Genomic DNA, 56,711 nt, shown 5'->3' on the forward strand with positions numbered 1-56,711 from the left:
TTTATCGAGGAAACCAACGTCGGCCTGATCGGCGTGGAACCGGCCGGGCACGGTATCGAAAGCGGGGAACATGGCGCGCCGCTGAAGCATGGCCGCGTGGGGATCTACTTCGGCATGAAGTCGCCGATGATGCAGACCGCCGACGGCCAGATCGAGGAATCTTACTCCATTTCCGCCGGGCTGGACTTCCCGTCCGTTGGGCCGCAGCACGCGTTTCTGAACAGCACCGGTCGCGCCGACTATGTGTCGATCACCGACGACGAAGCGCTGGACGCGTTTAAAGCGCTCTCGCGCCACGAAGGGATCATCCCGGCGCTGGAGTCCTCTCACGCTCTGGCCCACGCGCTGAAGATGATGCGCGAGAACCCCGAAAAAGAACAGCTGCTGGTGGTTAACCTCTCCGGCCGCGGCGACAAAGACATTTTCACCGTACATGACATCCTGAAAGCGCGAGGGGAAATCTGATGGAACGCTATGAAACGCTGTTTGCCCAACTGAAAAATCGCCAGGAAGGCGCCTTCGTTCCCTTTGTCACCCTTGGCGATCCGGGACCGGAGCAGTCGCTGAAAATTATCGATGCGCTGATCGAAGGCGGCGCCGATGCCCTTGAGCTGGGGATCCCTTTCTCCGACCCGCTGGCGGACGGCCCGACCATCCAGGGCGCGGCCCTGCGCGCCTTCGCCGCGGGGGTAACCCCGGCGCAGTGCTTTGAGATGCTGGCGGCGATCCGCCAGAAGCATCCAACCATCCCAATCGGCCTGCTGATGTACGCCAATCTTGTCTTCAGCCCGGGCATCGATGCGTTCTATGCCCAGTGCGAACGCGTCGGCGTCGACTCGGTGCTGGTGGCCGACGTGCCGGTGGAAGAGTCCGCCCCGTTCCGCCAGGCGGCGATGCGTCATAATATCGCGCCGATTTTCATCTGCCCGCCCAATGCGGATGACGATTTACTGCGCCAGATTGCCTCTTATGGCCGCGGCTACACCTATCTGCTGTCGCGTGCCGGGGTGACGGGTGCGGAAAATCGCGCCGCGCTACCGCTGCACCACCTGGTGGAGAAGCTGGCGGAATATCACGCCGCACCGCCGCTGCAGGGCTTTGGTATCTCCGCGCCGGAGCAGGTGAGCGCCGCCATTGACGCCGGGGCCGCCGGGGCTATCTCCGGTTCCGCCATCGTCAAAATCATCGAACGCCACCTCGATGAGCCGCAGATCATGCTCGACGAACTGAAAGCCTTCGTCCAGAGTCTGAAGGCGGCGACCAAAACCGCCTGACCATCAGCCGCCTGGCATCGCGCCAGGCGGCGATTTCCTCGCGTTACCTCCCCCCATGTCATCTTGCACGCCAGCACATCAGACGGACCGATGCTCGGCACCTCGACGCCAGGCGATGCGCTTTAGCGTGGAAAGGGATGGCGGGCGGATACCGAAGATTTGAACAATATTGGAAGGGAAAATATCGCTCTCCCTGGCACAGGAGAGCGATACGGTCAGGCAATCAATATTGCCCGAATATCATTGACGTTGGTTAACGTCGGGCCGGTGATCAGCAAATCATTAAGCGCATGAAAATAGCAGTAACTATCATGGCCATCCAGATATTGCACTGCGTTAAGACCGCTCAGCTTGCCGCGCGCAAGGGTGTCCGGGAAGACTATCGCGCCTGCGGCATCTTCTGTGCCATCAATACCATCGCTGTCTCCCGCCATGGCCCAGATACCGTGTTCCCCCTGTAGCGCACAGGCCAGACTGAGTAAAAACTCGGTATTGCGCCCCCCTTTTCCAGGCTGAGTGTGGTTTACTGTCACCGTGGTTTCGCCACCTGACAACAGTACAGCAGGCCCAGAAACCGGGTGACCATACTGCTTCGCCGATTTCGCCATACCGGCCATGACCACCGCCACTTCCCTGCTTTCACCTTCTATCGCATCCCCCAAAATAAGAGGGGTGAGTCCATGTTGTCGTGCGGCCAGAGCCGCCGCCGCTAACGCCATCGCTGGCGTGGCGATAAGCCTGACCTCGCCTGTCGCGGCGTTTTCCACCGGGCCGGCCGGCTGGTTTAGCCGTTCGCTAACGGACTTCGGGATCGCAATGCCATACCGCTGCAGTACCCGGAGCGCATCACGTGGTGCGCTGTTATCGGCAACGGTAGGGCCAGACGCTACGTCCGTCGGATCATCGCCAGGCACATCGCTGATAATCAGTGATACGATGCGCGCCGGTTGCGCCATGGTCGCCAGCTTTCCGCCTTTCACCGCTGAGAGATGACGACGTACCAGATTCATCTCTTTGATGCTGGCCCCGCTATGGAGCAGGGCCCGGGTGATGGTCTGCTTATCTGCCAGCGTTAACCCCGGGGCGGGCAGCGCCATCAGCGCCGATCCTCCTCCTGAAATCAAGGCCAGCACCAGATCATCAGCAGTTAAACCGCGCAGCGTCTCCACAATCAGCATTGCGGCAACCTCGCTCATGGCATCTGATACGGGATGTGCCGCCTCAATAATGCGGATGCGGCCCGCAGGAACCGCGTAACCGTAACGCGTCACCACCACGCCCGACACCGCCACATCCGGCCAGGCCGCATCCACGGCAGCCGCCATTGCCGCGGACGCTTTACCCGCACCGATCACCACACAACGGCCGCGAGGTTTTTCCGGCAGATTAGCCAGGGTCACCGGCCCGGCGCGGGCGCTGTTGACCGCATGTTGAAAAATATCCTGCAGGATCTCTGCAGCCTGTTCGTTATTCATGGTTATGCAGTCTCGGCAATGTTAGCTTTGGCATCAATGTAGTGCACCACGGCGCGTGTCACCTCCGCGGTATTGGCTGAGCCACCGACATCTGGCGTCAGAATGCCTTTTTCACATACATGCTCAATGCTCTCCATAATCAGCGCAGCGGCATGGCGTTCGCCCAAATGTTCAAGCATCTGTACTGCGGTCCAGAACGTAGCGATGGGGTTCGCAATCCCTTTGCCGGTGATATCGAATGCGGAACCATGGATCGGTTCGAACATGGAAGGGAAGCGGCGTTCAGGATCAATATTCGCCGTCGGCGCTACGCCCAGGCTACCCGCCAGCGCGCCGGCCAGGTCGGAAAGGATATCGGCGTGCAGATTGGTGGCAACGATGGTATCCAGGGTCTGGGGGTGCAACGTCATACGGTGTGTCATGGCATCGACTAACATTTTGTCCCACTGCACATCCGGGAATTCCTGCGCCACTTCGGCGGCAATCTCATCCCACATCACCATACCATGGCGCTGGGCGTTGGATTTGGTCACCACGGTCAGCAGTTTACGTGGACGAGACTGCGCCAGTCTGAAGGCATAGCGCATAATGCGCGTCACCCCAACACGGGTGAAGATTGCCACTTCGGTACCGACTTCTTCAGGTAAACCGCGGTGCGCACGGCCGCCGTTACCAGAATATTCACCTTCGGAGTTTTCACGCACGATGACCCAGTCAAGATCGCCCGACCCGCGGTTGCGCAGCGGTGAAGTGACGCCCGGCAGAATTTTGGTGGGTCGCACATTGGCGTACTGGTCAAAGCCCTGGCAAATCGGCAGGCGCAGGCCCCAGAGGGTGATGTGATCAGGGACATCCGGCGCGCCCACCGCGCCGAAGTAAATGGCATCGAATGCTTTCAGCGTGTTCAGCCCTTCTTCCGGCATCATCACGCCATGTTTTTTGTAATAGTCTGACCCCCAGTCAAAGGTTTCTACATCAAATTTCAGTTGCGGATCGTGGCGCGTCAGCGCGTGCAAGACTTCAATACCTGCCGAAATGACTTCCGGTCCGATACCGTCCGCAGGGATAGCAGCAATTTTGTAGTGACGCATCGTTATTTCTCCAGTTAATGAGTATGAGGATGTGGAAGCTCTGCTGTCGGCGATTTGTTCGCTCTGGCAGAGAGAATCACGACCACGAGGGCCGAGAGCGCCAGCAATCCGGCGACAAAGTACAGGCCCCAGCTGTAGCTACCGGTTTGCTCGCGGATCACGCCAATCATCATCGGCCCGACGAAACCACCGAGATTGCCGATGGAGTTGATAGCGGCAATGCCAGCGGCCGCAGCCGGGCCGCTGAGGAACAGGGTTGGCATGCTCCACAGCGGGGGTTTTGATGCGCTAATCCCCACGGTGACCAGCGTTAAGGCAACCATTACGGTAAACAATGTGTTGACGTTACCGGCGTATATCAGCCCGGCTGCCGCCAGCAGGCAGGCGCCAATGACATGCCAGCTGCGCTCTTTGGTTCGATCGGAATGACGCGCCCAGAGGATCATGGCGATGACGCCGATCACCGCCGGAAAGGCGTTCAGGAAACCAATCTCCAGCGAAGAAGCACCGAAACTGCGAATGATTTGCGGGGACCAGATGCCAAGCGTATACAGCCCGGCTGAGGTTCCGAAATAGACCAGCGCCAGCGCCAGGACGCGTATATCCGCTAGCCCTCGCCATGCACTGGAATGGCTCTGTTTTGCCGCCCGTGCCCGCTCCTCGTCTTGCATGGCGTTTTCCAGCCAGGCACGCTCTTGATCAGTTAGCCATTTGGCTTTGGCCGGACGATCCGTCAGGAAGAACAGAACCACAACACCGAGCACCAGCGCCGGGAACGCTTCCAGTACAAACATCCACTGCCAGCCGGCGTAGCCGAGGAAGCCATGCATCTCGAGCAGTGCGGCCGAAATGGGCGATCCCAGTGCTGTCGACAGGGGGGCTGCGGCCATAAAGATGGCAGTGACCTGCGCACGCCTGGCGGCAGGAAACCAGTAGCTGAGATAGAGAATGATCCCCGGGAAGAAACCGGCTTCCGCCACACCGAGCAGAAAACGCAGAATGTAGAAGCTCGTCGTGCCCTGCACAAAAGCCATGCAGCCCGAGACGAATCCCCAGGTGATCATGACGCGGGCGATCCAGATGCGGGCGCCCACTTTATGGAGAATTAAGTTTGACGGTACCTCAAACAGAAAGTAACCCAAGAAGAAAATGCCGGCGCCCAGCCCAAAAACAGTGGGTGAAAATCCCAGATCCTGATTCATGGTCAGGGCGGCAAAGCCAATATTGACGCGGTCAAGGAAGGCAATGAAGTACAGCAGCATGATGAAAGGAATAATGCGCAGGGTAACCTTACGCATCACCTTCTTTTCGAGGTCGTTTTTCATGACGGGATGCTCCATAGTGATGTAGGGTTGTTATCGTTTTGTAATAAACCCAGTATGAAGTTTTGAACCGCTTTATCATCGGCACGGCTTTATATAAATAATTTGCATAATCAGCTTTTGGTGAAAAAATGGATATAAATCAGCTACGTTGCTTTGTGGTATTAGGTGATGAGCTTCACTTTGGCCGGGCTGCCCGTAAACTCGAAATGATGCCTGCGTCACTGAGTCGCTTTATCAAACTACTGGAGGATGATTTGGGGATCAGGCTACTGAATCGATCGACACGCAACGTGTCGCTAACGCCTGAAGGCGCCGCCTTTTTAAATGAGGCCAAAACGGTCATTGCTGATTTCGATGCGCTACGGCAGCGATTCCGGAAAAATAGCCTGTTGCAGAAAAGAACGTTGCGGATCGGGGCTATCGACAGCGCAGCCAAAGGATTACTTCCTGAATTGCTTAATCTTTTCGTCAGGCGTTTTCCTGAAGCAGATATTCATCTTACGGAAGATAAATCTCACAAACTTATCCCCCGACTCATTTCAGGATGGCTGGATGTGGTTTTTGTGCGCCCGCCGGAACACATTGATGCCACGCTGACAACGCGTTTTATCGCCAATGAAACCTGCGTGCTCGCCGTGCCCGCTAACCACCGGCTGGTCAGTTATGATGAAGTCAGTATCGATGACTTTCGGCACGAGCCGGTTATCTTGCCGGAAAGACGCACCCGGCGTCACAGCCATGACCTGACAATGAATATTTTCAAGGAAGGTGGCAGCATGCCTGTTATCGCGCAGTATGCTGAAGAGAAGCAGACTATCCTGAGTTTTGTTGCCGCTGGACTCGGTATTGCTCTGGTGCCTGCGTCCTATAAAGACATGAATGCGGACGGCGTGAAATACCTTGCGCTCACGCCCAAAAAACATATCGAAGGCCTTCCCCTCAGCGCGATGTGGCATCAGGGAAATAACAATATCTATGTGCGATCCCTGCTGGAGATACTTTCCGACAACATCGACGAGCTGACCCGTGATTTGTGACGAACAAGATGATTGTTGCGCCAGGGCGGCAGCACGCGAGAATTTAGCTCGGTTGCTGCAGACTGTCGGCGTATTTGCGCGTTAAGCGAAACAGCGCTTGCACCTCCTCTTCCGGCCACTGCGCCAGCACCTGATTCATTAACCGCCGCCGCGCTAGCGCAATACTGTCGATCATCCGTTGTCCCTTGGCGCTAAGCGTCACTTCACTGATCCGTCGGTCATGACGGTTAGGTTGCTTACAGGCGAGTCCCTGGGCTTCCAGTTTTTTCACCTGGCGGCTGACGGTGGTGTAATCGCGCCCTAAATGATCCGCCAGCTCAACCACCCCTACCGGGCCATGGCGCCCTACCGCCACCAGCAGCGGAAACAGCATCTGTTCCAGCTGGACGCCGGCCGCCTGGAGGATCTGCTCGTCGCGCAGCGGCTGGTTCATCACGCTGATGATATCCAGCAGCGCGCCGTGAAAATCGGTAATGTCGTAGTCATTATGTGCATCTTGCATGTATTAATTTTCCGCGTATAGTGCTGCAAAACAATATGTGTATTTTACACATAATCCCCGACAGGAGATAATTTATGAAAGCAGCCGTGGTTTTTGACCTTGCAGAAGGCCCGGTTTGGGCCGATTTTATCGAGCCGCAGCCTGCGCCGGGCCAGACGCTCATTGACATCCGCGCCGCCGCGATGAGCCATGTGGTCAAGGCCCGGGCGTCTGGAAGCCATTACAGCTTCGATGGCAATCTGCCCTTTGTGCCCGGTATCGATGGCGTCGGCACATTACCCAATGGCCAGCGCGTCTACTTCGCCTTCCCCACCGCCCCCTTCGGCAGTATGGCGCAGCGGGCGCCGGTTGCCCTGCAGAATTGCCTGCCGGTGCCGGATGCGCTCGATGATGTTAGCGCGGCGGCGATGGCCAATCCCGGCATGTCCGCATGGGCATCGCTGGTGACACGCGCCCAGCTCCAGGCCGGTGAAACGGTGCTGATTAACGGCGCCACCGGCAGCGCCGGTCAACTGGCGGTGCAGATTGCCCGCTATCTGGGGACAAAAAAAATCATTGCGACCGGGCGTAATGCGCAGGCGCTGGCGGCGCTGGACGCCGATGTGTGCATTCAGTTAAACGCTGATGATAAAACAGTGACTGAACAGTTTTCAGTGGCCAGCGCCGCACAGATTGATGTGGTTATCGATTATCTGTGGGGGCGCAGCGCGGAATTGTTATTGCCGGCGCTGGCGAAATATACCCCTGCCGGCAGTCCGGTGCGCTATGTGCAGGTGGGATCCCTGGCTGGCGCCGATATCGCGTTAAATGGCGCAGTGCTGCGTTCCGCCCCACTCCTGCTGATGGGCAGCGGTATCGGTAGCCTGACGATGCCGCAACTGCTGGCGGCGACGGGTGAAATGCTGCAGGCGGCGGTGCCGGGTAAATTGACCATCGCCACTACCCCGCGGCCGCTGCAGGAGATCGCGGCGGCCTGGCCGCAGGACGACAGCCAGAAGCGCACGGTCTTTACCCTCGGATAAAAAAATCGCTTCCGCACAAAAGATGGGGTTGATATCTTAAATGAGAAATATTATCTTTCTCATTACTGAATAGTTGAGTAAATAACTCAGGTATTCAGTACGACATTGCTCACATTGCTTCCAGTATTTTTGCCCGCACGTGTGCGGGCTTTTTTTTACTCGCAACACACCTCACGCACCAGCTGCCGCCGCCAGCGGTGGCCCGGCGCCTGCTCCAGACGACATACGGCGCGGCATCGTTCTCCGTCACGCAGCGAGAGAACGCTCGCTGGTCATCACCCCGACCACGCGGTCGCGGTACAGAGCCTGCAGAGGGATCGGTGGTCCCCTATTTTTCATTACACCAATTTCCAGAACGGCGTCCTCCTCGCGCAGAAGGAGGGCATCTTTTATGCCAAAAGCCACGAAGCGCTGGGTTAACCCTCGCGCCTGTCACTTCGCAGCGCGGCCTGTCTCCGGCCTCTTTCAGCCGCCCTTTCGCTCCAATACCACCCTTTTCGTTCAAAATTTGTGAATTATGTAAATTGCGATGAAGAAATAAGTTTAAACGTCAACTTTTCTATGTAAATATTAAGAAGAATGATAACTATTCTTTTTATCATTTATGAAGTCACACCGGGTCAGCGCAAGCCAGACGACGAATAACGTCGCTTTTGCGCGGTGTGAGATGTGCTAATAACTAAAAATAAGCCTGCATTTATCATGGAAAAAAACGCTTCTCTGCCTTTCGGCAGTTTCAACTCATTGGCATTGTTTACGGGTCTGTGTCTGGGTGCCTCACCGGCAACGGGCATCGCAGCGGAAAAATCGGTCAAAAATAGTGAAGAGACGCTGGTGGTGGAAGCCAGCCCACCTTCACTTTATTCTCCCGGCGCCTCTGCCGATCCGAAATTCAATAAACCGCTGGTCGATACCACCCGCACCATCACCGTGATCCCGGAACAGGTGATTAAAGATCAGGGCGTCACCAACCTGACTGACGCCCTCAAAAACGTCCCCGGCGTCGGGGCGTTTTATGCCGGGGAGAATGGCAGCTCAACCACCGGAGATGCCATCTACATGCGCGGCGTGGATACCTCTAACAGCATCTATGTGGACGGCATTCGCGACATCGGCAGCGTGACGCGCGATACCTTCAATACCCAGCAGGTGGAAGTCATCAAAGGGCCCGCCGGCACGGACTATGGCCGCAGCGCGCCCTCCGGCTCGATCAATATGATCAGCAAGCAGCCGCGCCTTGACTCCGGGATCGACGGTTCAGCCAGCATCGGCAGCGCCTGGTCGCGCCGGGGCACTCTCGACCTTAACCAGGCGTTTAGCGATAACGCTGCGTTCCGTCTGAACCTGATGGGGGAAAAAACCCATGACGCCGGTCGGGACCGCATTGAAAACGAACGCTATGGCATCGCACCGTCGCTGGCCTTCGGACTCGATACCCCAACTCGTCTGTATCTGAACTATCTGCACGTCCGGCAGAACAACACCCCGGATGGCGGGATCCCCACCGTCGGCCTGCCGGGCTATTCGGCGCCTTCGCCGAAATATGCCGCGCTCAACTCCGCCGGCAAGGTCGATACCAACAATTTCTATGGCACCGACTCCGATTATGATAAATCCACCACCGACAGCGGCACCCTGCGCTTCGAACATGATCTGACGGACAATACCACCGTGCGCAATACCACCCGTTGGTCGCGGGTGAAACAGGAGTATCTTCTGACCGCGGTGATGGGCGGCGCGAGCAATATCACCGCTCCTGATATCAATGACGTCAACACCTGGAGCTGGTCGCGTCTGGTTAATACCAAAGATGTCAGCAACCGCATTCTGACCAACCAGACCAATATCACCTCGACGTTCAATACCGGCTCGATAGGCCATGACATCAGCGCTGGCGTGGAGTTCACCCGGGAAAACCAGACCAACTATGGCGTTAACGCCCTGACCGCGCCGGCGGTGAATCTCTACCATCCGGTGAGTCACCTGTCGATTGGCGGGCTGGACAGAAACGGGGCGAACGCCAACGGCCAGACCGATACCTTCGGGATTTATGCCTTCGATACGCTGGCGCTGACCGAGCGGATTGAGGTCAACGGCGGACTGCGTCTCGACAATTACCATACCAAATATGACAGCGCCACCGCCTGCGGCGGTAGCGGACGCGGGGCTATCGCCTGCCCGCCTGGCCAGTCGACCGGCAGCCCGGTCACCACCGTCGACACCGCCAAATCCGGCAATCTGGTTAACTGGAAAGCCGGGGCGCTGTACCACTTAACCGAGCAGGGCAATGTCTACGTCAACTACGCTATCTCACAGCAGCCGCCGGGGGGCAGCAGCTTCGCCCTGGCCGCCAGCGGCAGCGGCAACAGCGCTAACCGCACCGACTTTAAGCCGCAGAAGGCAAAATCCAGCGAGCTGGGCACCAAGTGGCAAATCTTCGACAAACGTCTGCTGCTCAGCGCGGCGTTATTCCGTACGGATATTGAAAACGAAGTGGCCGCCAACGATGACGGGACCTGGTCGCAGTATGGCAAAAAGCGCGTGGAGGGGTATGAGCTCTCCGCGACCGGAAACCTGACCGCGGACTGGACGATCATCGCGGGCTACACTCAGCAGCATGCGACAGTGACAGAGGGGCAGAATGTGGCGCAGGATGGATCTTCCGCCCTGGCCTACACCCCGAAACATGCCTTTACGCTATGGACGCAGTATCAAGCCACCAGCGATCTGTCCGTCGGCGGCGGTGTGCGCTATGTCGGGAGCCTGCGCCGGGGCAGCGATGGCGCGGTCGGTACCCCGGATCACACCGAGGGCTACTGGGTCGCCGATGCCAAACTGGGCTATCGGGTCAACAGCAACCTCGATCTGCAGCTCAATATGTACAACCTGTTTGATACCGATTACGTGGCCTCCATCAACAAGAGCGGCTATCGCTATCATCCGGGCGAGCCCCGTACCTTTATGCTGACGGCGAACGTCCATTTCTGAGTTTGTGCGTGGGGCCGTTGCGCCCCACCTTTTAGAGAGAACACCGCAATGATGTATCACATTCCTGACGTGCTATCGACAGACCAGGTGGCGGAATTTACCCGACAGCTGGCGCAGGCCGAGTGGGTCGACGGGCGGGTTACGGTCGGCAGCCAGGGGGCGGCCGTCAAACAGAACCAGCAGATCGATACCCGAACGCCGCTGTATGCCCAGCTGCAGACCGCTGTGCTCGACGCGCTGCGCGGCCATCCGCAGTTTTTTTCCGCCGCGCTGCCGCGGACGATTTCCGCACCGTTGTTTAATCGCTATGGGCCAGGTGAGACCTATGGTTTTCATGTCGATGGCGCCGTTCGCCAGATCGGCGAGGCGGGCTGGATGCGCACTGACCTGTCGGCAACGCTATTTCTTTGCGATCCGGAGAGCTATGAGGGCGGTGAACTGGTGATGGAAGACACCTATGGCCAGCACCGGGTGAAACTCCCGGCCGGGCATCTGGTGCTCTATCCCGCCAGCAGCCTGCACTGCGTCACCCCGGTCACCCGCGGCGTACGTCAGGCCTCTTTTCTGTGGATCCAGTCGATGGTCCGCGACGATAAACAGCGCGCGATGCTCTACGACCTGGACCGTACCATCCAGTCTCTGAAGGCCCGCTTTGGCGACGGAGAAGAGGTCCTCTCCCTGCTCAATATGTATCACAACCTGCTGCGCCAGTGGACGGAAGTATGATCCGCTGATCGCAAGCAGGGAGGACGAGGCAATAGACTGGCCGTCCGCTGGCCAGTTTTCAACAGAGATTAAAACCGATAGCCTGCGGAGAACATAAACACCCACGGATCCAGGCGGGTGCTGACTTTCTGGTCCACGCCGCCGGCTTTGAATTTCACATCGGTATCGATATCCATGTACCACACCGACATATTCAGCAGCCAGTCGCGGTTAATCAGATAATCGAGGCCAACCTGCCCCGCCGCGCCCCAGGAGTCTTTGAGGCTCAGATCGGAAAGCCCGGCCGCCTTACCGGTGTCGTTAAAGTCTTCATTAAAGAAGGTGGTGTAGTTGATACCGGCCCCCACGTACGGGCGCACCTTGCTTTGCGCATCGCCAAAGTACCACTGCGCCATCAGGGTGGGTGGCAGCTGATGAACGGTGGCGATGGTCCCGGTTGGCCCGGTGCCGACCTTATGACGGAACGGCGTTGCCGCCAGTAATTCCACGCCAATGTTATCGGTCGCCATATAGGTAAAGGTTAAACCCAGCTGGGTGTTGTTACTGACGTTGAAACTGCCAAGGCTACCCAGCACATTGTCAGAGCCCTCCGTCGGACGGACGGTAGCGGTCCCGGCACGAATGAAAAATTCACCCGCCTCATGCGCCCAGACGCTGCCGGTAGAAAGCGTGCCAAGAATCAATGCCGCCGCTGCTAACTTCTTCATATCCACTTCCTCATTATGGTTTTTCAGCGCGGCCAAATATACCTATAACGAGTTACGTTTGATCTGTTTTAGATCACACTAAATCCTTAGATTTAACATTTATTGATCCAGATTAATTTTTGCAACCGATCGCAATGTGCTGATTCCTTTTCACATCAATTTTCACTATTCGAACAAAAAATTATTTCTGCCCCTCTTGCCGCCGCTGAGGCGGCTGGATAAGTTAACTGCCGACAATCTGTGTTGATGCGTTTTTTTCAGGTGTAATTATGAGTGAAATCAACCCGTGCATGACGTGCGGTGCCTGTTGTGCGTATTTTCGAGTCTCTTTCTACTGGGCGGAAGCCGACGACGCGGGTGGCCTGGTCCCCTCTGCGCTGACCGAGCCGCTGACCCCCTTCCTGCGCTGCATGAGCGGCACTAACCAACGCCAGAGCCGCTGCGCAGCGTTGTCTGGCAACATTGGTGAGGCCGTCCACTGCACTATCTATGAAAACCGGCCCTCACCGTGCCGCGAATTCGCCATGTCCGGGGAAAATGGCGAGGAAAACGATGCCTGCAACCGGGCACGGGCGCGCTACGGCCTGCCACCATTGCGGCCTCTTTACAAAGATATACCTGCCCTGACCGGCGCAGAGAGTGCTACGACGCAACGATTTGCGGTACAATCGCCGGCTAGTTAACACCTGCGACACTCAAGGAGAATGCATGTCTATCACGGCGAAGTCCGTCTACCGTGACACCGGGAATTTTTTTCGTAATCAGTTCATTACCATTTTGCTGATTGCGCTGTTGTGCGCGTTCATCACGGTAGTACTTGGCCATGCCTTTTCACCCAGCGACGAGCAGCTGTCGATCCTCAGCGAAGGGGATAACCTCGCCGGTAGCGCCGGCCTGTTCGAGCTGGTGCAGAACATGACGCCGGAGCAGCAGCAGGTTCTGCTGCGCGCCTCGGCGGCATCGACCTTTTCAGGTCTGGTGGGTAATGCGATCCTTGTCGGCGGCATCCTGCTGCTGATCCAGCTGGTCTCTGCCGGTCATCGTGTCAGCGCCCTGCGTGCCATCGGCGCCTCGGCGCCGGTGCTGCCGAAGCTGCTGCTGCTGATCCTGTTCACCACCTTCCTGGTGCAAATGGGGATGATGTTAGTGCTGGTGCCCGGCGTGCTGCTGGCCATCGTGCTGGCCTTTGCGCCGATCATGCTGGTACAGGACAAAATGGGCATCCTCAGCGCCATGCGCAGCAGCATGCGCCTGGCGTGGGCCAACCTGCGGCTGGTGGCGCCAGCCATTATTGGCTGGCTGGCGGCAAAAACCCTGCTGTTACTGCTCGCTTCCAGTTTTGCCGTCCTGACGCCGAATGTAGGGGCAGTGGTCATCAACACCATCAGCAACCTGATTTCCGCCCTGTTGCTGATCTATTTATTCCGCGTATATATGCTTATCCGCAGCTAATTTTAACCAGGATCGGGGGCATCCCCGGTCCGTCCTGAAAGACGGGATCGATGTATGAAGCAGTTTCTGGATTTTTTACCGCTGGTGGTCTTCTTTGCCTTCTATAAGCTTTACGATATCTATGCCGCCACCACGGCGCTGATTGTGGCGACCGCCATCGTGCTGATCTACAGCTGGGTGCGCTATCGTAAAGTCGAAAAAATGGCGCTGGTCACCTTTGTGCTGGTGGCCGTCTTTGGCGGGTTAACCATCTTCTTCCACAATGATGAGTTTATTAAATGGAAGGTGACGGTGATTTATGCCCTGTTCGCCGGCGCGCTGCTGTTCAGCCAGTGGGTGATGAAAAAGCCGCTGATCCAGCGCATGCTGGGCAAAGAGCTGACCCTGCCGCAGCAGGTCTGGTCGCGGCTTAACCTGGCCTGGGCAGTATTCTTTATCCTCTGTGGGCTGGCCAATATCTATATCGCGTTCTGGCTGCCGCAAAATATCTGGGTCAACTTCAAGGTCTTTGGCTTAACCGCCCTCACGCTGGTCTTTACGCTGCTGAGCGGGATCTACATCTACCGTCATATGCCCCAGGACGACCACCACTAATTGCTCCGCCGGCGCGCCAACGCGCGCCGCGCTCACCCCGGACGATCTCACTGCGCTGGCAACCGTTCCCTGCAATCACAACTTCCGCACATAACCTGACAGCGTTTCCGCCACAATACGCAAGTTCCCTACATGATTTCTCTCAACAGCATAAAAAATTGCGGTAATTGTGAGGATTTTATGGAGATTCATTTCCTTACATTGTAATGATAATGGTTATCATTAATATTCTCGATCTCATTTTATTGGCTTTGAAAAGGATATTTATATGAGATCGCTGCAATATTATGCTCCAACGACCCTGGCGCTGGTCATATCCAGTCTGCTCGTCCCGAACGCCTTTGCTGAAGAGTCAGAACAAGATACCGAAACGATGATTGTGCGCAGTACGGCGGAAGAGGCGCTTAAGCAACAGCCCGGGGTGTCGATTATCACGGCAGAGGATATTGCTAAGCAGCCGCCGGTCAACGATCTCTCAGACATCATCCGTAAAATGCCCGGGGTGAATTTGACCGGCAACAGCGCCAGCGGCAGTCGGGGCAACAACCGCCAGATTGATATTCGCGGCATGGGGCCGGAGAACACCCTGATCCTGATAGATGGGGTACCGGTCACGTCACGTAACGCGGTTCGCTATAGCTGGCGCGGCGAACGCGATACCCGGGGCGACAGCAACTGGGTACCTGCCGAAATGGTCGAGCGAATTGAAGTTCTCCGCGGTCCGGCTGCCGCACGCTATGGTTCCGGCGCGGCGGGGGGAGTGGTCAACATCATTACCAAACGCCCGACCAACAACTGGCACGGTTCGCTCTCTTTCTTCACCAATCAGCCGGAAAACAACAAGGAAGGCACGACTAATCGCGCTAATTTCAATCTCAGCGGCCCACTGGCCGGCGAGGCGCTGACCATGCGCCTGTATGGCAATATCAATAAAACGGAACCCGACGCCTGGGACATTAACCATGCGCAAAACGGCTCTTACGCTGCGGGACGTGAAGGGGTCCGCAATAAAGACATTAACGCCCTACTGTCATGGAAAATGACCCCGCAACAAATTCTCGATTTCAGCTACGCCTACAGCCGTCAGGGGAATATCTATGCCGGTGATACTCAATACAGCAACGGCAATCTTAGCCCGAACGGGCTGGTAGACTCCCTGTACGGCCACGAAACTAATCGCCTCTATCGCCAGTCCTGGGGACTGACCTACAACGGTCTATGGGATTGGGGTCAGTCCAAAGCCGGTGTTTACTACGAGAAAACCAACAATACCCGACTGCAGGAAGGCTCTACCGGCCGCGTCGAAGGTATGATCAACAGTGAAGATTATGCCACCAGCCGTCTGGAATCCTGGCGTACTACCTCGGAATTCAATGTGCCTTTTTACTGGCTGGCAGACCAGACGCTGACGCTGGGAATGGAATGGAATCATGATAAGCTCGACGACCCGGCATCGATGCAGGCCACTAACAGCAACGGCGAGACTATCCCCGGAACGTCGGGCGATCCTGCGCAACGGAGTACCAAAAACAGCGCCACTCTCACCGGGATCTATCTGGAGGATAATATCGAAGCCGTACCCGGCACCAACCTGATCCCCGGCATTCGCTTTGATTATCATAATCAGTTTGGTAGCAACTGGAGTCCAAGCCTCAACGTGTCTCAAGCGCTGGGCGATATGTTCACGCTGAAGGCCGGTATCGCGCGCGTGTTTAAAGCGCCTAACCTCTATCAATCTAGTGAGGGCTATTTGCTCTCCACCCGCGGCAACGGTTGTCCGAACACGATCGCCGAAGGCAGCTGCTATCTGCTGGGCAACCCTGACCTCGATCCGGAAATCAGTATTAACAAAGAGATCGGTATCGAATTTAACCTTAATGGTTACGCAGCCGGAGTCACCTGGTTTCGCAACGATTACAAAAACAAAATCGTCTCCGGAACCGAGGTGCTGGGCTATACCTCCAGCGGCAATAATATTCTGCAGTGGCAGAACGGCGGCAAAGCCGTGGTCGAGGGGCTGGAAGGAAATCTGCTGATCCCGGTGCTGGCTGATATCCTCAGCTGGCGGACCAATGCCACCTGGATGCTCAAATCTGAAAGTAAAGAGACAGGCAACCCGCTGTCGGTCATCCCGAAATATACCGTTAACACGATGCTCGACTGGCAGGTAAACGACGCCCTGTCTGCGAATGTTAACTGGACGCTTTATGGCCGTCAGAAGCCGCGTCAGTATGCGGAGATCCGCAACGAAACCGGAACCCTTGCCACCACCGAGGTTGGCGCCTATTCCATCGTGGGTATTGGTACTCAGTATCAGCTAAACCGGGATATTCGCCTGAACGCCGGAATAAGTAATCTATTTGATAAGCAACTGTATCGCGAAAATGCCGGCGCCTCGACCTACAATGAGCCTGGCCGCGCGTATTACGCCGGAGTGACCCTCTCCTTCTGAACCACCGCGCCCGCGCCAGCGGGCGTATTCCCCTATTCTCACTGAGCTATTTTCATAGTAGCATCCCGCTGATCGTCTTTGACCACAACAGAGTAGAGCATGACAACAACAGATCTCGCCCCAAAGGGCGAAATGGTTTTACGTACTCTTGCCATGCCGGCGGATACGAATGCCAATGGGGATATTTTTGGCGGCTGGCTGATGTCGCAGATGGATATTGGCGGCGCCATTATGGCCAAAGAGATCGCCCAAGGTCGCGTGGTGACCGTACGGGTGGATGGGATGACCTTTTTACGCCCGGTCGCCGTTGGCGACGTGGTGTGCTGCTACGCCCGCTGTGTGAAGCGCGGAAACACCTCGGTAACTATTAACATCGAAGTGTGGGTGAAAAAAGTCTCTTCAGAACCGATTGGCCAACGCTACAAGGCGACGGAAGCGCTGTTTATCTACGTTGCCGTTGATAATCAGGGAAAACCACGTCCTCTGCCAGCGGAATAAGAAGGTGCCCGGCTTGCCGGGCACCTGACTTACAGAAAGCCCAGCAGCGAAAAAAAGAAGTAACCGATGACAATCACGATCACCGGCAGCACGTACAGTGGGAAATACTGCACCAGGATAGTATGGCGCGGAACCACAATGCGTTCGGCGAGCTGCTCGCGGGTTAACCCATCTACGCCTTTGGCCTGCTCAAGGATCAGCTGGTCCTCAATCCCCTCGCGGAGAAATTTCGCCTGCCGCGCCATCCGCGCGCCGGAAGCCTGCAGGGCCATGCCGACGAACACCAGAATGAAGATGATCCAGAAGCCGATGTTCAGGCTATGGTGAAAATCCGGCAGCGGTGAGTTGTACCAGAAAAAGTTCAGGAACGGCGTGTTAAAGCGCATCATCTCAATCATCACGTGCGCAAAATCCATCATTACCGCATCAATGCCGGGTTTCTTTTCACTGTGCTCATACATAAATTTGAGCACAGAAATCAGCGTCGACAGCACGGCGGGAATAAAGATAACCCATCCTAAAATGCGTTTAATAACCGCTATGCGTCCAGCTTGTTGGTACGTCATGAGTTCCCCTTGTTAAAGACGCGTTGGTGGTTCGCCTGCTGCCAGTTGCGTGGCGCTGGCTTCCCTCGCTCCCCCGAGTATGTCGAGTATAAGTCTATCTGCCACGGCGAATTTCGCCCAATAATGCGCGGTATGATATACCATGATTGCCGATTCGTTTATCTGATTACGCAACAGGAGAAGGACATATGTCAGCGAAGCGCCGCATTGAGGCCGCGATATTTGATATGGACGGGTTGCTGATTGACTCGGAGCCGCTCTGGGATCAGGCGGAAGTCGAGGTCATGGAAAGTCTGGGGGTGGATACCCGTCGCCGCGATGAATTGCCCGACCTGCTCGGTCTGCGAATCGACCTGGTGGTGGATCTGTGGTACACGCAGCAGCCGTGGCACGGCGTAGATCGGGCGGAAGCTACCGCGCGCATTATCCGTCGCGCCATCGAGCTGGTGGAAGCTTCCCGTCCGCTGCTGCCGGGCGTGCGCGAAGCGGTGGCCCTGTGTAAAGCTCAGGGTTTGAAGGTGGGCCTGGCCTCGGCCTCGCCGCTGATGATGCTGGAAAAAGTGCTCGCTATGTTTGAACTGCGCGACCAGTTTGATGCGCTCGCCTCTGCGGAGCATTTACCCTGGAGCAAACCGCACCCGCAGGTTTACCTCAACTGCGCCGCTGCCCTGGGAGTCGACCCGCAGCGCTGCGTCGCGCTGGAAGATTCTGTCAACGGCATGATCGCCAGCAAAGCCGCGCGCATGCGGGCTATCGTGGTGCCGGAAGCGGAGAATAGCCGCGACCCGCGCTTTGTGCTGGCGGACGTCAAGCTCCCGTCACTGCTGGCCCTCACTGCAGAGAACTTGCTCGGCTAAGACCACTGGCGGGTGCAACAATCGCTGTCACGCCGCCAGAACTTAAATCAAAACACAGTTTCATTTTAATTGTAATTTTGTTTCTCTGCCTCTATGCTGGGGACAGGTGGCGTCATGGTACGCCTGAAGATCAGCTGACAGAGGTGAATATGATACTGAACGCCTTCGACCTGACGGGTAAGGTCGCCATCGTGACCGGTTGCGATACCGGCCTGGGACAGGGAATGACGCTGGGCCTGGCGCAGGCCGGGTGCGATATCGTCGGCATTAACCGCAAGATCCCCCATGATACGGCCGAACAGGTTCAGGCGCTGGGACGTCGGTTTCATGCCATACAGGCGGATCTCAGCCATCAGAGTGATATGACTGCCCTGGTTGACCAGGCCGTGGCGGCGATGGGTCGGGTCGATATTCTGGTCAACAACGCGGGAACTATTCGTCGCCATGATGCCCTGAATTTCCCGGAAAGCGACTGGGATGCGGTGATTGACCTGAATCTTAAAGCCGTGTTTTTCCTTAGCCAGGCGGTCGCCAGACAGTTTATTCATCAGGGCGACGGCGGGAAAATCATCAACATTGCCTCGGTGCTCTCGTTTCAGGGCGGTATTCGCGTGCCCTCCTACACCGCCTCGAAAAGCGGCCTGCTCGGCCTCACCCGTCTGTTGGCCAACGAATGGGCCAGCCAGGGTATCAACGTCAACGCCATTGCGCCCGGCTATATGGCGACCAATAACACTCAGCCGCTGCGCGAAGACGAAGAGCGTAACCAGGCGATCCTCGAGCGCATTCCCGCCGGGCGCTGGGGTGTGCCGGGCGATCTGCAGGGACCGGTGGTGTTTCTCGCCTCGTCTGCCGCCGACTATGTTAACGGCTACACGCTGGCCGTCGATGGCGGATGGCTGGCGCGCTAAGAGTTTGTGACAAAGAGTTACACCGTCACCTCTTCCGTACACTGTATAAAAACCCTATACTGTATGAATCGACAGTTTAGGGTGTATGATCATGACGGCGGAAGGCCATCTCTTCTTTTCAATCGCCTGCGCAGTATTTGCCAAAAACGCAGAGTTAACGCCGGTGCTGGCGCAGGGCGACTGGTGGCATATTGTGCCCTCTGCGGTCCTGACCTGCCTGCTGCCGGACATCGATCACCCTAAGTCTTTTCTTGGCCAACGGCTGAGCTGGATCTCAAAGCCCGTGGCGCGGGCTTTTGGCCACCGCGGCTTTACCCACAGCCTGCTGGCGGTGTTTGGCGCGCTGACGCTGTTCTATCTGAAAGTGCCTGACAGCTGGATTATCCCGGCGGATGCCCTTCAGGGCCTGGTGCTGGGCTATCTTAGCCACATTCTCGCCGATATGCTCACCCCCGCCGGTGTGCCGCTACTGTGGCCTTGCCGGTGGCGCTTCCGGTTGCCGATCCTCGCGCCGCGCAAAGGCAATCAGCTCGAACGCGCCTTGTGTATGGCGCTGTTCGTCTATGCCGTCTGGATGCCGCAGACGCTGGCGGATAACAGCGCGATACGCTGGTCATCCGGGGTAATCAATTCCCTGCAAATTACCTTCAATCGCTTCATTAGTCACCAGAGTGGGCGATAAAGCGGCGGAAAACACCGTTTGGTTATAACCCATTCCATTTGAATATAAGTCCTTGATAACGCCTTCTGCTAATCTTGCGGTCATAAGAGCTGGTTATCCACCAGCCCAGGTTATAAAAATATCAGGAGAACGGGGATGAACTTTCCATTAATAGCGAACGTAGTCGTGTTCGCCGTATTACTGTTTGCGCTGGGGCAAACACGCCATAAACAGTGGAGCCTGGCCAGAAAAGTGCTGGTCGGTCTGGCGACTGGCGTGGTCTTTGGTCTGGCGCTGCAGCTGATCTACGGGTCTGACAGCCAGGTGCTGAAGGATTCCATCCAGTGGTTCAATATCGTCGGCAACGGTTATGTTCAGCTGCTGCAAATGATTGTTATGCCGCTGGTCTTCGCCTCCATCCTTAGCGCGGTGGCCCGCCTGCACAATGCCTCGCAGCTGGGGAAAATCAGCTTCCTGAGCATCGGTACTCTGCTGTTCACCACCCTGATCGCCGCCCTGGTTGGCGTGCTGGTGACTAATATGTTCGGCCTCACCGCCGAGGGACTGGTCCAGGGCAGCGCGGAGACCGCCCGTCTGAACGCCATCCAGAGCAACTATGTGGGGAAAGTGGCCGATCTCAGCGTCCCGCAGCTGATCCTTTCCTTCGTGCCGAAGAACCCGTTTGCTGACCTGACCGGGGCTAATCCGACCTCCATCATCAGCATCGTTATTTTCTCGGCATTCCTCGGCGTCGCAGCGCTTAAGCTGCTGAAAGAGGATGTGGAAAAAGGCCAGCGCGTGCTGACCGCCATCGATACCCTGCAGGGCTGGGTAATGAAGCTGGTTCGTCTGGTAATGCTGCTGACCCCTTACGGCGTGCTGGCCCTGATGACCAAAGTGGTTGCAGGGTCGAATCTGCAGGACATCATCAAGCTTGGCGGCTTCGTAGTAGCCTCGTACATTGCGCTGGGTATTATGTTTGTCGTCCACGGCCTGCTGCTGGCGATTAACGGCGTCAGCCCGCTGAAGTACTTCCGTAAAGTTTGGCCGGTGATCACCTTCGCCTTTACCAGCCGCTCCAGCGCCGCCTCCATTCCGCTGAACGTTGAGGCGCAGACTCGTCGTCTCGGCGTGCCGGAGTCGATTGCCAGCTTCTCTGCCTCTTTTGGCGCCACCATCGGCCAGAACGGCTGCGCCGGTATCTATCCGGCCATGCTGGCGGTGATGGTCGCGCCGACCGTGGGCATCAACCCGCTGGATCCGATGTGGATTGCCACCCTCGTGGGCATCGTCACCGTCAGCTCGGCGGGTGTTGCCGGGGTGGGCGGCGGCGCGACCTTCGCCGCGCTGATCGTCCTGCCGGCGATGGGCCTGCCGGTGACGCTGGTAGCGCTGCTGATCTCCGTCGAACCGCTGATCGACATGGGGCGTACCGCGCTGAACGTTAACGGCTCAATGACCGCCGGCACCCTGACCAGCCAGTGGCTGCGCCAGACCGATAAGTCGATCTTCGATAGCGAAGAAGAGGCCGAACTGGCGCATCGCTAAACGGCAAGCACAAAAATACCGCTGATCATTCAGCGGTTTTTTTATTTCTGCAGTTGACTCAGGCTTCTATCTCACCTTCCTGACGCACCTGGTTAGCCCAGCGCTGCGCCGATTCCGGCACGCTGAACGCCGGTGAACGACGGAAATGCTCCCCCATCAGCAGAAAAGCGACATACTTCCCGCGCAAAATCCAGACATCGCGAAAATGGTCCATTTTCACGGCATGTTCCGGAGGCGCAGGCTCCACGCGCGGCACGTAGCTAATGACAGGGCGATTTTGTTGGCGCAATGGTTTCATAACAAATGGATTCACTAAACAGAGCGGGAAACAGAAACCTCTATCATAGCCGATTGTGGACCCGTTCGTCGCCCCCCTGCCGCCGATGCGCATTTTAGGATAACTCCCTGCCCCCTCGCCGGGCGCAGACAGCGTAATGTTCTATAGTTAGAAGGGTTTTGGTCTATCAACGACCACTTTTAGCAATGAAAGCAGGAGACGAGTAATGTCTGATAAGCACCCGAACCCTCACCACCAACAGGCACCGGTCCATGACAGCGAGGAAGCGCAGCCGGGTCTCGACTCGCTGGCGCCGGACGATCGGGAGTGGCGCCCGACGCCGAAACCCACCGCCCCAGGCGCCGAACCGACAGCCCCCGGCAGCCTGAAAGCGCCGGAAACCCACAGCAGCAAACTTGACGCCCTCGAACCGCAGCGCAAAGGCGGAGAAGACGTTCCGCTGACCACCAACCAGGGCGTACGTATTGCCGACGATCAGAATTCACTACGCGCTGGCACCCGCGGCCCAACGCTGCTGGAAGATTTCATTCTGCGCGAGAAGATCACCCACTTTGACCATGAGCGTATTCCGGAGCGGATCGTTCATGCCCGCGGCTCTGCCGCCCACGGTTACTTTCAACCCTACAAAAGCCTGGCGGCATTGACCAAAGCCGATTTTCTCTCGGCTGCCGATAAGATCACTCCGGTCTTTGTGCGCTTTTCCACCGTGCAGGGCGGCGCGGGGTCGGCGGACACTGTGCGCGATATTCGCGGCTTCGCCACCAAGTTTTATACCGACGAGGGAGTTTTTGACCTGGTGGGCAACAACACCCCAGTCTTCTTTATCCAGGATGCGCTGAAGTTCCCCGACTTCGTCCACGCCGTGAAGCCTGAACCCCACTGGGCCATCCCTCAGGGGCAGAGCGCCCACGATACTTTCTGGGACTATGTCTCCCTGCAACCGGAAACGCTGCACAATGTGATGTGGGCGATGTCCGACCGCGGCATCCCGCGCAGCTACCGTACCATGGAAGGATTTGGTATTCACACCTTCCGTCTGATTAACGCCGAGGGCAAAGCCACCTTCGTTCGCTTCCACTGGAAACCGGTCGCCGGCAAGGCGTCGCTGGTGTGGGATGAAGCGCAGAAGCTGACCGGTCGCGACCCCGATTTTCATCGCCGCGATCTATGGGAGGCCATCGAAGCCGGGGACTACCCGGAATTTGAGCTTGGCCTGCAATTGATCCCCGAAGAGAATGAATTTGATTTTGACTTCGACCTGCTAGATCCCACCAAGCTCATCCCCGAGGCGCTGGTGCCGGTGCAGCGGGTTGGCAGAATGGTCCTCAACCGCAACCCGGATAACTTCTTTGCCGAAAATGAACAGGCGGCCTTCCATCCCGGACATATCGTCCCGGGCATTGATTTCAGCAACGATCCGCTGCTGCAGGGGCGCCTCTTCTCTTACACCGATACGCAAATTAGCCGCCTGGGTGGGCCGAACTTCCATGAAATCCCCATCAACCGTCCGACCTGCCCGTATCACAATTTCCAGCGTGACGGGATGCACCGGATGGATATTGACACCAATCCGGCCAACTACGAGCCCAACTCAATTAACGACAACTGGCCGCGTGAAACGCCGCCAGCCGCCAAACGCGGCGGCTTTGAGTCCCTCGCCGAGCGCGTCGACGGCGAAAAAATCCGCCAGCGCAGCCCTTCGTTCGGCGAATATTACGCTCAGCCCCGTCTGTTCTGGCTGAGCCAGACGCCGATTGAGCAGCAGCATATTATCGATGGTTTCAGCTTCGAGCTCAGCAAAGTGGTCCGCACCTGGATCCGCGAGCGGGTGGTCGATCACCTGGCCCATATCGATACCCGGCTTGCGGAAGCGGTCGGGGCGAATTTAGGTATCGAACTGAGCGACGATCAGCGCAACCTTACCCTGCCCGCCCCGGTCAATGGCGTGGAGAAAGACCCCAGCCTCAGCCTCTACGCCGACGCCGAAGGAGATGTGAAAGGTCGGGTGGTGGCCGTCCTGCTCAATGAACGCACCTCAGCGCAGGATCTGGTTCAGCTCCTGCAGGCGCTGCAGGCCCAGGGCGTGCACAGTAAGCTGCTTTACTCACGGATGGGCGAAGTCATCGCCGATGATGGCTCTCCGCTGCCGATCGCCGGCACTTTCGCCGGTTCTCCATCGCTAACGGTGGATGCCGTGGTGGTGCCTGGCGGCGATCTCAGCGCCCTGAGCCAGAGCGGCGATGCGCGCTATTACCTGCTGGAAGCCTATAAGCATCTGAAGCCGATTCTGCTGGCAGGTGATGCCCGGCAGCTGACGTCTGTTCTGCAGGTTCCGCCCCAGGGGGAAGAAGGGGTTATCGTCACCGATGCGCTCGACACGCCAGCGGCGGACAAACTGCTCGCCCTGATGACGGCCCACCGTGTGTGGTCGAGAAGCCCGAAAATCGCCGCTATTCCGGCATAGCAAAAAGCCCGGCACACGGTGCCGGGCTTGATTCACTTTCCCTTTCCACCACCGGGCTTACACGTCGCGGTAAGTTCCCAGACGATAGCCCCGGTCGGCCACTGCCGCTTTCAGCGAGGCAGATGTCAGCACATCAAGCTCATCCAGTCGTGGATAGCAGTAGGCGCTGTCCATAATGATCCGATCGACATAAGCCGGATGACACATCACCTCCAGGGAGCGCTCCCCGCGGGCGATTGAGGCATCCAGCGTCTGCAGAAACAGTTCCTCAGAGACCGCTTCACCGTAAAACTCGCTGCTGAAGCCTGCGCTGCTGCGCGCCGCCTGTTGATCGAGCCCACCCTGCGCCGCCACCAGGCGGTCAATGCGTAACGCAATCCCCTTCTCACGGGCAAAGGCCGCCACGATAGGATAGATCTGAGCGAACATATGCACATGGTGGTGGCTGTCGATATGCGTCGGTTCATGGCCGAAGAGTTCGACAAAACGGCGGTACTGACACGCCAGCTCGTGGGCAATCTCCTCCAGCGGCAAGCTTCCTTCTTCCGCCTGCTGCCAGATCCATTTGCCCAGCCGACCATCGCGGGTTAATCCCGGCATGGCCGACAGCGGCTCGCCCAGCGTCAGTACAAAGTGCATCCCGACCGCCAGCTCCGGGGTACTGCGGCTCAGCTGGGCGGCGTGGTCAATGGCCGCGCCGTTGACCAGCGCGGTGGTCGATGTCACCACGCCGTTACGGCAGGCTTCGATAATGCCGTAGTTCTGCCCTTTACTAAGGCCGAAGTCGTCGGCATTGACGATCAATACGCGTTCCATTAGCCGCTCCCGTTACGATTTGAGTTTTTCGATAGTCGCCGCAAAGTTTGGCAGCCATTTCTCATGCGCCAGAATCATCTCCCGCGCCAGCTGCTCGGCGTCCCGATCGGAATGGATCAGCGGGCTTAAGTTCAGCGCCAGCAGGACATCGTTCAGCTCACCGCTGATCGCCGCCTGGCTGGCCGCCACTTCGAACCCCTTGATGGTGTAGATAAGCCCTAACACCTTCTCATCGAAATGTGTAATGCGCGGCGTTGGCTTCGCGCCGTCGCGACCTAAGGTACAGCTCATCTCTACCGCCCAGTCCGCCGGGATATTATCGACATGGCCATGATGCGGGATATTTACATAGTGCTCAGTCTGCTTGTCGTTATAGATAGCGTTAATCACTTCGCAAGCGGCATCGGAGTAATAGGCCCCGCCGCGCTGCTCCAGCTCCTTCGGCTTGACGTTAAGATCCGGGTTTTTATATAGCTCGAACAGTTGTTTCTCCACCTTCTGCACCACCTGGGCGCGCGCGCCGCCTTTGTAGTACTCGCCCATCTCAATCGCCAGCATTTCTTTTGGCTTAAAGTAGTAGAGCAGGTAGGAGCATGGGATCAGGCGCAGGGAACGGATCAGCCCTTCGCTAAACGGCAGGTCGAAGATGTTTTTCACCGAGTTCGCGGTCAGGCGGCCAGAGGCCACGCCGTCCAGCAGTTCGTCGAAGCGCGAGACACCGTTAACCAGCACATCGCGGACGAACACCAGGTGGTTCAGACCGAACAGGTCGATATTTAGCTCATCGCTCGGGCTCAGCTGCAGCACGTCGGTGATGAACATCTTCATGCCAATAGGAATGTTGCACACGCCGATAAAGCGTTTGAAATTGGTGTGGCGATAAACCGCCTCGGTGACCATGCCCGCCGGGTTGGTGAAATTGATGATCCATGCGTCGGGGCAAATCTCCTGCACATCTTTCACGATGTCGAAAATCACCGGGATGGTGCGCAGCCCTTTAAACAGCCCGCCTGCCCCGTTGGTTTCCTGGCCCAGGTAGCCGTGGCTCAGCGGGATGCGCTCATCTTTTTCACGCGCCTTCAGCTGGCCCACGCGCAGCTGGGTGGTGACGAAATCTGCGCCCTGCAGGGCTGCGCGGCGATCCAGTGTTTTATAGACTTTCATCGGCACGCCGGCTTTTTCCACCATCCGCTCGCACAGCGCATGGATAATATCGAGCTTCTCCTGGCCCTCTTCCACGTCTACCAGCCACAGCTCGGTTACCGGCAGTTCATGATAACGTTTCAGAAATCCTTCCAGTAATTCCGGGGTATAGCTGCTGCCGCCGCCAATAGTGACTACTTTTAATTTCTGGCTCATCTTTTTCTCCCTTAGGCGCTGCGCCTGGACGCAGGCCGCTCTCCGCAACAATGCGGACAGTTAACTTGAATGATTTTCGATATAAACCTGGCGGCGAACACCGCGTGGGTTTAATTAATACTGGTCAAATGTTTGCGATAACTGCTCGGCGTAAACGACGTCAGTTTTTTAAAGGTTTTAATAAACAGGCTCGGGCTGCTGTACCCTGATTCATACGCAATATCCGTCACCGAATAATTGGTAATTTCCAGCTGTTTTTTGGCAAAGTTGATACGGATATCATTAATTATCTGCATCGGCGTTTTACCATAATAGCGCTGGGTTGCCCGGGTTAAATACTCCTGCGTTTTTCCGGAAAGCCGAACCATATTTTCGAGCGCGCCCTCACCGAATTTCAGTTTATCGTGCATGGCCTCCACGGTATTTTTTAACCACTGCGGCGTTACGTCGGCAACCGGCTCTTCACGATAGTGACGTAAACGGTTAATGACATAAAAGGAGACCAGCTCGATAAATTCATCAAATTCCGTTTCGCGAAAATTGAGTGAGGCAATAACCGACTCAACGTAGCCGAGAAAAGCGCTCTGCACGGCGTAGACTTGCGAAGCCACCAGGCCAAACGGCAGCAGCGGCAGGTAGTGTTTCTCAAAGAAGCGTCTGCTGATGCCAACGTTAAGGATGCGCGTCGCCCCAAACTCGTAAAAGCTCTGGTGGTGCGAGCCCATCGGGATAAAGACGAAATCCCCGCGCTCCAGCAGCACCCGTTTGCCATTGATCTCCTGGTAATAGCGCCCGGTTAATACCACGGTAAATTCGTAGTAATCATGCTGGTGAAGCCCGCTCACGCTTTCCGTTTTGTTATAGATGACCACATGAAAGTTCTTCCCGTTGAACAGCTGTTGTTCTCTGGCGGTACTGATCTCGGTGGTCATCATTCTGGGCTGCCTCATCGTCGCGATGGCCTATTGTACCTTCTCGTGCAGCTCAATCAATTCGGCGACCAGCTCACGGGCCAGCATGGAGGTCATCAGGTGGTCCTGGGCATGCACCAGCACCAGGCTAACCTTCATTTTCCCTTCGCCCTCGTCGCTTTCGATAAGCTGGGTCTGCACGCGATGCGCCTCGCTCAGCGCCTGGCGCGACTGCTCCATCATCGCTTTCGCCGCCGCAAAATCGCCTTGTTTCGCCTGCTTCAGCGCGGCATAGGCCAGGCTGCGGGCTTGTCCGGAGTTGATAATCAGCCCCATCACTACCTCTTCGAGGTCATTTTCCGGGGTTTCTACCGCGTCGATGTTGTCCAGATCAAACATAATATTTCCCTCATTTATCAGGCGGTACGGGACGCTGCCCGTACCGCGCGGTATCAGAATTTCAGTGCATTAGCGATATCTTCTTCGCTCTCTTCCTGCTCGATAACGGTCTGCGCTTTATTCGACAGCACCACAAACGGCAGGTAGACCAGGGTAGCGACGCCAAGGTTGAACAGGGCCACCAGCAGGGCGGCAACGCTGCCGTTACTGTTAAAGAACGCCCCCAGACCGGTCGGCATAGTCCACGGCGCCAGGTTGGTCACCGGTGGGATAATCCCCAGGCTGTAAGCCGCCAGCGTAATGGCCGCCAGAATCGGCTGGACCAGCACGAAGGGGATGAACATCACCGGGTTCATGATGATCGGCAGACCAAACAGAATCGGTTCGTTAATCTGGAAGATGCCTGACGGCAGCGCCAGCTTCGCAACCTGACGATGGTCAGCGCGGCGAGAAGCGATAAAGATGGCGATAATCAGACCCAGCGTCGCCCCGGAACCACCCAGCAGGATGTAGGAGTCGAGCATCGGCTTAGCCCAGAAGTGGAACTGTTTGCCCGCTTCAATGGCCGCATCAACAGAGCCGTACTGGTTGTACAGCGCGATGTTTTCCAGCGCCCACGGGGTCATGATGCCGTTATCCAGGGCGGTCAGCGCCAGAGAACCGTGCACGCCGAAGAACCACAGCAGGGAGTTAAAGATAACGTATGCCCAGCCAACCACGCTGCCCATCGCCGCCAGCGGCGTGGAGATAGAGTCCATGATGATCTGGTGGAAGTTGCTGCCATAGCTCGCCAGGGCCCAGGAGATAATGCCGAAGATGGAGAGGATCAAGAACCCCGGGATCAGCGCGGAGAAAGAGCGTGATACCGACCCCGGCACGCTGTCAGGCAGTTTAATCACCCAGTTGCGACGGATCACGAAGGTGAACAGTTCCGCAACGACCAGACCGATAATCATCCCGGAGATGATGTTCTGCCCACCCAGCCAGTTGGCGCCCACCGCATAGGCTTCGCCCACGCTATACGGGGTCACGGTCATGAAGGCCGCCACCGCCAGCAGGCCAGCGGCCATCGGGTCAACTTTGCGCTCTTCCGCCAGCGCGGAGCCGATAAAGAACGGCGCCATCAGTGACATGATCCCGAGGGTACCGTTATAGACGTTTCCGCCAATAGCCTTAAAACCGTTTAAGGTTTCAATGGTGGAGGCATCCAGGCGAATGCCCATGGAATAAAAGAAAGAGCCTTCGCCGAAGCTCAAAAAAACGTTGTTAATTAATACAAACATGGCCCCGGCGAGGGTCAACGGCATTAATTTAATAAATCCGTTTTTAATCGCATTAATATGCGGCTGCTTTCCTATTTTTACTGCAAAAGGAAGGAGTACCTTTTCAAGCGAGTCGATCACTTTACTCATAGTCAATACCCTTAAAAGCCGCAATAAACTATTACGGCGATGATGTATGAAATTACTCTTTGACGGGAAAATAAACTCTTTATTTTTTGACGTCCGGCAACGGGGTGCCGCCAGGCGTCAAAATACATCGAGTTTTAAAATTTAAAATTATTGTGCTGCAGCTTTCTTAATGGCCGCGACGGCGGCTTTTAATACGCCTAAGCCATCCACCTTGCCATAGAGAAGAGAATCGATGACTTCTACCGGTTTATTCGGCAGCAGACGCTGAATTTCCGGTAACATATACGCAATTTGTGGTCCTAATAATACCACGTCGGCTTCCGGTCCCTTTTCACCCGCGAGGGTTTCGGGATAGGCTTCAATAATGACCGGGACTTCGTATTTTTCTGCCTGCGCGCGCATTTTCGAGACCAGCAGTGACGTGGACATGCCTGCCGAGCAGAAGAGATAAATGTGTTTCTTTTCCATGAACGCTTCCTCAATGTGTGAGACCAGGGCTTCAGCAACCGCTGCGAGCCGGTAAGACTGGTAACATCCGGTTAATTCTGTTTATGAGTTGAGTATACGGCAACCTGAGCCGCCAGGATAATTCGCTGTTGAACAGAATTGTCTCTCATTGACCTCCGGTTTTGACTACCCTCACATTTTCACCCAAATAATTCGCGCAATTAAATAAGCATCATGACTCACAAAAAAGCCCGACCGGTGGTCGGGCTTACGTAGAACTCAGTAAACAGTAGGAAGCTTACTTGGCGTTGCGTGGATCGGTATCATACTCGGCGCAGGTCTGGTAGCCGGAGTTCATCACATGGCCTGTTTCGTCGAGGGCAACGAAATAGGTCTCCACTTTACCATCTCGTTGACCGAGGATGTAGGTCTGACAGGTGCCGCGAGCATGGACCATGGTGACTTCCGTTGAAGGTTTGCCGGCAATCTGCATCACCTGCTGACGCGACATCCCTTTCTTAACATCTTTCACCACCGGCTGAGTAAACTGGTCTTTGGTACGGTCGTAAGCGGTACAGCCCGCGAGTAAGGTTAACGCGACGGTGACGCCCAGTATTCCTGCTAAGCTTTTGTTCATTTTGGTTCCTCTCTTCTACTGTGTAACGATAAGCCTGGAATAAATAGTGTTATTTTTCAAGCCGAACTGCGAAATCATGTCAGGTTGTGTTATTGCGTAAACAGGATTGTTCTACCGACGTCGGACGGCGGCGCAACGCGCGGTACAGCATCTATAATGAAAACCTATGTCATTGATTGCCTTCTTTTCCGGCAGTCAAAACCCCGGTCCTTGTCGTTTCAGCGGCAAAGAGGTAGCTTTAAGCCAACAGCTTGCCAAACAGATTCACTTTCGGAGGGCGCGATGACGCTACAACAAGAGATTATTCAGGCGCTGGGCGCAAAGCCGCAGATTGATGTCGCAGGCGAGATCCGCCGCAGCGTCGATTTCCTGAAGTCCTACCTGCAGACCTACCCGTTTATTAAATCGCTGGTGCTGGGTATCAGCGGCGGTCAGGACTCCACCCTGACGGGAAAACTGTGCCAGATAGCGATTAACGAACTGCGTGCCGAAACCGGCGACAGCAGCCTGCAGTTTATCGCCGTCCGTTTACCCTACGGTGTGCAGGCGGATGAGCAGGACTGCCAGGACGCCATCGCCTTTATCCAGCCTGACCGGGTGTTGACAGTCAATATTAAAGCTGCGGTGCTGGCCAGCGAACAGGCGCTGCGCGAAGCAGGCATCGAACTGAGCGACTTCGTTCGCGGAAATGAAAAAGCCCGTGAGCGAATGAAGGCCCAGTACAGCATCGCCGGAATGACCAAAGGGGTAGTCGTCGGTACCGACCATGCGGCGGAAGCGATTACCGGCTTCTTCACCAAATATGGCGACGGCGGCACCGACATCAACCCAATTTTCCGCCTGAACAAACGTCAGGGCAAACAGCTGCTGGCCCATCTTGGCTGCCCGGAACATCTGTATAAGAAGCTGCCCACCGCCGACCTGGAAGACGATCGCCCCTCCCTGCCGGATGAAGTGGCCCTGGGTGTCACCTACGAGAACATCGACGATTATCTGGAAGGCAAAACGCTGGACCCGAGCATCGCCAAAACGATCGAGGGCTGGTATCTGAAAACCGAACACAAGCGTCGGCCGCCGATCACCGTCTTTGACGATTTCTGGAAAAAATAGTCCCTTTTCCGCCCCGGCCCGCGCCGGGGTTATTTTTTGCGCTTTTCGCCGCAAAAACGGCCTGCTATACTGGATAGATAGACAGTATCAGGAGTTATTGTGGCCAGAAAGCAATCTGCCCCGCGTCTGGAGTTTGAAGCGGCGGCGATCTATGAATATCCCGAACATCTTCGCCCGTGGCTGGAGGCGCTGCCGAAGCTGCCAGGCGTTTATCAGTTTCACGGCGACAGCGACACGATGCCGCTCTATATCGGTAAGAGCGTCAACCTCCGCAGCCGGGTGTTATCCCACCTGCGCACGCCCGAAGAGGCCGCGATGCTGCGTCAGTCGCGGCGTATCACCTGGCAGCGCACCGCAGGCGAGCTGGGAGCGCTGCTGCTGGAGGCGCGGTTAATTAAAGAGCAGCAGCCGCTGTTCAACAAGCGGCTACGGCGTAACAAGCAGCTCTGCGCCTGGTTACTTGCGGACGACCGGCCGCAGATTGTCTATGCCCGCGAGGTTGATTTCTCGCACCAGCAGCATCTCTATGGTCTTTTCGCCAACCGGCGGGCGGCGCTGCAGATGCTGCAGAGCCTCGCTGACGAACAGCGCCTCTGTTATGGCCTGCTCGGCCTGGAGCCGCTCAGCCGCGGCCGCGCCTGCTTTCGCTCCGCGCTGGGCCGCTGCGCCGGGGCCTGTTGTGGAAAGGAGAGCGTGGAGGCGCACAGAGAGCGCCTGCTGGCGCAGATGAGCAGACTGCAGCTGGTATGCTGGCCGTGGGCGGGGCCGGTGGCGCTGGAGGAGCGCGGCCCGGACATGACGCAGTATCACGTCATTCATAACTGGCTGTGGCTGGGCGCCGTTGAATCGCTCGACCAGGCCGCTGAGCTGACCCGTCTGCCCGCCGGATTTGACCAGGATGGTTACAAGATCCTCTGTAAGCCTTTGCTCGGCGGAGATTATCCGCTGCACCCGCTTGGCTGAGAAACCACCAATAAAAAAACCGCCGGCCCTGCCCAACGCCTGATGGCATTATTGGGCAAGACCGGCGGTCTTGATTCAGTTCGCTACATTATTCAGCAGGTGCAGGCATTTTACCTGCCGGCGCGTTGCGTTCTGTCAGATGCTTCTCAAAATTAGCATTGAACTGTTTTTTCTGCTCTGGAGTCAGAATGTTGTAGATCTTGTTCTGCGTTTCCAGGCGGGACAGCGCCATCGCTTTATGCTGCGCTTCCATCTTATCGATCTGCGCTTCCGCTTTCGCCTTATCGAAGGTGTCGCTGGCGATCAAATCGTGCATCGCGCGGCGTTCGTCGAGGGACGGACGCTTCATGTTCTCACGCTGGCTCTTCATGATGTCGCGGATCTGTTGTTTCTGCGCATCGGTCAGGTTCAGGCCTTTAAACATCATGTCATGCTGACCCGGGCCGCCTTTATGATGCATCATCGGCTTGCTGTCGCTCGGCGCGGTGGTGGTGTCGGCGGCATGTGCCAGGTTAGCCGCGCCCAGAGCCAGAGTAGAGGCAACAAACAGTGCAGTGAGTTTCTTCATCATTCAATCCTTACTTTACGTTATTCTTACGGCGCGTTGCCGTGTTGACGAGATTAACTTTACGACGTTAATCGTCAATTAGTCAGAGCAAGAGTAAAACAATGAAAGTGTAAAAAACAGTTTCTCGCCAATTATGGAGAAAATAAGGAATTTAGCCGAAGAATTGCAATAAAAAATAAATAACGTACTGTTTTTCAGAGAAATTATGGAGAGTATAAAGGAGGGGAGATTAAAAACAAAGCATTCTACCAGGAATAATCTGCAAATTTACACTGGCGCACGAAAAAATAAGATGGCGAAAAAAGACGCGCGAAATAAAGCAGGCCGCCCGGCGGACGGCTTGCCCTCAGGATAATTTCTCCAGCATCAGGCCGGCGCGCAGTCCCTTCGCCACCGTCGGATTGGGAAACAAGACATACTCCGGCTCAGGCCCCACCACATACCGCGTCTCGCCCTCCTCCGCCAGCAGCGTGCCGGGTTCGAAGGGGGTGAAGTTCAGCGTCTGATCCGCCATATGCAAGCGGAAATCATCGCTATGGCGGGTGATCTGCTGTACCACCCGGTAGCGCAGCGGCGCTGGGGCGTCAGCAATGGCCAGATCCCCCACCAGTAGCAGGGAAAGCGCCCTCTCGGCGGCGGCAAACTGCGTCAGATCGTTTTCCCCCAACGGCAGCGCTTTGCCAAGTTCGAGAGTGCAGGCCAGCGCCGCGAACCGTTCGCAGCTGAAGTGGGTGAAGGTCCCGCCGGGCTGGCGATGAAACACCAGCGCCTCGAGCCCGGCGCCGCCCAGCCAGCGAAGAAAATCCTCCTCCCACGGCGTATCGCGGGCCGGGAGCACGCCGAAGCGCGGATGTAGCGACCCGCGGATCGCGGTATGCAGATCGAGGTGCCAGCGCGGGCCATCGTGGTCGCGATAGAAGCGGGCCACCGCCTGCTCCAGCCGCTGCGCCCGCTGCGTCTCCTCGCTGGCCGGGAACTGCCGCCAGCGCTCGCCAAACATGCGGTTCATATCGCTGTGCAGATAGCGTTTATTCGCCCGCAGCGCCGGCGGGTTGCCGACGATCACCAGCAGCCGCCAGCGCAGCGGGAGTTGCTCGCGAACCAGCCGCTGCACCAGCCGGTCGACAATCTCCACCGGCGCCGTTTCGTTGCCATGGATGGCGCAGGAAAGTACCAGCCCGCGCTCGCAGCGCGCATGCGGCGTCAGCTCAAGGATCCCCTCGCCAAGCCAGTGCCAGCGGAAATGGGCCGTCTCGCCGTGAAAATGGTGGGGCAAACGCCCCGCCAGGGTTAATGCCAGAAAATGTTCCACCGCGCCCCCTTATTGCTGAAATGGATAAACCGAACCGAGCTGCAGGATCTGGGTCAACCGATCCAGCGCGTCACGCCCTTCCCGCAGCAGTTGCGGGTCGGCGAGGTCGGCCTGGGTAAGGCGATCGCGATAGTAGCGATCCACCCAGTCATTGAGGGTGGCAAACAGCGTATCGTTCATCAGGACGTGCGGATTGACCGCCTGATACTCCTCGTCCGTCAGCACCACCCGCAGGCGCAGGCACGCCGGACCGCCGCCGTTAGCCATACTCTCGCGCAGATCGAACACCTGCAGCGCAGCGATGGGGTTATCCCCGGCCAGCAGCTCATTGAGGTATTCCCAAACACCAGCGTGCTCCTGCGCTTCCTGGGGCAGGATCAGCGCCATGCTGCCATCCGCCCGGCTCAACAGCTGGCTGTTGAACAGATAGGTGGCAACCGCCTCTGCCACCGAGACCCGGCTGGCGGGAACCACCAGCGGCGTAAAACCCGGCACCCGCTGCGCCAGCTGCTGGAGAAGCGTGGTCTGGTCGGCAAAGGCCTGCTCATGGCAGAACAGGACCTGACGGTTGCTCACCGCGATGACGTCGTTATGAAAAACCCCCGAGTCGATCGCCGCCGGATGCTGGCGGGCGAAGATCAGCTGGCGAGGATTGACCTGATTGAGGCGCGCCACCGCCTGGCTGGCCTCAAGGGTTTGCCGCGCCGGATAGCGACGCGGCGCCTCCTCGCTCCCCCGGCGGCGACCATAGACAAAGAGCTGGACGCCGGGTGCGCCATACTCGCCGCCGAGACGGTTATGGTTCGCCGCCCCTTCGTCGCCAAACCAGGCCGAGGCGGGCAGCGCCGGGTGGATGGCAAATCGCGTGCGGTCGGGGAAAATCGCCTGCAGCAGCGCCTCTGTGGTCGGTGCTTCGCTGGCGCGGTGGAATTTATCCTGCAAATTCGCCACCGTCAGGTGTACCAGGCCATCCAGCGAATCGGCGGAGGGGCAAACCGTCGCCGCGTTCGCTACCCACATCGCCGAAGCCGAACTCACTGCCGACAGCAGATCCGGATCCTGCTGGGCCGCCCGGGCCACCACCTGCTCATCGCTGCCGCTAAAGCCCAGCTGGCGCAGAAGCGCCACGTTGGGACGCTCCTGCGGCGGGATCACTGCCTGCGGGTAGCCAGCGTCGGCGAGGGCTTTCATTTTTTTCAGCCCCTGCTTCGCCGCCAGCTGCGGGTTCGACACCCGATAGCGGTGCCGGGTGGAGGCTTCATTGCCAAAGGAGAGCCCGGCGTAGTGATGGGTCAGTCCGGGCAGACCATCAAAGTTGACTTCGCGGGCGGTCATGACGCCTCCCCGGCCAGAAAGTCGAGCCCCGGACTCAGGCTGGCGGGCAGCGTCAGGGTCGGCGATTCAAGGCTGGCCATCGGCCAGGCACAATAATCGGCGGCATACCAGGCCCCCGGACGATGGTTACCGGACGCCCCGGTGCCGCCGAACGGCGCGGTACTCGCCGCCCCGGTCAGCGGTTTGTTCCAGTTCACTATCCCCGCCCGCGCCTCGAGCAGCAGCCGATCGAACTTTTCCCGTTCCGGGGAGATTAACCCACAGGAGAGGCCGAAGCGGGTGGCGTTGGCCAGGGCAATCGCCTCTTCGAAAGTATCGTAGCGCCAGACGCCAAGCAGCGGGCCGAACACCTCTTCATCCTCGACCTGGGATATGTCGCTCATGTCGACAATCCCCGGCGTCAGCAGCGACGTCCCGGCCTGCAATAACCGCGGCTCCAGCAGGGTGACCGCGCCAGCGGCGACCCGCTGCAGCCAGGCCTGATGCACTTTCTGCGCGGCCTGCTCAGAGATAAGCCCGCCGAGAAACGGCTGCGGCTCGGCGTCCCACGCCGCGGGGATCAGCCGTTGACTCACCGTCACCAGCCGGGAGAGGAAGGCATCCCCCGCCTCTCCGCGCCGGACCAGCAGACGCCGGGCGCAGGTGCAGCGCTGGCCGGCCGTAATGAAGGCAGACTGGATGGTCAGATGCACCGCGGCATCCACGTCTCGCGGATCGTCGACGATCAGCGGGTTATTGCCGCCCATCTCCAGTGCGAGGATCTTCTGCGGTTGCCCGGCCAGCTGGCGATGCAGATGAAAACCGGTGGTCGAGCTGCCGGTAAACAGCAGTCCGTCGATATCCGCCTGGCCGCTGAGCGCCTCCCCGGTTTCCCGACCGCCCTGCACCAGGTTGAGCACCCCGGCGGGCAGGCCGGCCTGCTGCCATAGTTTCACCACCGCTTCGCCGCTGCGCGGGGTGAGTTCGCTGGGCTTAAAGACCACGGTATTGCCCGCCAGCAGTGCCGGCACGATGTGCCCGTTCGGCAGATGGCCGGGAAAGTTATAGGGGCCAAACACCGCCAGTACGCCATGCGGCCGGTGACGCAGCGTGGCGGCGCCGTCGGGCAGATCGCTGTGCTGTTCGCCGGTGCGGACGTGGTAGGCCTTCACCGAGATCGCCACCTTGTTGATCATCGCCGTCACTTCCCCGGCCGCCTCCCAGCGCGGTTTTCCGGTCTCAGCGCCGATCGTCGCCGTCAGCTCCGCCTTGCTGGCTTCCAGCAGAGCGGCAAACTTTTCGACGATCGCCTGGCGGTCGGCAAACGGCAGCCGCGCCCAGGCCGGAAATGACTGGCGGGCTGCCGCCACCGCCTCGGCGACCTGCCCGGCATCCGCTGCCTCGCCCTGCCAGACAATCTTCAGGTTAACCGGATCCTGTTTACTCAAGCCTGGCCCACGGCCGGGCCGCCACTCGCCGTTAATCCACAGACTCATGCGATTTTCTCCTCAGGGATCAGGCGCACCATGCGCACCTGGTCGCCGGCATGACACTTCAGCATATCCAGCTCGCGGGCGCTGAGGGTCAGGGTGTCGCCATCCGGATCGGCATGCACCAGCAGAGCGCGGAACTGGTGATACTGTTCGTTCGCCACCAGGCACAGCGGCCAGTCGCCGGGCCGGGTTTCGCCGGCCTCGGTAGTCACCAGACGGCTTTTGCGGATTGCCCGTACCCGGTCAATGTCGCACTCCAGAGTCGGGCCGCCGTCGAAGATATCGATGTAGTTCAGGTAGCGGAACCCCTCTTTCTCCAGCACCGTCCGGGCCGGGGCGGTCTGCGGATGAACCTTGCCGATCACCGCCTGCGCCTCAGGGGAAAGGAAATCGATATACAGCGGATGCTTGGGCATCAGGGCGGCAATAAACGCCTTCTGTCCGGTGCCGCACAGGTAGTCGGCACGGGAAAACTCCATAGCGAAAAAGCGCTTGCCCAGGCTCTCCCAGAACGGTGAGTAACCCTGCTCGTCAATCACTCCGCGCATCTCGGCGACCACCTTGTCATTGAAGCGCTCACGAAAGGCGGCCATAAATAAGAAGCGTGATTTCGACAGCAGATAGCCATTGCCCTCTTTGCGCCACTGCGGGTCGAGGAACAGGGTACACAGCTCGCTGCTGCCGGTATGATCGTTGCTAAGAAACAGCGTCGGCAGCGCCTGATAGACGTTAAGCTCCTTCGAGGCATGGACCTGGGTGCCGACCCGGTAGTTATACCAGGGATCGTTGAGCCCCACCGCCACCTCGATCGCGCAGATGCCCACCACTGCGCCGCTTTCGCTCTCCTCCAGCACAAAGACATAGCCCTGCTCGCTTTTCGGCAGCTCGCCGCGCCAGGTTTGCTGCGAGCGGGCGATCCGCGCCGCGAGGGTCGCTTCATCCACCGGCAGCGAGGTCAGCCCGCCGCCGGTCTCCGCTGCCAGCTTCAGCAGCCCGGGCAAATCGCCCGGCTCCACCGGCCGAATAACCATCATGATGAGACTCCTGCCACGAAACGCGCGCAGGCCCGCTCGACGCGATCCAGCCCGCTGTTCACCTCTTCTTCACTGACGTTCAGCGCCGGCGCGAAACGCACCACGTTGGCGCCGGCGATCAGGATCATCACTCCCTCTTCCGCCGCCAGGTTACTGAGGGTTTTCGCCTTCCCGGCCCAGGCGTCGTTTAGCACGCAGCCGAGCAGCAGTCCCAAGCCGCGGATCTCCTTGAACAGGCCATAGCGGGCGTTAATCGCCTGCAGACGTTCGCAAAACCACTGGTGGCGCTGTCTGACGCCGGAGAGCACTTCCGGGGTGTTGACGATCGACAGCAGCTCACCGGCCACCGCCCCGGCCAGCGGGTTGCCGCCGTAGGTGGTGCCGTGGGTGCCGACGGTCATCACGCTGGCGCAGGCCTCTGTCGCCAGCAGTGCGCCGATAGGGAAGCCGCCGCCCAGCGCTTTGGCGGTGGTCAGCACATCGGGCGTCACGCCGTAGTGCATATAGGCATACAGCTCGCCGGTGCGTCCGACCCCGGTCTGCACTTCATCGAAAATCAGCAGGGCGTTATGCTGGTCGCAAAGCTGGCGCAGGCCGCGTAAAAACTCGACGCTGGCCGGTACCACGCCCCCTTCGCCCTGCACCGGCTCGACAATCACCGCGCAGGTCTGGTCGTTGATTAAGGCCTTTGCCGACTCGAGATCGTTAAACACCGCATGCTGGATCTGCGGCGGCAGCGGGGCAAAATCCCGAGAATAGGCCGGCTGACCGCCCGTCGAGACGGTAAACAGCGTCCGCCCGTGGAAAGCGTTCTGAAAGGCGACGATACCGCTTTTCTCGCTGCCAAAGCGATCGTGGGCATATTTACGCGCCAGCTTGAGCGCCGCCTCATTGGCCTCGGCGCCGGAGTTACAGAAGAAGACCCGATCGGCGAAAGTGGCATCAATAAGCATTTTGGCCAGCCGCAGGATCGGTTCATTGGTATAGCCGTTGCCGGTATGCCAGAACTTGCCCGCCTGCTCGGTGAGGGCCTGCACCAGACGCGGATGCGCATGCCCCAGCGCGTTCACGGCGATGCCGCCGGCAAAATCGATATACTCTTTGCCCTGCTGATCCCACAGCCGCGACCCGGCGCCCCGCACCGGAATAAACGCCGCTGGCGCGTAGACCGGCATCATCCATTCATCAAAGTGGTTACGCGTAATTGACTGAGACATATCGACCTCTTCCGGTAAATTAAAAGTAGCAATAATGTTAATAAATATGAGTTATTACGCTGTAAATGTAGATTGCACGGTTCGTGCCAGCCAGCGATAAAAATGCATAAACCGGATGAGATAACGCAGAATCAATGAGTTACAGCCGAACGCTATTCACATAAAATGCATATTTAGTGAATAAGTATCCGACAAAGGGGGATAAACAGTGATTAAAGAAGATAAATTATGCAACGGTAAGATATAATTCTGTAATTGTGATCCTCTGCGAAATTTATCGTAGCTATTTGCCCTTTTTTGGCGCGGCATGCCCGCAAAAGGGGCACCCACGGCACGCTCATGCGCAGCGATTGGCAGAATGACGCATCCGGTGGCAGCCAGCCTGGCGAATTTCTGCTACCATCCCTGCACTATTCACCTTGCACAGTGGCAGCGACTATGAAATTCGTCTCTTTTAATATCAACGGCCTGCGTGCCCGCCCACACCAACTGGCCGCCATCGTCGAAAAACACCACCCGGACGTGATTGGCCTGCAGGAAACCAAAGTTCACGACGACATGTTCCCTCTCGAAGAGGTCGCCAGACTCGGCTATAACGTCTTTTATCACGGGCAGAAAGGCCATTATGGCGTCGCGCTGCTGACCAAAGAGACACCGATTGCCGTCCGCCGCGGTTTCCCGGACGATGGCGAAGAGGCTCAACGCCGCATCATCATGGCGGAGATCCCGTCACCCTTCGGCAACGTCACAGTGATTAACGGCTATTTCCCGCAGGGTGAAAGCCGCGATCATGAAACCAAATTCCCGGCCAAAGCGGCGTTCTATCAGAATCTACAGAACTATCTGGAGACCGAACTCAACAAAGAGAATCCGGTACTGATCATGGGCGATATGAACATCAGTCCTACCGATCTCGATATCGGTATCGGTGAAGAGAACCGCAAACGCTGGCTGCGCACCGGCAAATGTTCCTTCCTGCCGGAAGAACGGGAATGGATGGACCGCCTGCTGGGCTGGGGCCTGGTGGATACCTGGCGTCAGGCTAACCCCGACAATAATGAGCACTTCTCGTGGTTTGATTACCGCTCCAAAGGCTTCGACGATAACCGTGGGCTGCGCATCGACCTGCTGCTGGCCAGTCAGCCTCTGGCGCAGCGCTGCGTGGAAACCGGGATCGATTATGAGATCCGCGGGATGGAAAAACCATCCGACCACGCGCCGGTGTGGGCTACCTTCCAGCCATAATTCACGCCCTACTCTCGCCTCCCGCTGTGCGGGGGGCAGAATTTCCTGAGCAAAATCAACAAAGCGACGGTAAAGCATTGTGACCGTTGTCGGAACAGGATACTGTCGCGCGCACTTTTTGATGTCCACCGCGTCCAGACTGTACAGGAGCACCCCTCATGCAAAAGAAGCCGTCATCCGGCCATTGGTAAAGGGCTGGGACTTCTCGCGCTGGTGGCCACGCTGGCCGTTATCAGCCATCGCGTCGGTCTCCACGATCTGCTGACTCACCTGCATCTGCTTCAGGACACCTTGCGCCATCATGGCGCCTGGGGCTATCTGGTCTATGTTGCGCTGTTTATCATTGCCACCCTGTGTCTCATCCCCGGCAGCCTGCTGGTGATCGCCGGTGGGATGCTCTTCGGCCCGCTGACAGGCTCCCTGCTCTCGTTTGCCGCCGCCATCGTCGCCTCTTCGCTGTCGTTTTTAATCGCCCGCTGGCTTGGGCGCGATCTGCTGCAGCGCTATGTGGGCCATACCGCCGTGTTTCAGGCGATTGAGCGGGGTATCGCCCGCAGCGGCAGTGATTTTCTGATCCTCACCCGCCTGGTGCCGCTCTTTCCCTACAACATTCAGAATTACGCCTACGGCCTGACGGCGATCCGCTTCTGGCCCTTTACCCTGATATCAGCGGTGACCACCCTGCCGGGTCTGGTCATCTATTCGGTGATGGCCAGCGAACTGGCCCGCGAGGGGGTGACTCTCGCCTTCGCGCTCAAACTGAGCCTCGCCGGCGGGCTGCTGTTTGCCCTGGTGCAGTTGGGCAAACGCTTTGCCCGCGCCCGTCGCGTGGCAGCGTGCAGTGAGGAGGTGCGCCATGACCCAACCTGATCGTCGTCACCTGCGCCGCGCCCGGCTGGCCCTTGCCGTCGTGGTCGTCGCCGCTCTGGCCGCCTGGCTGTGGTTCCCTGGCGGGCGTGCCTTTCTGCAGCAGAGTCTGACGGCGTTAGCCTCGCTGGATCCGCAGCATGTCGAAGGGTTTATCGCCGCCTGGGGACCGCAGGCCGCGCTGGTCTCTTTTGCGCTAATGATTCTCCAGGCGATCGTCGCCCCGTTGCCAGCTTTCCTGATTACCCTGGCGAACGCCGCACTGTTCGGCGCCTTCTGGGGCGGGGCGCTGTCGTGGTTCAGCGCCATGGTCGGGGCCGGGCTCTGCTTTTGCATCGCCAGAGCGCTGGGGCGCGAAGTGGTGGAGAAACTCACCGGCCGCGCGGTGCTGCGCAGTGTCGACGGCTATTTCACCCGCTTTGGCCCGCAGACGATCCTGGTCTGCCGCCTGCTGCCGTTTGTCCCGTTTGATCCGGTCAGCTATGCCGCGGGGCTGACCACGCTGCGCTTCTGGCCCTTTATGCTGGCCACCGGCGTGGGCCAGCTGCCGGCGACCATCGTTTATTCCTGGGCCGGGAGTCTGCTCACCGGGGGCACCTTCTGGCTGGCCACCGGGCTTTCGCTGCTTTTTGCCCTGGCGGTAGTCATCTCTATCGCCAAAAATATTTACCGTGAACGTCATAAGAGATCGTCGCCATGAGCTTACCTCCGCTGGATTCTGTCCCCCTGATCCTTCGTCCGCAGGCCTGGCTGCATCGCCGGCATTACGGCCAGGTGCTGAGCCCCATTCGCTGGTGGGGACGGATCCCATGGCTGTTTTACCTGGTCTCGCTGTTCGTGGGCTATATTGAACGCCGCCGCTCGCCGCTGGAGCCGGTGCTGCGCTCGCTGGTCAGCGCCCGCATCGCTCAGCTGTGCCACTGCGAATTCTGTATCGATATCACCAGCATGACCCTCGCGGCGCGGAGCGGGAGCCAGGACAAGCTGCTGGCGGTCGCTGACTGGCGCAGCAGTAGGCTGTTTAGCGAAAAAGAGCGTCTGGCGCTGGCCTATGCCGAAGCCGCCACCCAGACACCACCGGCGGTAGACGATGCCCTGCGCAGCGCGCTGGCCGCGCATTTTGACGCCCAGGCGCTCACCGAGCTGACTGCCCTGATTGGTCTGCAAAATTTATCGGCGCGGTTCAATGCCGCGATGGCGATCCCGGCTCAGGGGTTGTGCCAGATACCCACCGCTTCCTCGCAGAATAAGGAGTAACGATGCGCCGTTTGCGTGATTACAGCCTCTGTCTGTGCCTGCTGCTGCTCTGGCCGCTGGCGGTTAATGCCGACGACAGCTGGCGGCAGATTCAGACGGAAGCCCGCGGACAGACCGTCTGGTTTAACGCCTGGGGCGGCGACCCGGCCGTCAATCGCTATCTGGCGTGGGTCAGCGAAGAGGTCAAACGCTATTACGCAATCGACCTGCGTATTGTGCCTGTCGCCGATGCCGCCGACGCGGTGAAACGCATCCAGACCGAGGCGCAGGCCGGTCGTCGCCGGGGCGGGTCGGTGGATCTGCTGTGGATCAACGGCGAAAACTTTCGCACACTTAAACAGGCCGATCTGCTGCTCACCGGCTGGGCCGAATCGCTGCCCAACTGGCGCTATGTCGATCTGCGAAAGCCGGTACGGGAAGATTTTTCTGTCGCCACCGAGGGCGCGGAGTCGCCGTGGGGCAGCGCCCAGCTGACGTTTATCGCCCGCCGCGGACAAACGCCGCAGCCGCCCACCAGCCCGCAGACGCTGCTGGCCTTCGCCAGAGCCCATCCGGGCAGCGTAACCTACCCGCGCCCGCCGGACTTCACCGGTACCGCTTTGCTGGAGCAACTGCTGCTCGCTCTCACCGATCAGCCAGCCGCCCTGCGCCAGCCGCCGCAGGCGGCGACCTTCGCGGCGGTCACCGCCCCGCTGTGGCGCTATCTCGATGCGCTGCACCCGGCCCTGTGGCGGGCGGGCAAGGATTTCCCGGCGTCGCCAGCACGGATGGACGCTATGCTCAACAGTGGCACCCTACGCTTATCGCTGACGTTTAACCCGCTGCACGCCCGGCAGAAAGCCGCCAGCGGCGAATTACCGACGGACAGCTACAGCTTCGGCTTTATCGCAGGGACCCTCGGCAACGTCCATTTCGTTACCATCCCGGCTAACGCCCGCGCTGTCGCTGGCGCCAAAGTAGTGGCCAATTTCCTGCTCTCGCCTGAAGCGCAGCTGCGCAAGGCCGATGCCGCCGTCTGGGGCGATCCAAGCGTACTGGACCCGCAGCATCTGCCTGACGGTCAGCGCCAGGCGCTGGCGGCCACCGTGCCGCAGGATCTACCGCCGGTGCTTGCCGAGCCCCACGCGGCATGGGTTGACGCGCTGGAGCAGGAATGGCTGCGCCGCTACGGTACTCATTGATCCTGCTGGCCTGGGGGACGATGGCGGCGATCTATCTGCCGCTGCTCCCCGCCGCCGGGGAACTGGTGGGCGCTGCGTGCTCCCCGGCCCACTGGCGGGCGCTGTTCGCCGACCCGCAGCTGGGCCAGGCGCTGGCCGCCACCCTCGTCTCGACCCTGTTGTCCGTCGGCGGCGCGCTGCTGATCGCCATGACCATCGTCGCCGCCCTCTGGCCTTCGGCCCGCTGGCGGCGGCTGGCTTCCCGTCTGCCGCTGCTGCTGGCGGTGCCCCATCTCGCCCTGGCGACGGCGGCGCTGCTGCTGTTCGCCGAAGGGGGCTGGCTCTGGCAGCAGTTGCCGTTTCTGACGCCGCCGGTTGACCGGTACGGCATCGGGCTTGGCCTGACGATGGCCCTGAAAGAGAGCGCCTTTGTGCTGTGGGTGATCTATGGCCTGCTGGGAGAGAAACGCCTCGCCGACCAGGCGACCGCCCTGAAGAGCCTCGGCTATGGCCGCTGGCAGTGCCTGCGCTGGCTGGTGCTGCCCGCCACCCTCCCCGCCCTCGGCATGGTGCTGCTGGCCACCACCGCCTGGAGTCTGTCGGCGGTCGATGTCGCCCTGGTGCTGGGGCCTGGCAATCCGCCCACCCTCGCCGTACTGGCGTGGCAGTGGTTAAGCCAGGGCGACGACCTGCAGCAGGCCAAAGGGACGCTGGCCAGCCTGCTGCTGCTGGCGATCCTCGGCGGGACGGCGCTGATCGCCTGGGGCGGATGGCGGCTACAGCGTCGGCGTCTGCCCGATCTACGCGGTGTTCGTCACCCTCATCCCCATGCCCTGCCCGGGCGCCTGCTGGCGACGCTGCTGCCGCTGAGCGGCCTGCTGGGCGCCCTGTTGCTGGCGGGGCTGGCCCGCTCGACGCCGCCGCAGATGGATGCTCTTGGCAACAGCCTTGGCCTGGCGCTGGCGGCCTGCGCCCTCGGCGCGGCCGTCTGCCTGCTGTGGCTGGCCTGCGGTCCGGCTCGAGGGGATGGCTGGGTCTGGCTACCGCTGGTGCTGCCAGCCCTGCCGCTGGCCGATGGCCAGTATCGGCTGGCGCTGTACGCCTGGCTTGACGGCGACTGGTTGACCGTCCTGTGGGGCCATCTGCTGTGGGTAGTGCCCTGGATGCTGTTTATTTTGCGCCCGGCCTGGCGCCAGCGCGACCCGCGGCTGACGGTTATCGCCCGCACGCTCGGCTGGGGAGCCACGCGTATTTTCTGGCTGGTGATCCTGCCCTCGCTGACCCGCCCGCTGCTGACCGCGCTGGCGGTGGGCTTTTCCGTGAGTATCGCGCAGTATCTGCCGACGCTATGGCTGGGGGCTGGCCGAATTCCGACGCTCACCAGCCAGGCGGTGGCGCTCAGCAGCGGCGGCGAGGTGCAGACGCTCGCCGCCCAGGCGCTGTGGCAGTTACTGCTGCCGGCAGTATGCTTTACCCTGACGGCTCTGCTGGCCTGGCTGGCGGGCCGCTATCGACGAGGACTTCGCTAGTGCTAACCGTAAACCATCTGACCCTGAGCGTGAAACGCCAGCCGCTGCTACGGGAGGTTACCTTTTCGGTGGCGCCTGGCGAGGTACTGACGCTGATGGGCCCCTCCGGTAGCGGGAAATCGACGCTGTTTGCCTGGATGATTGGCGCCCTGTCAGGCGATTTTCGCGCCGAAGGCGAGCTGTGGCTCAACGAACGGCGCTGCGATACGCTGCCGACGGAGCGTCGGCGCATCGGTATCCTGTTTCAGGACTCTCTGCTGTTCGACCATTTCAGCGTCGGGCAAAATTTACAGCTGGCGCTGCCGGAATGCGTGCGCGGCGAGGCGCGAAAAGTCGCAGTCGAGCAGGCGCTCAACCGCGCCGGACTGGCTGGCTTCGCCCCACGCGATCCGGCCACGCTCTCCGGCGGGCAGCGGGCGCGGGTGAGCCTGCTACGTGCGCTGCTGGCGCGCCCCGAGGCGCTGCTGCTCGATGAGCCCTTCAGCCGCCTGGATGCCACCCTGCGCGCCGGGTTCCGCCGCTGGGTTTTTGAGGAACTGGCCCGCCAGGCCATTCCGGCGATCCTGGTCACCCACGATCGCGAGGACAGTCCGCCGGCGGGGCGCTGCCTGGCGATGGAGCGCTGGCAATGAAGGGTAATAGCGTGCAAACCTGCGTTACCGCAAAGAAATCGATGCCTGGCGAGCGGAGAATACGCCCTCCACTTTTTACCGTCGGGCATTTCGATGAAACGTGTTTCTCAATTGACCGCACTCGCCCTGCTTATGGGGCTTGCTGCTTCCACCACCTGCGCCGCTGAAACCATGCCTGCGCTCACCTTATCTCATCTGCAACAGCAGCACGGCGTGGCCATTGACACCCGCCTGAGCGCTTATTACAACGGCTGGCCGCAGCGCGCCAACGGCCCGGAAGGCCATGAGCCGCAGGCCCTGAATCTTTCCGCCCGCTGGCTCGGCGCCATGAGCGACGATCAGCTCCGCGGCTGGGCTAAGCAGCACCAGCTCCAGTCCGATACCCCCATCGCGCTGTACGGCAGCCCGGAGGATAACGCCAGCGTCGCGGCACGGCTGAAACAAGCGGGGTTCACCCGGCTCAGCACGCTGAGCGATGCGCTGAGCCAGACCGACCGTCTGCAAAAGCTGCCGCACTTTGAACAGCTGGTCTACCCCCAGTGGCTGCACGACCTACAGCAAGGAAAAGCGGTCGCCGCCGCCCCGGCAGGCGACTGGAAAGTGTTTGAAGCCGCCTGGGGAGCGCCGAAGCTCTATCTGCTGAGCCATATCCCTGGCGCGGGCTATATCGATACCAATGAGGTGGAGAGCGAACCGCTGTGGAATAAAGTGTCCGACGCGCAGCTGAAGGCAATGCTGGCGAAGCACGGCATCCGGCATGACACCACGGTGATCCTCTACGGTCGCGACGTCTACGCCGCAGCGCGGGTAGCGCAGATCATGCTGTACGCCGGGGTCAAAGACGTGCGCCTGCTTGACGGTGGCTGGCAGACCTGGTCCGACGCCGGGCTGCCGGTAGAGCGCGGTATGCCGTCGGCCCAGCAGCCTGCGCCAGATTTCGGCGCGCCGATCCCCGGCCAGCCGCAGCTGATGCTGGATACCGAGCAGGCCCGCGGGCTGCTGCATCGTCAGGACGCCTCGCTGGTCAGCGTCCGCTCGTGGCCGGAGTTTATCGGCACCACCAGCGGCTACAGCTATATCAAACCGAAGGGCGACATCGCCGGTGCCCGTTGGGGCCATGCCGGGAGCGACTCCACGCACATGGAGGATTTCCATAACCCGGACGGCACCATGCGCAGCGCCGACGATATCGCTGCCCTGTGGCGCCAGTGGAACATTCTGCCGAGCCAGCAAGTGGCGTTCTATTGCGGGACCGGCTGGCGGGCCTCGGAAACCTTTATGTATGCCCGCGCCATGGGCTGGCCGCACGTCGCGGTGTACGACGGCGGCTGGTACGAATGGAGCAGCAACCCGCACAATCCGGTCGCCCGCGGAGAGCGCGGTCCGGAAAGCAGTCAGTAACTCCACCCACCGCTGCGCGTCGCCCCTCATCGGCGACGCGCGCCGTTATAACGGTGTCGCCACCCGCTTTAACGTTTGGTAGCCACTGCAGATGCGCGTCGCCGTCGTCAGCCAACACAGCGCGCCAAACAGCCACGCCAGCCAGGCGAAATGCGTCGGAAACAGGCAACTGAGGACAAACAACAGGATGGTCTCCGTCCCCTCAGTTAGTCCTCCGAGATAGTACAGCGATTTATGGGCGTAGCCGGGATTGGCGATCTGGTGCCTGGCCGCCAGGGCGGCAAAAGCGAGAAAGCTGCTGCCGGTGCCGATAAAGGCAAACAGCAGCCAGGCCCCCGCCAGGGCATTGTTCAGCGGGTCCGCCAGAATAAAGCCGAACGGCACCAGGGCGTAGAAGAGAAAATCCAGCGCAATATCGAGAAAGCCGCCCGCGTCCGTGAGCCCGCGCCGCCGCGCCAGGGCGCCATCCAGACCATCCAGCAGGCGGTTGAGGAGAATAGCGACCAGCGCCGCGCTATACCACCCCAGCGCCAGAAAGGGCAGAGCCAGCACGCCGATGGCAAAACCGAGCAGCGTCAGCCCGTCCGGTGAAATACCCGGGCGGTCAAGGGCGCCAGCGACAGCGTTAAGCAGGGGTTTTAGGCGCGGATGCAAGTGGCTATCAAGCACGGAGGTCTCCAGCGGGGTTGGCGGTTGTCAGTCAAGGTCTATGGCGGTGATAATAGGCCAGATTCGTCTTATTAACCTTGATGCTTATGCTAAAAATGATTGATGTTGTCGCGGCCATTATTGAACAGGATGGCCAGATTCTGCTGGCGCAGCGCCCGCCCCACGCCGACCAGCCGGGGATGTGGGAGTTCGCCGGCGGCAAAGTGGAGCCGGGTGAAAGCCAGCCGCAGGCGCTGGCCCGCGAACTGCAGGAGGAGATGGGCATCATCGCCCGCCCGGCTTGCTATATTGCCAGCCATCAGCGGGAAGTCTCCGGCCGCCGGATCCATCTGCACGCCTGGTGGGTGCCGCACTTTCAGGGCATACCGCTGGCCCACTATCACAGTCAGCTGCGCTGGTGCCTTCCCACAGAAGCGCTGGCCCTCGATCTCGCCCCGGCCGATATTCCGCTGCTGCACGCCTTTATTGCCCAGCGCCCTACCCTTTCCGTCCGCTGATCCGCCCGCCGTCTCGTCATCGCTTTTAGTTATGACGAGCGAGCAATTATAAATTTTGTTGTCTGCTCAATTTTTCCTTGCTTGCCTAAGGATTAGCGGTGTTATAGTCGGAAAATCGGTTTTTTCAAGGACCGAACCATAATAAATACATGCAACCACAACCATAAGGGGAACTGATATCTATGGATCAGACGTGCACTCTGGAAGGCTTTCTCACCCGCGTTCAACAGCGCGATCCTCATCAAACCGAATTTGCTCAAGCCGTCCGGGAGGTGATGACCACCCTGTGGCCTTTCCTTGAGGAAAATCCGCGCTATCGTCAGCTTGCTTTGCTGGAACGTCTGGTGGAACCGGAGCGCGTGATCCAGTTCCGCGTGGTGTGGGTTGACGACCGCAATCAGGTCCAGGTCAACCGCGCGTGGCGCGTGCAGTTCAACTCGGCCATCGGCCCGTATAAAGGCGGGATGCGTTTCCACCCGTCGGTTAACCTGTCGATTCTCAAATTCCTTGGCTTCGAGCAGACCTTCAAAAACGCCCTGACCACTCTGCCGATGGGCGGTGGGAAAGGCGGCAGCGATTTCGATCCTAAAGGCAAAAGCGATGGCGAAGTGATGCGCTTCTGCCAGGCGCTGATGACCGAGCTCTATCGCCACCTTGGCCCGGATACCGACGTACCGGCGGGCGATATCGGCGTCGGCGGCCGCGAAGTCGGCTTTATGGCCGGGATGATGCGCAAGCTCTCCAACAACAGCGCCTGCGTCTTCACCGGTAAAGGTCTCTCCTTTGGTGGCAGCCTGATCCGTCCGGAAGCCACCGGTTACGGCCTGATCTACTTCACCGAAGCGATGCTCAAACGCCACGGCCTCGGTTTCGAAGGCGCTCGCGTGGCGGTTTCCGGCTCCGGCAACGTCGCGCAATACGCCATTGAGAAAGCGATGGAGCTTGGCGCGCGGGTGGTCACCGCCTCCGACTCCAATGGCACCGTGGTTGACGAAGCGGGCTTCACCAAAGAAAAACTGGCCCGCCTGATCGACATTAAAGAGCGTGCCCACGGCCGCGTGGCCGATTACGCCCGCGAATTTGGCCTCACCTATCTTGAAGGCCAGCAGCCGTGGTCAGTGCCGGTGGATATTGCCCTGCCTTGCGCGACCCAGAACGAACTGGACGTCGATGCCGCCCGCCAGCTGATTGCCAATGGCGTCAAGGCCGTGGCGGAAGGCGCCAACATGCCGACCACCATCGCCGCAACCGACCTGTTCCTGGAAGCCGGCGTGCTGTTTGCCCCGGGCAAAGCGGCCAACGCCGGCGGCGTGGCGACTTCCGGTCTGGAGATGGCGCAGAACGCCGCGCGCATGGGCTGGAAAGCGGAAAAAGTGGATGCCCGCCTGCATCACATCATGCTGGATATCCACCACGCTTGCGTGCAGTACGGCGGCGAAGCGAAGCAGACCAACTACGTGCGCGGCGCGAACATCGCCGGTTTCGTGAAGGTTGCGGATGCCATGCTGGCCCAGGGCGTGATTTAACCGCCACCCTCCATCCCGGCGGCTACCCGCCGGGATGCGTCTCACGACGTCATCGTTATCACCACTTTTCCCAGATGCTGACCACTGTCCAGACAGGCATGCGCCTCGGCAATCTCCGCCATCGGGTAGCTGGCGTAGATCAGCGGCTTGCATTTCCCTGCCTCTAGCAGCGGCCAGACGTGACGGTGCAGCGCCTCGGCAATCTGCTGTTTCTCCGCTGCCGTCCGGCCACGCATGGTCGAGCCGGTGACGGTGGCTCGCTTGAGCATCAGGGTTTGAATATCAACCTCATGAGCGATTCGCCCGCCCATAAAGCCGATGATCACCAGCCGTCCATCCTTTTTCAGTAATCCAAGGTTGCGGTTAAAGTAAGGGCCGCCAACGATATCCAGAATGACATCGACTCCTTCATCGTGGGTCAGCTGGCTGATTTTCTCCGCAAAATCATCGGTTTTGTAGTTAATCGCCGTAGCATAGGGACGCAGCGCAGCGATTTTTTCGTCCTGGCCAACGGTGGCATAGACGGTCATCCCCAGCGCGTGGCACAGCAGGACCGCGGTGGTGCCAATCCCGCTGGCGCCGCCGTGCACCAGGATGCTTTCGCCAGGCTGCAGCTTACCCAGCAGGAAGACGTTCGCCCAGACGGTGAAGAACGTTTCCGGGATGGCGGCCGCTTCGGTAAAGCTAAGGCCCGCCGGGATCGGCAACGTTTGGCCTGCCGGCACAGCGCAGTATTCGGCATAACCGCCGCCGTTGGTCAGCGCGCAAACGCGATCGCCGGGCGTAAACGCTGTGACCTGCGCGCCGACTTTTGCGACCACGCCCGCCACCTCCAGGCCGGGCACGGGGGTGACGCCTTCAGGCATGGGATACAGACCCTGGCGCTGCAGAATATCCGGCCGGTTGACGCCCGCCGCTTTCACCTCGATGAGCACCTCATGCTCCCCGATAGTGGGGATCTCTCCTTCGCGGATCTGCAATACCTCCGGGCCGCCCGGTTGGCTGATAGCGATATATTTCACGGGTCCTCCTTATCGCCGGTGAAAGAAATGAGCAACAATATCGGGAAGGGCGAAGACGCGTTCAGGGGGAAAATAGTCAAGCCCTGCCCGGCTGTTTAGTGTAGACCATTGGTCTGGCTGGCGGAGAAACGGTGGCCAGGGGAATCTCATCCTCGCGACCACCGGCGGGTTACTGCGGCGGCGGCGCGGTATCGTCTGCCGCTTTTTTGCCTTTCGGCTTGCCTTTACCTTTGCTGAACGGCTTTTTCGCCCCGCCCGGCGCCTCCAGGCCGCGGAACTGACGCACTGGCGTGCTCCGCGCCTGATCGATCAGCTGGAACAGCGTCCCCACCAGGGGTTGCATAAAGTCCTGATAGCGGCACTGCTTTTCGCTGATCTGCGTCAGGACCGATTCCCAGTGGGCGGTCATATCCGGGCGCGCAGCCATCTCCGGTAGGGAGTGAATCAGCGCCCGGCCGGCCTCTGAGGAGTGGATATAACGCCCCTTTTTGCTCAGGAAGCCGCGCTTAAACAGCAGCTCGATAATCCCTGCACGGGTCGCTTCGGTGCCGAGGCCGTCGGTGGCGCGGAGGATCTTCTTCAGATCTTTATCCTGCACAAAGCGGGCAATCCCGGTCATCGCCGACAGCAGTGTGGCGTCGGTAAAATGGCGCGGCGGCTGGGTCTGACGCTCCACCACTTCGCCCTTCTCGCACAGCAGTTCATCGCCTTTGGCCACCACCGGCAGCGGCGTACCGTCGTTCTCTTCATCGCGCTCTTTGCTGCCGAGCAGCGTCCGCCACCCCGCCTCGGCCAGAAAACGCGCCTTGGCGACAAACTTGCCGTTGGCGATCTCGAGGTCAATCTGGCATTTGCGGAACACCGCGTCCGGGCAGAACTGCATCAGATACTGCCGGGCGATGAGAGTGTAAACCTTCGCTTCGTTATCGGTGAGCTTCACCTGGCTGCTGCGGGCGGTTGGGATAATCGCATGGTGCGCGTCGACCTTTTTATCATCCCAGCAGCGGTTGCGGCTCTCCGGATCCACCACCGGCTGCGGCAGCAGATCCGCCGCATGGACAGCAATCGCATTCAGCACCGCATGGCGGCCAGCAAAGTGCTCTTCCGGCAGGTAGCGGCTGTCCGAACGCGGATAGGTGATGAGTTTGTGAGTTTCGTACAGCTTCTGGCAAATATCCAGCACGTTCTGCGCGCTGAAGCCGAAACGTTTGGCCGCCTCAATCTGTAGCGCCGACAGCGAGAACGGCAGCGGCGCGGGTTCGGAATCGCGCTTATCGTTATAGCCGGTCACGATTGCCGGCTGGCCTTCGATGCGCTTAACCACATGCTCGGCCAGCGGACGATGCAGCAGGCGCCCTTCTTCATCCTGGTAAGGTTCGCAGGCTTCGCTCGGCACCCAGGTGGCGATAAAGCGCTCTTCCTGCGGCGTGACGATATGCGCCTTCACGTCGAAGAAATCTTTGGCGACGAAGTTTTCAATCTCTTCATCGCGACGGACCACCAGGCCAAGTACCGGGGTCTGCACCCGCCCCACGGAGAGCACCCCCTGATAGCCGGCGTTGCGCCCCAGCAGGGTGTAGGCACGGGTCATATTGATGCCGTACAGCCAGTCGGCGCGGGCCCGCGCCAGCGCCGACACGCAGAGCGGCACGAACTCGCTGTTGGCGCGCAGGCGGTTGATCGCCCGCTCCACCGCCTGCGGGTTGAGATCGTTAATCAGACAGCGCTGCACCTGCTGGCGCTTCTCCGGCGCCAGCTGCAGGTAATCGAGCACTTCGTCTACCAGCAACTGCCCTTCTCTGTCCGGGTCGCCGGCATGGATCACTTCCTGCGCCTCGCCAAGCAGACGCTTGATCACATTGAGCTGTTTGGTGACAGAGGGTTTTGGCTGCAGCTGCCATTTCTCCGGCACAATCGGTAGATCGTTGAGATTCCAGCGCGCATAGCGGCTGTCGTAGATGTCCGGCTGCGCCTGCTCCAGCAGGTGGCCGATACACCAGGTGACCACCTGCCCGTTGCCGCACTCAATATAGCCATCGCCTTTGCGGTGCGGTTTAGGCAACACATCGGCGATAGCCCGACCGAGACTCGGTTTTTCTGCAATAAACAACCGCATCGAATCAACGGATCTCGATCATGGGTCGCCCACCGCGGGCGGTCACCAGCTCGCCGATGGCGGCCAGCTTAATGCCGAACTCCGCCGCGGCGGCCTGTACTTCCGCCTCCGCTTCCGGGGTCACCGCCAGCAACAGGCCGCCAGAAGTCTGCGGATCGCACAGCAGATCCCGCCACTCTGTCGGCATCTCGCCCATCAGATGGCCGTAGCTGGCAAAGTTGCGCCCGGTGCCGCCCGGCACCGCGCCGGCGGCGATATAGTCCTCCACCCCCGGCAGTTTCGGGATATCGGCATAGCGCAACTGCGCCTGCACGCCCGCCCCGCGGCACACCTCGCTGAGGTGACCGAGCAGGCCAAAGCCGGTGACGTCGGTCATCGCCTTCACCCCATCGATGGCGGCAAACGCGGCGCCGGCGAGGTTCATCTGGCACATGGTCTCCGTCGCCAATCCCTGATGTTCCGGCTTGAGCAGCGATTTTTTCTCCGCGGTGGTCAGCACGCCGATCCCCAGCGGTTTAGTAAGATACAGTTTGCAGCCCGCCTGGGCGGTGCTGTTTTTCTTGATGCGCTCGGTGGGCACCACGCCGGTGACCGCCAGACCGAAGATCGGTTCCGGAGCGTCAATGGAGTGGCCGCCCGCCAGCGCGATCCCGGCCTGCTGGCAGGCAAAGCGCCCACCCTCCACCACGTCGCGGGCGATTTCCGGCGCCAGGGTGTTGATCGGCCAGCCGAGGATGGCAATCGCCATAATCGGTTTCCCGCCCATGGCGAAAATATCGCTGATGGCGTTGGTGGCGGCGATGCGGCCAAAGTCGAACGGATTATCGACAATCGGCATAAAGAAATCGGTGGTGCTGACGACTGACGTGCCGTTGCCAAGATCGTAAACGGCAGCATCATCGCTGGTCTCGTTGCCGACAAGCAGGTTTGGGTCGACAAACTTCGCCTGCTCGCTCTGCAGGATAGTTTCCAGTACTTTTGGGGAAATCTTACAACCACAACCGGCTCCGTGGCTGTATTGCGTTAAACGAATGGCTTGCTCGCTCATGGACATCTCCTGTCATTGCAATCCCGCTATGTTAGCGCCCAAACGCCAGGGTGGTAAGTACGACAGTCTGAAATCGCGTATGGTTGCTCATTAAGCAGACAAAAAGCCGTTTTTGCGAGACACGGCAATTTTTTCCTCACCATTTTCACTTTTACTTAAAGATGACAGAAATGTGACAACACAGGACTGTCTTCTCTGGAATGATTATGACGTAAGGAAATTCTAATGAAAAAGCGTGTTCTTGCCCTTTGCCTGGCCAGTCTCTTCTCCGTTAACGCCTTTGCGCTGGTTCCCCCCGGAAACGATGTCACCACCAAGCCCGATCTCTACTATCTGACCAACGCCCAGGCCATCGACAGCCTGGCGCTGTTGCCACCCCCACCGGCGGTGGGCAGTATCGCATTTTTAAACGATCAGGCGATGTATGAGCAGGGACGTCTGCTACGCAATACCGAGCGCGGGAAGCTGGCGGCAGAGGATGCCAACCTCAGCGCGGGCGGCGTGGCTAACGCCTTCTCCAGCGCCTTTGGCTCGCCGATCACTGAAAAAGACGCGCCGCAGCTTCACAAACTGCTGACCAATATGATTGAAGACGCCGGCGACCTGGCGACCCGCAGCGCGAAAGAGAAATACATGCGCATTCGCCCGTTTGCGTTCTATGGCGTCTCCACCTGCAACACCACAGAACAGGACAAGCTGGCGAAAAACGGCTCCTACCCGTCCGGGCATACCTCTATCGGCTGGGCCACCGCCCTGGTGCTGGCGGAGATCAACCCGCAGCGGCAAAACGAAATATTGAAGCGCGGCTATGAGCTCGGCGAGAGCCGGGTGATCTGCGGCTATCACTGGCAGAGCGATGTCGATGCGGCGCGCATCGTCGGCTCCGCGGTGGTCGCTACGCTGCACACCAATCCGGCCTTCCAGCAGCAGTTGCAGAAAGCCAAAGACGAATTCGCGAAAAGGCAGAAGTAACGTCATCGCCGTTAAACTCCCGGATCCGGCGCCTGGCGCGCCTTATCCGGGCTACAAAAACCGCGATTGATTCGAATGGTAGGGGTTGTAGGCCGGGTCAGGCGCAAGCCGCCACCCGGCATAGAAGCAGCTCCGAGCCTGATGACATCGCCCGGCGGCGCTGCGCTTGCGCGGGCCTACAGACAGTCAGAGCCGAATAAGTAGGCCGGGTCAGGCGCAGCCGCCACCCGGCATAATAAGCACCGACTCAGAACCGCGTCACAAACGGCGCGCTATCCGGCAGGGCAATGGTGGTTGAGGCTTTCAGCTGCGGCGTGCCCAGATAGAGGAAGCCGACGATTTTATCCTGCTCGCGGCACGCGAAGCCGGCCCGCACCACCGGGCTCTCGGTCAATGCTCCGCTGCGCCAGATGCCGTTGAATCCCTGGGCCAGGGCCGCCATCTGCATCGCCATCACCGCACAGCCAGCGGACATCTCTTGCTCCCAGCGCGGCACCTTCGGGTGGTCTTCACAGCGCGCGACCACGGTGATGATCAGCGGTGCGCGGAACGGCGCATTGCGGGCTTTCTCTATTCCCTTCTCATCCTGGCCGGCCTCTCTGGCCCCTTTTTCCAGCAGTTGGCTGAAGCGCTCGCGGCCGTCATCGGCGATAATAAAGAAGCGCCACGGCTGCAGGGTGCCATGATCCGGGGCGCGCAGCCCGGCGCGCAAAATGTTTTCCAGCTGTTCGCCCGCCGGGGCCGGTTCCGCCAGGCGGGAAGCGCTCCGGCGATTAAGCAGTAGTTCGAGGGCATCCATTTTTATAACTCCTGTGATGTCATTTTTCATAAAATTAACATGCGCAAGGATTTTGTTACAGCGCGGTCGGTGATTCCTGCTGACAACCGACGGCTCACTCTTTAGGATAGCCAGACGCGGCGGCCCCTGCGCGGCCTGCCCTTTTTAGATAACGTTAGGGAGAAGAGATGCGAACCCTTTGGCGACTGATTGCCAGCTTTTTTAAATGGACGTGGCGGATACTCAACTTTATTCGCAAACTGGCTCTGAATGCGATCTTCCTGGTGCTGGTGCTGGTGTGTATCGGTATCTGGAGCCAGTTCAGCACCACCACCAGCGAACATGCCGCACGCGGCGCGCTGTTGCTGGATATTACCGGCGTGGTGGTGGATAAACCTTCTGCCAGCAGCAAGCTCGGCGTGATTGGCCGCCAGCTGTTTGGCGCCAGCTCGGACCGTCTGCAGGAGAACTCTCTGTTCGATATCGTGCAGACCATTCGCCAGGCGAAGGATGACCGCAATATCACCGGTATTGTGCTGGATCTGAAAAACT

At 59.1% G+C, this 56,711-nt stretch carries 56 protein-coding genes (2 of these 56 only partly in view); 30 read left to right on the plus strand and 26 right to left on the minus strand.

All coding sequences use genetic code 11. The features are described 5' to 3' along the window. Together trpB and trpA are read left to right on the plus strand one after the other, a co-directional pair. On the plus strand, nt 1-465 hold the final stretch of the coding sequence (gene trpB, locus LGL98_RS14700; RefSeq protein WP_002901730.1) for a tryptophan synthase subunit beta. 729 nt of this gene lie to the left of the window's left edge; 465 of the gene's 1,194 nt are visible here — the last part of the coding sequence; the start codon falls outside the window, past its left edge; its stop codon occupies nt 463-465. Continuing rightward, the gene (gene trpA / locus LGL98_RS14705) at nt 465-1,274 is read left to right on the plus strand and encodes a tryptophan synthase subunit alpha (protein WP_087806003.1); all 810 of its coding nucleotides are present in this window, start codon (nt 465-467) and stop codon (nt 1,272-1,274) included. Before trpB ends, trpA begins: the two co-directional genes overlap by 1 nt. A gap of 215 nt (nt 1,275-1,489) precedes the next feature. Here the strand turns inward: trpA and LGL98_RS14710 are convergent, their stop codons facing one another. From LGL98_RS14710 to LGL98_RS14720, 3 genes are read right to left on the minus strand one after another with little or no spacing between them, the layout of a single operon-like run. Continuing rightward, nucleotides 1,490-2,749: a glycerate kinase type-2 family protein gene (locus LGL98_RS14710; RefSeq protein ID WP_087806005.1), complete on the minus strand. Its 1,260-nt coding sequence runs from the start codon at nt 2,747-2,749 to the stop codon at nt 1,490-1,492. Between the two features lie 2 nt (nt 2,750-2,751). Continuing rightward, nucleotides 2,752-3,840: a tartrate dehydrogenase gene (locus LGL98_RS14715; RefSeq protein ID WP_136034908.1), complete on the minus strand. Its 1,089-nt coding sequence runs from the start codon at nt 3,838-3,840 to the stop codon at nt 2,752-2,754. A 14-nt stretch (nt 3,841-3,854) separates the two neighbouring features. Further along, nucleotides 3,855-5,165: an MFS transporter gene (locus LGL98_RS14720; RefSeq protein ID WP_136034910.1), complete on the minus strand. Its 1,311-nt coding sequence runs from the start codon at nt 5,163-5,165 to the stop codon at nt 3,855-3,857. 128 nt (nt 5,166-5,293) lie between these two features. On the opposite strand from LGL98_RS14720, the gene LGL98_RS14725 reads away from it, so the two are divergent. After that, on the plus strand, nt 5,294-6,202 hold the full coding sequence (locus LGL98_RS14725; RefSeq protein WP_136034912.1) for a LysR family transcriptional regulator: 909 nt from the start codon (nt 5,294-5,296) through the stop codon (nt 6,200-6,202). Between the two features lie 43 nt (nt 6,203-6,245). Here the strand turns inward: LGL98_RS14725 and LGL98_RS14730 are convergent, their stop codons facing one another. Beyond that, nucleotides 6,246-6,704 (minus strand): MarR family winged helix-turn-helix transcriptional regulator, encoded by a 459-nt coding sequence (locus LGL98_RS14730; RefSeq protein WP_136034914.1) that lies wholly within the window; start codon nt 6,702-6,704, stop codon nt 6,246-6,248. A gap of 74 nt (nt 6,705-6,778) precedes the next feature. On the opposite strand from LGL98_RS14730, the gene LGL98_RS14735 reads away from it, so the two are divergent. The 3 genes from LGL98_RS14735 (at nt 6,779) to ybiX (ending at nt 11,440) form a co-directional block, all read left to right on the plus strand. After that, complete coding sequence (locus tag LGL98_RS14735) at nt 6,779-7,726, plus strand: quinone oxidoreductase family protein (RefSeq protein WP_136034916.1); 948 nt, start codon at nt 6,779-6,781, stop codon at nt 7,724-7,726. Nucleotides 7,727-8,428: 702 nt separating this feature from the next. After that, the gene (locus LGL98_RS14740; RefSeq protein WP_136034917.1) at nt 8,429-10,714 is read left to right on the plus strand and encodes a catecholate siderophore receptor Fiu; all 2,286 of its coding nucleotides are present in this window, start codon (nt 8,429-8,431) and stop codon (nt 10,712-10,714) included. Between the two features lie 48 nt (nt 10,715-10,762). Then, on the plus strand, nt 10,763-11,440 hold the full coding sequence (ybiX, locus tag LGL98_RS14745; RefSeq protein ID WP_136034919.1) for a PKHD-type hydroxylase YbiX: 678 nt from the start codon (nt 10,763-10,765) through the stop codon (nt 11,438-11,440). Nucleotides 11,441-11,508: 68 nt separating this feature from the next. On the opposite strand, the gene ompW is transcribed toward ybiX, so the two are convergent. Then, complete coding sequence (gene ompW, locus LGL98_RS14750) at nt 11,509-12,147, minus strand: outer membrane protein OmpW (protein WP_002901634.1); 639 nt, start codon at nt 12,145-12,147, stop codon at nt 11,509-11,511. A gap of 269 nt (nt 12,148-12,416) precedes the next feature. Here ompW and LGL98_RS14755 point away from each other — a divergent pair, with 269 nt between their 5' ends. From LGL98_RS14755 to yciA, 5 genes are all read left to right on the plus strand, one after another. Further along, complete coding sequence (locus LGL98_RS14755) at nt 12,417-12,830, plus strand: YkgJ family cysteine cluster protein (RefSeq protein WP_136034921.1); 414 nt, start codon at nt 12,417-12,419, stop codon at nt 12,828-12,830. Nucleotides 12,831-12,855: 25 nt separating this feature from the next. Further along, the gene (locus tag LGL98_RS14760; RefSeq protein WP_136034923.1) at nt 12,856-13,599 is read left to right on the plus strand and encodes a YciC family protein; all 744 of its coding nucleotides are present in this window, start codon (nt 12,856-12,858) and stop codon (nt 13,597-13,599) included. A gap of 54 nt (nt 13,600-13,653) precedes the next feature. Then, on the plus strand, nt 13,654-14,193 hold the full coding sequence (locus tag LGL98_RS14765; protein ID WP_136034924.1) for a septation protein A: 540 nt from the start codon (nt 13,654-13,656) through the stop codon (nt 14,191-14,193). Nucleotides 14,194-14,461: 268 nt separating this feature from the next. Further along, entirely contained in the window at nt 14,462-16,645 is a 2,184-nt protein-coding gene (locus LGL98_RS14770) for a TonB-dependent siderophore receptor (protein WP_136034926.1), read from the plus strand. Between the two features lie 99 nt (nt 16,646-16,744). Then, nucleotides 16,745-17,143, plus strand: a complete 399-nt coding sequence (gene yciA, locus LGL98_RS14775; protein WP_002901629.1) for an acyl-CoA thioester hydrolase YciA — start codon at nt 16,745-16,747, stop codon at nt 17,141-17,143. A gap of 29 nt (nt 17,144-17,172) precedes the next feature. Here yciA and LGL98_RS14780 read toward each other — a convergent pair whose 3' ends face one another. Further along, nucleotides 17,173-17,709 carry a YniB family protein gene (locus LGL98_RS14780; protein WP_025713614.1) on the minus strand — a complete coding sequence of 179 codons (537 nt, stop codon included), beginning with the start codon at nt 17,707-17,709 and terminating at the stop codon, nt 17,173-17,175. 188 nt (nt 17,710-17,897) lie between these two features. On the opposite strand from LGL98_RS14780, the gene hxpB reads away from it, so the two are divergent. From hxpB to LGL98_RS14800, 4 genes are all read left to right on the plus strand, one after another. Continuing rightward, entirely contained in the window at nt 17,898-18,566 is a 669-nt protein-coding gene (hxpB, locus tag LGL98_RS14785) for a hexitol phosphatase HxpB (protein ID WP_136034928.1), read from the plus strand. Between the two features lie 149 nt (nt 18,567-18,715). Further along, entirely contained in the window at nt 18,716-19,477 is a 762-nt protein-coding gene (gene kduD / locus LGL98_RS14790; RefSeq protein WP_136034930.1) for a 2-dehydro-3-deoxy-D-gluconate 5-dehydrogenase KduD, read from the plus strand. A 91-nt stretch (nt 19,478-19,568) separates the two neighbouring features. Continuing rightward, a complete protein-coding gene (locus LGL98_RS14795) occupies nt 19,569-20,159 on the plus strand; it encodes a metal-dependent hydrolase (protein ID WP_136034933.1) in 591 nt (196 codons plus the stop codon). Between the two features lie 135 nt (nt 20,160-20,294). Next, nucleotides 20,295-21,686 carry an L-cystine transporter gene (locus tag LGL98_RS14800; protein ID WP_136034934.1) on the plus strand — a complete coding sequence of 464 codons (1,392 nt, stop codon included), beginning with the start codon at nt 20,295-20,297 and terminating at the stop codon, nt 21,684-21,686. 58 nt (nt 21,687-21,744) lie between these two features. Here LGL98_RS14800 and cedA read toward each other — a convergent pair whose 3' ends face one another. Further along, on the minus strand, nt 21,745-21,984 hold the full coding sequence (cedA, locus tag LGL98_RS14805) for a cell division activator CedA (RefSeq protein WP_004151919.1): 240 nt from the start codon (nt 21,982-21,984) through the stop codon (nt 21,745-21,747). Nucleotides 21,985-22,189: 205 nt separating this feature from the next. Here cedA and katE point away from each other — a divergent pair, with 205 nt between their 5' ends. Continuing rightward, nucleotides 22,190-24,448 carry a catalase HPII gene (gene katE / locus LGL98_RS14810; RefSeq protein ID WP_136034936.1) on the plus strand — a complete coding sequence of 753 codons (2,259 nt, stop codon included), beginning with the start codon at nt 22,190-22,192 and terminating at the stop codon, nt 24,446-24,448. A 57-nt stretch (nt 24,449-24,505) separates the two neighbouring features. On the opposite strand, the gene chbG is transcribed toward katE, so the two are convergent. The 8 genes from chbG to osmE all read right to left on the minus strand — a co-directional run bounded on the left by chbG (nt 24,506) and on the right by osmE (nt 30,429). Then, nucleotides 24,506-25,264 (minus strand): chitin disaccharide deacetylase, encoded by a 759-nt coding sequence (gene chbG / locus LGL98_RS14815; RefSeq protein ID WP_136034938.1) that lies wholly within the window; start codon nt 25,262-25,264, stop codon nt 24,506-24,508. 12 nt (nt 25,265-25,276) lie between these two features. Next, nucleotides 25,277-26,623, minus strand: coding sequence for a 6-phospho-beta-glucosidase (locus LGL98_RS14820; RefSeq protein WP_136034940.1), 1,347 nt, complete (start codon nt 26,621-26,623; stop codon nt 25,277-25,279). A gap of 110 nt (nt 26,624-26,733) precedes the next feature. Next, nucleotides 26,734-27,558, minus strand: a complete 825-nt coding sequence (gene chbR, locus LGL98_RS14825) for a transcriptional regulator ChbR (RefSeq protein ID WP_002901552.1) — start codon at nt 27,556-27,558, stop codon at nt 26,734-26,736. A gap of 27 nt (nt 27,559-27,585) precedes the next feature. Beyond that, the gene (gene chbA, locus LGL98_RS14830; protein ID WP_004179419.1) at nt 27,586-27,933 is read right to left on the minus strand and encodes a PTS N,N'-diacetylchitobiose transporter subunit IIA; all 348 of its coding nucleotides are present in this window, start codon (nt 27,931-27,933) and stop codon (nt 27,586-27,588) included. A 53-nt stretch (nt 27,934-27,986) separates the two neighbouring features. Then, the gene (gene chbC, locus LGL98_RS14835) at nt 27,987-29,345 is read right to left on the minus strand and encodes a PTS N,N'-diacetylchitobiose transporter subunit IIC (protein ID WP_136034942.1); all 1,359 of its coding nucleotides are present in this window, start codon (nt 29,343-29,345) and stop codon (nt 27,987-27,989) included. Between the two features lie 11 nt (nt 29,346-29,356). After that, nucleotides 29,357-29,473, minus strand: a complete 117-nt coding sequence (locus LGL98_RS14840; protein ID WP_012542074.1) for a hypothetical protein — start codon at nt 29,471-29,473, stop codon at nt 29,357-29,359. Between the two features lie 19 nt (nt 29,474-29,492). Next, entirely contained in the window at nt 29,493-29,813 is a 321-nt protein-coding gene (gene chbB / locus LGL98_RS14845) for a PTS N,N'-diacetylchitobiose transporter subunit IIB (RefSeq protein WP_002901547.1), read from the minus strand. A gap of 277 nt (nt 29,814-30,090) precedes the next feature. After that, nucleotides 30,091-30,429 (minus strand): osmotically-inducible lipoprotein OsmE, encoded by a 339-nt coding sequence (osmE, locus tag LGL98_RS14850; RefSeq protein WP_004203822.1) that lies wholly within the window; start codon nt 30,427-30,429, stop codon nt 30,091-30,093. 282 nt (nt 30,430-30,711) lie between these two features. Here osmE and nadE point away from each other — a divergent pair, with 282 nt between their 5' ends. After that, nucleotides 30,712-31,539: an NAD(+) synthase gene (nadE, locus tag LGL98_RS14855; RefSeq protein ID WP_004151921.1), complete on the plus strand. Its 828-nt coding sequence runs from the start codon at nt 30,712-30,714 to the stop codon at nt 31,537-31,539. Nucleotides 31,540-31,638: 99 nt separating this feature from the next. Further along, the gene (gene cho, locus LGL98_RS14860) at nt 31,639-32,502 is read left to right on the plus strand and encodes an excinuclease Cho (RefSeq protein ID WP_136034944.1); all 864 of its coding nucleotides are present in this window, start codon (nt 31,639-31,641) and stop codon (nt 32,500-32,502) included. An 88-nt stretch (nt 32,503-32,590) separates the two neighbouring features. Here cho and spy read toward each other — a convergent pair whose 3' ends face one another. From spy to astC, 6 genes are all read right to left on the minus strand, one after another. After that, on the minus strand, nt 32,591-33,073 hold the full coding sequence (gene spy / locus LGL98_RS14865) for an ATP-independent periplasmic protein-refolding chaperone Spy (protein ID WP_168435431.1): 483 nt from the start codon (nt 33,071-33,073) through the stop codon (nt 32,591-32,593). Between the two features lie 343 nt (nt 33,074-33,416). Further along, the gene (gene astE, locus LGL98_RS14870) at nt 33,417-34,382 is read right to left on the minus strand and encodes a succinylglutamate desuccinylase (RefSeq protein ID WP_136034946.1); all 966 of its coding nucleotides are present in this window, start codon (nt 34,380-34,382) and stop codon (nt 33,417-33,419) included. A 9-nt stretch (nt 34,383-34,391) separates the two neighbouring features. Further along, on the minus strand, nt 34,392-35,717 hold the full coding sequence (gene astB, locus LGL98_RS14875; protein ID WP_136034948.1) for an N-succinylarginine dihydrolase: 1,326 nt from the start codon (nt 35,715-35,717) through the stop codon (nt 34,392-34,394). Further along, complete coding sequence (gene astD, locus LGL98_RS14880; RefSeq protein ID WP_136034950.1) at nt 35,714-37,192, minus strand: succinylglutamate-semialdehyde dehydrogenase; 1,479 nt, start codon at nt 37,190-37,192, stop codon at nt 35,714-35,716. The genes astB and astD overlap by 4 nt, the downstream gene beginning before the upstream one ends. Then, on the minus strand, nt 37,189-38,223 hold the full coding sequence (gene astA / locus LGL98_RS14885; protein WP_136034952.1) for an arginine N-succinyltransferase: 1,035 nt from the start codon (nt 38,221-38,223) through the stop codon (nt 37,189-37,191). Before astA ends, astD begins: the two co-directional genes overlap by 4 nt. Further along, complete coding sequence (gene astC, locus LGL98_RS14890) at nt 38,220-39,440, minus strand: succinylornithine/acetylornithine transaminase (protein WP_136034954.1); 1,221 nt, start codon at nt 39,438-39,440, stop codon at nt 38,220-38,222. The genes astA and astC overlap by 4 nt, the downstream gene beginning before the upstream one ends. A gap of 438 nt (nt 39,441-39,878) precedes the next feature. Between astC and xthA the strand changes: the two genes are divergently transcribed. The 8 genes from xthA to LGL98_RS14930 all read left to right on the plus strand — a co-directional run bounded on the left by xthA (nt 39,879) and on the right by LGL98_RS14930 (nt 47,531). Then, the gene (xthA, locus tag LGL98_RS14895; RefSeq protein WP_136034956.1) at nt 39,879-40,685 is read left to right on the plus strand and encodes an exodeoxyribonuclease III; all 807 of its coding nucleotides are present in this window, start codon (nt 39,879-39,881) and stop codon (nt 40,683-40,685) included. A gap of 213 nt (nt 40,686-40,898) precedes the next feature. Next, nucleotides 40,899-41,555 carry a TVP38/TMEM64 family protein gene (locus LGL98_RS14900; RefSeq protein ID WP_136034958.1) on the plus strand — a complete coding sequence of 219 codons (657 nt, stop codon included), beginning with the start codon at nt 40,899-40,901 and terminating at the stop codon, nt 41,553-41,555. After that, nucleotides 41,542-42,252: a TVP38/TMEM64 family protein gene (locus tag LGL98_RS14905; RefSeq protein ID WP_136034960.1), complete on the plus strand. Its 711-nt coding sequence runs from the start codon at nt 41,542-41,544 to the stop codon at nt 42,250-42,252. The genes LGL98_RS14900 and LGL98_RS14905 overlap by 14 nt, the downstream gene beginning before the upstream one ends. Next, complete coding sequence (locus tag LGL98_RS14910) at nt 42,249-42,809, plus strand: carboxymuconolactone decarboxylase family protein (protein WP_136034963.1); 561 nt, start codon at nt 42,249-42,251, stop codon at nt 42,807-42,809. Before LGL98_RS14905 ends, LGL98_RS14910 begins: the two co-directional genes overlap by 4 nt. 2 nt (nt 42,810-42,811) lie before the next feature. Next, nucleotides 42,812-43,990: an ABC transporter substrate-binding protein gene (locus LGL98_RS14915; RefSeq protein ID WP_136034965.1), complete on the plus strand. Its 1,179-nt coding sequence runs from the start codon at nt 42,812-42,814 to the stop codon at nt 43,988-43,990. Next, the gene (locus tag LGL98_RS14920) at nt 43,963-45,498 is read left to right on the plus strand and encodes an ABC transporter permease subunit (protein ID WP_136034966.1); all 1,536 of its coding nucleotides are present in this window, start codon (nt 43,963-43,965) and stop codon (nt 45,496-45,498) included. The genes LGL98_RS14915 and LGL98_RS14920 overlap by 28 nt, the downstream gene beginning before the upstream one ends. Next, nucleotides 45,498-46,130 (plus strand): ATP-binding cassette domain-containing protein, encoded by a 633-nt coding sequence (locus LGL98_RS14925; RefSeq protein WP_136034968.1) that lies wholly within the window; start codon nt 45,498-45,500, stop codon nt 46,128-46,130. Before LGL98_RS14920 ends, LGL98_RS14925 begins: the two co-directional genes overlap by 1 nt. Before the next feature lie 93 nt (nt 46,131-46,223). Then, the gene (locus LGL98_RS14930; RefSeq protein WP_136034970.1) at nt 46,224-47,531 is read left to right on the plus strand and encodes a sulfurtransferase; all 1,308 of its coding nucleotides are present in this window, start codon (nt 46,224-46,226) and stop codon (nt 47,529-47,531) included. A gap of 45 nt (nt 47,532-47,576) precedes the next feature. On the opposite strand, the gene LGL98_RS14935 is transcribed toward LGL98_RS14930, so the two are convergent. Then, the gene (locus tag LGL98_RS14935; RefSeq protein WP_136034972.1) at nt 47,577-48,200 is read right to left on the minus strand and encodes a CDP-alcohol phosphatidyltransferase family protein; all 624 of its coding nucleotides are present in this window, start codon (nt 48,198-48,200) and stop codon (nt 47,577-47,579) included. An 86-nt stretch (nt 48,201-48,286) separates the two neighbouring features. On the opposite strand from LGL98_RS14935, the gene LGL98_RS14940 reads away from it, so the two are divergent. Both LGL98_RS14940 and gdhA read left to right on the plus strand, forming a co-directional pair. Then, complete coding sequence (locus LGL98_RS14940) at nt 48,287-48,697, plus strand: pyrimidine (deoxy)nucleoside triphosphate diphosphatase (RefSeq protein WP_136034974.1); 411 nt, start codon at nt 48,287-48,289, stop codon at nt 48,695-48,697. A gap of 182 nt (nt 48,698-48,879) precedes the next feature. Further along, nucleotides 48,880-50,223, plus strand: a complete 1,344-nt coding sequence (gdhA, locus tag LGL98_RS14945) for an NADP-specific glutamate dehydrogenase (RefSeq protein ID WP_004176526.1) — start codon at nt 48,880-48,882, stop codon at nt 50,221-50,223. A gap of 41 nt (nt 50,224-50,264) precedes the next feature. Here gdhA and LGL98_RS14950 read toward each other — a convergent pair whose 3' ends face one another. From LGL98_RS14950 to selD, 3 genes are all read right to left on the minus strand, one after another. Beyond that, on the minus strand, nt 50,265-51,245 hold the full coding sequence (locus tag LGL98_RS14950) for an NAD(P)H-quinone oxidoreductase (RefSeq protein ID WP_136034975.1): 981 nt from the start codon (nt 51,243-51,245) through the stop codon (nt 50,265-50,267). Nucleotides 51,246-51,414: 169 nt separating this feature from the next. Beyond that, nucleotides 51,415-53,361: a DNA topoisomerase III gene (locus LGL98_RS14955; protein WP_136034977.1), complete on the minus strand. Its 1,947-nt coding sequence runs from the start codon at nt 53,359-53,361 to the stop codon at nt 51,415-51,417. A 4-nt stretch (nt 53,362-53,365) separates the two neighbouring features. Further along, nucleotides 53,366-54,409: a selenide, water dikinase SelD gene (gene selD / locus LGL98_RS14960; protein ID WP_136034979.1), complete on the minus strand. Its 1,044-nt coding sequence runs from the start codon at nt 54,407-54,409 to the stop codon at nt 53,366-53,368. Nucleotides 54,410-54,634: 225 nt separating this feature from the next. On the opposite strand from selD, the gene phoC reads away from it, so the two are divergent. After that, complete coding sequence (phoC, locus tag LGL98_RS14965; RefSeq protein WP_136034981.1) at nt 54,635-55,381, plus strand: acid phosphatase PhoC; 747 nt, start codon at nt 54,635-54,637, stop codon at nt 55,379-55,381. Between the two features lie 247 nt (nt 55,382-55,628). On the opposite strand, the gene LGL98_RS14970 is transcribed toward phoC, so the two are convergent. Beyond that, nucleotides 55,629-56,180, minus strand: a complete 552-nt coding sequence (locus LGL98_RS14970; RefSeq protein WP_136034983.1) for an NAD(P)H nitroreductase — start codon at nt 56,178-56,180, stop codon at nt 55,629-55,631. A 167-nt stretch (nt 56,181-56,347) separates the two neighbouring features. Here LGL98_RS14970 and sppA point away from each other — a divergent pair, with 167 nt between their 5' ends. Next, nucleotides 56,348-56,711, plus strand: partial view of a signal peptide peptidase SppA gene (sppA, locus tag LGL98_RS14975; protein WP_136034985.1) — the 5' portion only. 1,490 nt of this gene lie beyond the right edge of the window; 364 of the gene's 1,854 nt are visible here — the first part of the coding sequence; it begins with the start codon at nt 56,348-56,350; its stop codon lies off the right edge, out of view.

Source organism: Klebsiella africana, assembly GCF_020526085.1.
Taxonomy (GTDB): Bacteria; Pseudomonadota; Gammaproteobacteria; order Enterobacterales; family Enterobacteriaceae; genus Klebsiella; species Klebsiella africana.

Coding starts and splice junctions, on each gene's coding strand:
- LGL98_RS14710 (WP_087806005.1), bottom strand. CDS start 2,749: ATGAATAACGAACAGGCTGCAGAGATCCTGCAGGATATTTTTCAACAT.
- yciA (WP_002901629.1), top strand. CDS start 16,745: ATGACAACAACAGATCTCGCCCCAAAGGGCGAAATGGTTTTACGTACT.
- LGL98_RS14765 (WP_136034924.1), top strand. CDS start 13,654: ATGAAGCAGTTTCTGGATTTTTTACCGCTGGTGGTCTTCTTTGCCTTC.
- LGL98_RS14910 (WP_136034963.1), top strand. CDS start 42,249: ATGAGCTTACCTCCGCTGGATTCTGTCCCCCTGATCCTTCGTCCGCAG.
- ybiX (WP_136034919.1), top strand. CDS start 10,763: ATGATGTATCACATTCCTGACGTGCTATCGACAGACCAGGTGGCGGAA.
- LGL98_RS14770 (WP_136034926.1), top strand. CDS start 14,462: ATGAGATCGCTGCAATATTATGCTCCAACGACCCTGGCGCTGGTCATA.
- LGL98_RS14920 (WP_136034966.1), top strand. CDS start 43,963: ATGGCTGCGCCGCTACGGTACTCATTGATCCTGCTGGCCTGGGGGACG.
- LGL98_RS14940 (WP_136034974.1), top strand. CDS start 48,287: ATGCTAAAAATGATTGATGTTGTCGCGGCCATTATTGAACAGGATGGC.
- LGL98_RS14795 (WP_136034933.1), top strand. CDS start 19,569: ATGACGGCGGAAGGCCATCTCTTCTTTTCAATCGCCTGCGCAGTATTT.
- xthA (WP_136034956.1), top strand. CDS start 39,879: ATGAAATTCGTCTCTTTTAATATCAACGGCCTGCGTGCCCGCCCACAC.
- LGL98_RS14735 (WP_136034916.1), top strand. CDS start 6,779: ATGAAAGCAGCCGTGGTTTTTGACCTTGCAGAAGGCCCGGTTTGGGCC.
- astD (WP_136034950.1), bottom strand. CDS start 37,192: ATGAGTCTGTGGATTAACGGCGAGTGGCGGCCCGGCCGTGGGCCAGGC.
- osmE (WP_004203822.1), bottom strand. CDS start 30,429: ATGAACAAAAGCTTAGCAGGAATACTGGGCGTCACCGTCGCGTTAACC.
- spy (WP_168435431.1), bottom strand. CDS start 33,073: ATGATGAAGAAACTCACTGCACTGTTTGTTGCCTCTACTCTGGCTCTG.
- phoC (WP_136034981.1), top strand. CDS start 54,635: ATGAAAAAGCGTGTTCTTGCCCTTTGCCTGGCCAGTCTCTTCTCCGTT.
- LGL98_RS14970 (WP_136034983.1), bottom strand. CDS start 56,180: ATGGATGCCCTCGAACTACTGCTTAATCGCCGGAGCGCTTCCCGCCTG.
- LGL98_RS14730 (WP_136034914.1), bottom strand. CDS start 6,704: ATGCAAGATGCACATAATGACTACGACATTACCGATTTTCACGGCGCG.
- LGL98_RS14780 (WP_025713614.1), bottom strand. CDS start 17,709: ATGACGTACCAACAAGCTGGACGCATAGCGGTTATTAAACGCATTTTA.
- LGL98_RS14840 (WP_012542074.1), bottom strand. CDS start 29,473: ATGTATTTTGACGCCTGGCGGCACCCCGTTGCCGGACGTCAAAAAATA.
- nadE (WP_004151921.1), top strand. CDS start 30,712: ATGACGCTACAACAAGAGATTATTCAGGCGCTGGGCGCAAAGCCGCAG.
- cedA (WP_004151919.1), bottom strand. CDS start 21,984: ATGAAACCATTGCGCCAACAAAATCGCCCTGTCATTAGCTACGTGCCG.
- LGL98_RS14800 (WP_136034934.1), top strand. CDS start 20,295: ATGAACTTTCCATTAATAGCGAACGTAGTCGTGTTCGCCGTATTACTG.
- astC (WP_136034954.1), bottom strand. CDS start 39,440: ATGTCTCAGTCAATTACGCGTAACCACTTTGATGAATGGATGATGCCG.
- LGL98_RS14930 (WP_136034970.1), top strand. CDS start 46,224: ATGAAACGTGTTTCTCAATTGACCGCACTCGCCCTGCTTATGGGGCTT.
- LGL98_RS14955 (WP_136034977.1), bottom strand. CDS start 53,361: ATGCGGTTGTTTATTGCAGAAAAACCGAGTCTCGGTCGGGCTATCGCC.
- kduD (WP_136034930.1), top strand. CDS start 18,716: ATGATACTGAACGCCTTCGACCTGACGGGTAAGGTCGCCATCGTGACC.
- chbG (WP_136034938.1), bottom strand. CDS start 25,264: ATGGAACGCGTATTGATCGTCAATGCCGACGACTTCGGCCTTAGTAAA.
- hxpB (WP_136034928.1), top strand. CDS start 17,898: ATGTCAGCGAAGCGCCGCATTGAGGCCGCGATATTTGATATGGACGGG.
- LGL98_RS14740 (WP_136034917.1), top strand. CDS start 8,429: ATGGAAAAAAACGCTTCTCTGCCTTTCGGCAGTTTCAACTCATTGGCA.
- LGL98_RS14760 (WP_136034923.1), top strand. CDS start 12,856: ATGTCTATCACGGCGAAGTCCGTCTACCGTGACACCGGGAATTTTTTT.
- chbA (WP_004179419.1), bottom strand. CDS start 27,933: ATGTTTGATCTGGACAACATCGACGCGGTAGAAACCCCGGAAAATGAC.
- katE (WP_136034936.1), top strand. CDS start 22,190: ATGTCTGATAAGCACCCGAACCCTCACCACCAACAGGCACCGGTCCAT.
- astB (WP_136034948.1), bottom strand. CDS start 35,717: ATGACCGCCCGCGAAGTCAACTTTGATGGTCTGCCCGGACTGACCCAT.
- astA (WP_136034952.1), bottom strand. CDS start 38,223: ATGATGGTTATTCGGCCGGTGGAGCCGGGCGATTTGCCCGGGCTGCTG.
- selD (WP_136034979.1), bottom strand. CDS start 54,409: ATGAGCGAGCAAGCCATTCGTTTAACGCAATACAGCCACGGAGCCGGT.
- gdhA (WP_004176526.1), top strand. CDS start 48,880: ATGGATCAGACGTGCACTCTGGAAGGCTTTCTCACCCGCGTTCAACAG.
- LGL98_RS14725 (WP_136034912.1), top strand. CDS start 5,294: ATGGATATAAATCAGCTACGTTGCTTTGTGGTATTAGGTGATGAGCTT.
- LGL98_RS14820 (WP_136034940.1), bottom strand. CDS start 26,623: ATGAGCCAGAAATTAAAAGTAGTCACTATTGGCGGCGGCAGCAGCTAT.
- ompW (WP_002901634.1), bottom strand. CDS start 12,147: ATGAAGAAGTTAGCAGCGGCGGCATTGATTCTTGGCACGCTTTCTACC.
- LGL98_RS14715 (WP_136034908.1), bottom strand. CDS start 3,840: ATGCGTCACTACAAAATTGCTGCTATCCCTGCGGACGGTATCGGACCG.
- LGL98_RS14755 (WP_136034921.1), top strand. CDS start 12,417: ATGAGTGAAATCAACCCGTGCATGACGTGCGGTGCCTGTTGTGCGTAT.
- LGL98_RS14915 (WP_136034965.1), top strand. CDS start 42,812: ATGCGCCGTTTGCGTGATTACAGCCTCTGTCTGTGCCTGCTGCTGCTC.
- LGL98_RS14720 (WP_136034910.1), bottom strand. CDS start 5,165: ATGAAAAACGACCTCGAAAAGAAGGTGATGCGTAAGGTTACCCTGCGC.
- trpA (WP_087806003.1), top strand. CDS start 465: ATGGAACGCTATGAAACGCTGTTTGCCCAACTGAAAAATCGCCAGGAA.
- LGL98_RS14905 (WP_136034960.1), top strand. CDS start 41,542: ATGACCCAACCTGATCGTCGTCACCTGCGCCGCGCCCGGCTGGCCCTT.
- chbB (WP_002901547.1), bottom strand. CDS start 29,813: ATGGAAAAGAAACACATTTATCTCTTCTGCTCGGCAGGCATGTCCACG.
- chbR (WP_002901552.1), bottom strand. CDS start 27,558: ATGATGACCACCGAGATCAGTACCGCCAGAGAACAACAGCTGTTCAAC.
- chbC (WP_136034942.1), bottom strand. CDS start 29,345: ATGAGTAAAGTGATCGACTCGCTTGAAAAGGTACTCCTTCCTTTTGCA.